58 protein-coding genes, 1 pseudogene and 1 riboswitch (2 of these 60 cut by a window edge) are annotated in these 54,635 nt (G+C 71.8%); of the genes and pseudogenes, 38 read left to right on the top strand and 21 right to left on the bottom strand.

The window, feature by feature from the left end; translation table 11 throughout:
* The 3 genes from AB0P29_RS10165 to AB0P29_RS10155 form a co-directional block, all read left to right on the top strand.
* A protein-coding gene (locus AB0P29_RS10165) for a hypothetical protein (RefSeq protein WP_363379637.1) crosses the window boundary here: on the top strand, positions 1-140 show its 3' portion. The gene continues 70 nt to the left of window position 1, outside the view; only the last 140 of its 210 coding nucleotides appear in the window; the start codon falls outside the window, past its left edge; it ends in the stop codon at positions 138-140.
* 29 nt (positions 141-169) lie between these two features.
* Positions 170-301, top strand: coding sequence for a hypothetical protein (locus tag AB0P29_RS10160; protein WP_363379636.1), 132 nt, complete (start codon positions 170-172; stop codon positions 299-301).
* Positions 302-600: 299 nt separating this feature from the next.
* Positions 601-1,404, top strand: a complete 804-nt coding sequence (locus tag AB0P29_RS10155) for a MerR family transcriptional regulator (RefSeq protein ID WP_363379635.1) — start codon at positions 601-603, stop codon at positions 1,402-1,404.
* A gap of 7 nt (positions 1,405-1,411) precedes the next feature.
* Here the strand turns inward: AB0P29_RS10155 and AB0P29_RS10150 are convergent, their stop codons facing one another.
* Complete coding sequence (locus AB0P29_RS10150; RefSeq protein ID WP_363379634.1) at positions 1,412-1,885, bottom strand: MarR family transcriptional regulator; 474 nt, start codon at positions 1,883-1,885, stop codon at positions 1,412-1,414.
* An 81-nt stretch (positions 1,886-1,966) separates the two neighbouring features.
* Here AB0P29_RS10150 and AB0P29_RS10145 point away from each other — a divergent pair, with 81 nt between their 5' ends.
* Positions 1,967-2,746, top strand: coding sequence for an SDR family NAD(P)-dependent oxidoreductase (locus AB0P29_RS10145; protein WP_363379633.1), 780 nt, complete (start codon positions 1,967-1,969; stop codon positions 2,744-2,746).
* Positions 2,747-2,769: 23 nt separating this feature from the next.
* Here the strand turns inward: AB0P29_RS10145 and purU are convergent, their stop codons facing one another.
* The 3 genes and pseudogenes from purU to AB0P29_RS10130 form a co-directional block, all read right to left on the bottom strand.
* Positions 2,770-3,648, bottom strand: coding sequence for a formyltetrahydrofolate deformylase (purU, locus tag AB0P29_RS10140; protein WP_311861342.1), 879 nt, complete (start codon positions 3,646-3,648; stop codon positions 2,770-2,772).
* Between the two features lie 56 nt (positions 3,649-3,704).
* Positions 3,705-4,181: pseudogene (locus tag AB0P29_RS10135) on the bottom strand (MFS transporter); the annotation flags it as partial.
* A 31-nt stretch (positions 4,182-4,212) separates the two neighbouring features.
* On the bottom strand, positions 4,213-5,928 hold the full coding sequence (locus AB0P29_RS10130; protein WP_363379632.1) for a long-chain-fatty-acid--CoA ligase: 1,716 nt from the start codon (positions 5,926-5,928) through the stop codon (positions 4,213-4,215).
* Positions 5,929-6,033: 105 nt separating this feature from the next.
* Between AB0P29_RS10130 and AB0P29_RS10125 the strand changes: the two genes are divergently transcribed.
* Genes AB0P29_RS10125 through menC form a run of 3 tightly spaced genes read left to right on the top strand, consistent with a single transcriptional unit; the run spans position 6,034 to position 8,798 of the window.
* A complete protein-coding gene (locus AB0P29_RS10125; RefSeq protein WP_363379631.1) occupies positions 6,034-6,927 on the top strand; it encodes a WcbI family polysaccharide biosynthesis putative acetyltransferase in 894 nt (297 codons plus the stop codon).
* Positions 6,928-6,945: 18 nt separating this feature from the next.
* The gene (locus tag AB0P29_RS10120) at positions 6,946-7,641 is read left to right on the top strand and encodes a GNAT family N-acetyltransferase (protein ID WP_363379630.1); all 696 of its coding nucleotides are present in this window, start codon (positions 6,946-6,948) and stop codon (positions 7,639-7,641) included.
* Positions 7,642-7,664: 23 nt separating this feature from the next.
* Positions 7,665-8,798, top strand: a complete 1,134-nt coding sequence (gene menC / locus AB0P29_RS10115; RefSeq protein ID WP_363379629.1) for an o-succinylbenzoate synthase — start codon at positions 7,665-7,667, stop codon at positions 8,796-8,798.
* Between the two features lie 17 nt (positions 8,799-8,815).
* On the opposite strand, the gene AB0P29_RS10110 is transcribed toward menC, so the two are convergent.
* Positions 8,816-9,085, bottom strand: a complete 270-nt coding sequence (locus AB0P29_RS10110; RefSeq protein ID WP_363379628.1) for a hypothetical protein — start codon at positions 9,083-9,085, stop codon at positions 8,816-8,818.
* Between the two features lie 62 nt (positions 9,086-9,147).
* Entirely contained in the window at positions 9,148-9,522 is a 375-nt protein-coding gene (locus tag AB0P29_RS10105) for a MerR family transcriptional regulator (protein WP_311861348.1), read from the bottom strand.
* Between the two features lie 56 nt (positions 9,523-9,578).
* Between AB0P29_RS10105 and AB0P29_RS10100 the strand changes: the two genes are divergently transcribed.
* Positions 9,579-10,790, top strand: coding sequence for an MFS transporter (locus AB0P29_RS10100; RefSeq protein ID WP_363379627.1), 1,212 nt, complete (start codon positions 9,579-9,581; stop codon positions 10,788-10,790).
* 283 nt (positions 10,791-11,073) lie between these two features.
* Here AB0P29_RS10100 and AB0P29_RS10095 read toward each other — a convergent pair whose 3' ends face one another.
* The 4 genes from AB0P29_RS10095 to AB0P29_RS10080 all read right to left on the bottom strand — a co-directional run bounded on the left by AB0P29_RS10095 (position 11,074) and on the right by AB0P29_RS10080 (position 15,385).
* Complete coding sequence (locus AB0P29_RS10095) at positions 11,074-12,474, bottom strand: MFS transporter (protein ID WP_363379626.1); 1,401 nt, start codon at positions 12,472-12,474, stop codon at positions 11,074-11,076.
* Positions 12,475-12,545: 71 nt separating this feature from the next.
* Positions 12,546-13,346 (bottom strand): SDR family oxidoreductase, encoded by an 801-nt coding sequence (locus AB0P29_RS10090; protein ID WP_363379625.1) that lies wholly within the window; start codon positions 13,344-13,346, stop codon positions 12,546-12,548.
* A gap of 78 nt (positions 13,347-13,424) precedes the next feature.
* Positions 13,425-13,916, bottom strand: a complete 492-nt coding sequence (locus AB0P29_RS10085) for a hypothetical protein (protein ID WP_359919635.1) — start codon at positions 13,914-13,916, stop codon at positions 13,425-13,427.
* Positions 13,913-15,385 carry an SPFH domain-containing protein gene (locus AB0P29_RS10080; RefSeq protein ID WP_359919637.1) on the bottom strand — a complete coding sequence of 491 codons (1,473 nt, stop codon included), beginning with the start codon at positions 15,383-15,385 and terminating at the stop codon, positions 13,913-13,915. The genes AB0P29_RS10085 and AB0P29_RS10080 overlap by 4 nt, the downstream gene beginning before the upstream one ends.
* A gap of 129 nt (positions 15,386-15,514) precedes the next feature.
* Here AB0P29_RS10080 and AB0P29_RS10075 point away from each other — a divergent pair, with 129 nt between their 5' ends.
* Entirely contained in the window at positions 15,515-15,892 is a 378-nt protein-coding gene (locus AB0P29_RS10075; protein ID WP_217532428.1) for a DUF4870 domain-containing protein, read from the top strand.
* Between the two features lie 103 nt (positions 15,893-15,995).
* On the top strand, positions 15,996-17,384 hold the full coding sequence (locus tag AB0P29_RS10070; RefSeq protein WP_311861716.1) for a glycine--tRNA ligase: 1,389 nt from the start codon (positions 15,996-15,998) through the stop codon (positions 17,382-17,384).
* A gap of 96 nt (positions 17,385-17,480) precedes the next feature.
* On the opposite strand, the gene AB0P29_RS10065 is transcribed toward AB0P29_RS10070, so the two are convergent.
* Both AB0P29_RS10065 and AB0P29_RS10060 read right to left on the bottom strand, forming a co-directional pair.
* Complete coding sequence (locus AB0P29_RS10065; protein ID WP_363379624.1) at positions 17,481-17,906, bottom strand: DUF1801 domain-containing protein; 426 nt, start codon at positions 17,904-17,906, stop codon at positions 17,481-17,483.
* Between the two features lie 3 nt (positions 17,907-17,909).
* A complete protein-coding gene (locus AB0P29_RS10060; RefSeq protein WP_311286227.1) occupies positions 17,910-18,485 on the bottom strand; it encodes an HhH-GPD-type base excision DNA repair protein in 576 nt (191 codons plus the stop codon).
* 51 nt (positions 18,486-18,536) lie between these two features.
* Between AB0P29_RS10060 and AB0P29_RS10055 the strand changes: the two genes are divergently transcribed.
* The 8 genes from AB0P29_RS10055 (at position 18,537) to AB0P29_RS10020 (ending at position 24,721) form a co-directional block, all read left to right on the top strand.
* Positions 18,537-19,952 (top strand): FAD-dependent oxidoreductase, encoded by a 1,416-nt coding sequence (locus tag AB0P29_RS10055; protein ID WP_363379623.1) that lies wholly within the window; start codon positions 18,537-18,539, stop codon positions 19,950-19,952.
* An 88-nt stretch (positions 19,953-20,040) separates the two neighbouring features.
* The gene (locus tag AB0P29_RS10050) at positions 20,041-20,457 is read left to right on the top strand and encodes a hypothetical protein (RefSeq protein ID WP_064003418.1); all 417 of its coding nucleotides are present in this window, start codon (positions 20,041-20,043) and stop codon (positions 20,455-20,457) included.
* On the top strand, positions 20,454-20,864 hold the full coding sequence (locus AB0P29_RS10045) for a phage holin family protein (protein ID WP_064003417.1): 411 nt from the start codon (positions 20,454-20,456) through the stop codon (positions 20,862-20,864). The genes AB0P29_RS10050 and AB0P29_RS10045 overlap by 4 nt, the downstream gene beginning before the upstream one ends.
* Positions 20,854-21,120 (top strand): hypothetical protein, encoded by a 267-nt coding sequence (locus AB0P29_RS10040; RefSeq protein WP_064003416.1) that lies wholly within the window; start codon positions 20,854-20,856, stop codon positions 21,118-21,120. The genes AB0P29_RS10045 and AB0P29_RS10040 overlap by 11 nt, the downstream gene beginning before the upstream one ends.
* A gap of 184 nt (positions 21,121-21,304) precedes the next feature.
* On the top strand, positions 21,305-22,132 hold the full coding sequence (locus tag AB0P29_RS10035; protein ID WP_363379621.1) for a uroporphyrinogen-III synthase: 828 nt from the start codon (positions 21,305-21,307) through the stop codon (positions 22,130-22,132).
* A gap of 72 nt (positions 22,133-22,204) precedes the next feature.
* Positions 22,205-22,681, top strand: a complete 477-nt coding sequence (locus tag AB0P29_RS10030) for a hypothetical protein (RefSeq protein ID WP_363379619.1) — start codon at positions 22,205-22,207, stop codon at positions 22,679-22,681.
* A gap of 44 nt (positions 22,682-22,725) precedes the next feature.
* Positions 22,726-23,787, top strand: coding sequence for an enoyl-CoA hydratase/isomerase family protein (locus tag AB0P29_RS10025; protein ID WP_363379617.1), 1,062 nt, complete (start codon positions 22,726-22,728; stop codon positions 23,785-23,787).
* Position 23,788: 1 nt separating this feature from the next.
* Positions 23,789-24,721, top strand: a complete 933-nt coding sequence (locus AB0P29_RS10020) for a DnaJ domain-containing protein (protein WP_363379616.1) — start codon at positions 23,789-23,791, stop codon at positions 24,719-24,721.
* Positions 24,722-24,724: 3 nt separating this feature from the next.
* On the opposite strand, the gene AB0P29_RS10015 is transcribed toward AB0P29_RS10020, so the two are convergent.
* Positions 24,725-26,110, bottom strand: a complete 1,386-nt coding sequence (locus AB0P29_RS10015; protein WP_363379614.1) for a hypothetical protein — start codon at positions 26,108-26,110, stop codon at positions 24,725-24,727.
* A gap of 38 nt (positions 26,111-26,148) precedes the next feature.
* A riboswitch (TPP riboswitch) is annotated at positions 26,149-26,258 on the top strand.
* Here AB0P29_RS10015 and AB0P29_RS10010 point away from each other — a divergent pair.
* From AB0P29_RS10010 to AB0P29_RS10000, 3 genes are all read left to right on the top strand, one after another.
* Positions 26,252-26,890: an ECF transporter S component gene (locus AB0P29_RS10010; protein WP_217532446.1), complete on the top strand. Its 639-nt coding sequence runs from the start codon at positions 26,252-26,254 to the stop codon at positions 26,888-26,890. It overlaps the preceding riboswitch by 7 nt.
* Positions 26,887-28,350 (top strand): ABC transporter ATP-binding protein, encoded by a 1,464-nt coding sequence (locus tag AB0P29_RS10005; RefSeq protein WP_363379657.1) that lies wholly within the window; start codon positions 26,887-26,889, stop codon positions 28,348-28,350. The genes AB0P29_RS10010 and AB0P29_RS10005 overlap by 4 nt, the downstream gene beginning before the upstream one ends.
* On the top strand, positions 28,347-29,141 hold the full coding sequence (locus AB0P29_RS10000; RefSeq protein WP_363379613.1) for an energy-coupling factor transporter transmembrane component T: 795 nt from the start codon (positions 28,347-28,349) through the stop codon (positions 29,139-29,141). The genes AB0P29_RS10005 and AB0P29_RS10000 overlap by 4 nt, the downstream gene beginning before the upstream one ends.
* Before the next feature lie 8 nt (positions 29,142-29,149).
* Here the strand turns inward: AB0P29_RS10000 and AB0P29_RS09995 are convergent, their stop codons facing one another.
* Complete coding sequence (locus AB0P29_RS09995) at positions 29,150-29,653, bottom strand: GNAT family N-acetyltransferase (RefSeq protein WP_363379611.1); 504 nt, start codon at positions 29,651-29,653, stop codon at positions 29,150-29,152.
* Positions 29,654-29,794: 141 nt separating this feature from the next.
* Positions 29,795-30,520 (bottom strand): aminoglycoside 3'-phosphotransferase, encoded by a 726-nt coding sequence (locus AB0P29_RS09990; RefSeq protein WP_363379609.1) that lies wholly within the window; start codon positions 30,518-30,520, stop codon positions 29,795-29,797.
* Positions 30,521-30,629: 109 nt separating this feature from the next.
* On the opposite strand from AB0P29_RS09990, the gene AB0P29_RS09985 reads away from it, so the two are divergent.
* Genes AB0P29_RS09985 through AB0P29_RS09975 form a run of 3 tightly spaced genes read left to right on the top strand, consistent with a single transcriptional unit; the run spans position 30,630 to position 33,019 of the window.
* Positions 30,630-31,391, top strand: coding sequence for an SDR family NAD(P)-dependent oxidoreductase (locus AB0P29_RS09985; RefSeq protein ID WP_363379608.1), 762 nt, complete (start codon positions 30,630-30,632; stop codon positions 31,389-31,391).
* A gap of 11 nt (positions 31,392-31,402) precedes the next feature.
* Positions 31,403-32,173 carry an enoyl-CoA hydratase/isomerase family protein gene (locus tag AB0P29_RS09980; protein ID WP_363379606.1) on the top strand — a complete coding sequence of 257 codons (771 nt, stop codon included), beginning with the start codon at positions 31,403-31,405 and terminating at the stop codon, positions 32,171-32,173.
* Positions 32,174-32,188: 15 nt separating this feature from the next.
* Positions 32,189-33,019 (top strand): NAD(P)-dependent oxidoreductase, encoded by an 831-nt coding sequence (locus AB0P29_RS09975; protein WP_363379605.1) that lies wholly within the window; start codon positions 32,189-32,191, stop codon positions 33,017-33,019.
* Between the two features lie 50 nt (positions 33,020-33,069).
* On the opposite strand, the gene AB0P29_RS09970 is transcribed toward AB0P29_RS09975, so the two are convergent.
* Together AB0P29_RS09970 and AB0P29_RS09965 are read right to left on the bottom strand one after the other, a co-directional pair.
* Positions 33,070-33,918 carry a Cof-type HAD-IIB family hydrolase gene (locus AB0P29_RS09970; RefSeq protein WP_363379604.1) on the bottom strand — a complete coding sequence of 283 codons (849 nt, stop codon included), beginning with the start codon at positions 33,916-33,918 and terminating at the stop codon, positions 33,070-33,072.
* A gap of 46 nt (positions 33,919-33,964) precedes the next feature.
* On the bottom strand, positions 33,965-34,432 hold the full coding sequence (locus tag AB0P29_RS09965; protein WP_363379602.1) for a GNAT family N-acetyltransferase: 468 nt from the start codon (positions 34,430-34,432) through the stop codon (positions 33,965-33,967).
* Positions 34,433-34,487: 55 nt separating this feature from the next.
* Here AB0P29_RS09965 and mmuM point away from each other — a divergent pair, with 55 nt between their 5' ends.
* The 4 genes from mmuM to AB0P29_RS09945 all read left to right on the top strand — a co-directional run bounded on the left by mmuM (position 34,488) and on the right by AB0P29_RS09945 (position 38,257).
* Positions 34,488-35,366 carry a homocysteine S-methyltransferase gene (gene mmuM / locus AB0P29_RS09960; protein ID WP_363379600.1) on the top strand — a complete coding sequence of 293 codons (879 nt, stop codon included), beginning with the start codon at positions 34,488-34,490 and terminating at the stop codon, positions 35,364-35,366.
* Positions 35,367-35,443: 77 nt separating this feature from the next.
* Positions 35,444-36,667 carry a 23S rRNA (adenine(2503)-C(2))-methyltransferase RlmN gene (rlmN, locus tag AB0P29_RS09955; protein ID WP_157532661.1) on the top strand — a complete coding sequence of 408 codons (1,224 nt, stop codon included), beginning with the start codon at positions 35,444-35,446 and terminating at the stop codon, positions 36,665-36,667.
* 80 nt (positions 36,668-36,747) lie between these two features.
* The gene (locus AB0P29_RS09950; RefSeq protein ID WP_363379599.1) at positions 36,748-37,761 is read left to right on the top strand and encodes an aldo/keto reductase family protein; all 1,014 of its coding nucleotides are present in this window, start codon (positions 36,748-36,750) and stop codon (positions 37,759-37,761) included.
* A gap of 16 nt (positions 37,762-37,777) precedes the next feature.
* Positions 37,778-38,257 (top strand): NUDIX domain-containing protein, encoded by a 480-nt coding sequence (locus AB0P29_RS09945; RefSeq protein ID WP_363379597.1) that lies wholly within the window; start codon positions 37,778-37,780, stop codon positions 38,255-38,257.
* A 109-nt stretch (positions 38,258-38,366) separates the two neighbouring features.
* Here AB0P29_RS09945 and AB0P29_RS09940 read toward each other — a convergent pair whose 3' ends face one another.
* A complete protein-coding gene (locus AB0P29_RS09940) occupies positions 38,367-38,900 on the bottom strand; it encodes a ribonuclease H (RefSeq protein WP_363379595.1) in 534 nt (177 codons plus the stop codon).
* A 49-nt stretch (positions 38,901-38,949) separates the two neighbouring features.
* A complete protein-coding gene (locus AB0P29_RS09935; protein WP_363379593.1) occupies positions 38,950-39,927 on the bottom strand; it encodes a zinc-binding dehydrogenase in 978 nt (325 codons plus the stop codon).
* Positions 39,928-39,995: 68 nt separating this feature from the next.
* Between AB0P29_RS09935 and AB0P29_RS09930 the strand changes: the two genes are divergently transcribed.
* The 6 genes from AB0P29_RS09930 (at position 39,996) to AB0P29_RS09905 (ending at position 46,314) form a co-directional block, all read left to right on the top strand.
* Positions 39,996-40,604 carry a TetR/AcrR family transcriptional regulator gene (locus AB0P29_RS09930; protein ID WP_363379592.1) on the top strand — a complete coding sequence of 203 codons (609 nt, stop codon included), beginning with the start codon at positions 39,996-39,998 and terminating at the stop codon, positions 40,602-40,604.
* Between the two features lie 58 nt (positions 40,605-40,662).
* Positions 40,663-41,334, top strand: coding sequence for a GntR family transcriptional regulator (locus tag AB0P29_RS09925; protein WP_311286208.1), 672 nt, complete (start codon positions 40,663-40,665; stop codon positions 41,332-41,334).
* Positions 41,331-42,857: an MmgE/PrpD family protein gene (locus AB0P29_RS09920; RefSeq protein ID WP_363379590.1), complete on the top strand. Its 1,527-nt coding sequence runs from the start codon at positions 41,331-41,333 to the stop codon at positions 42,855-42,857. Before AB0P29_RS09925 ends, AB0P29_RS09920 begins: the two co-directional genes overlap by 4 nt.
* Before the next feature lie 160 nt (positions 42,858-43,017).
* On the top strand, positions 43,018-43,917 hold the full coding sequence (gene prpB, locus AB0P29_RS09915) for a methylisocitrate lyase (protein ID WP_363379588.1): 900 nt from the start codon (positions 43,018-43,020) through the stop codon (positions 43,915-43,917).
* Between the two features lie 22 nt (positions 43,918-43,939).
* Positions 43,940-45,130: a bifunctional 2-methylcitrate synthase/citrate synthase gene (locus AB0P29_RS09910; RefSeq protein ID WP_363379587.1), complete on the top strand. Its 1,191-nt coding sequence runs from the start codon at positions 43,940-43,942 to the stop codon at positions 45,128-45,130.
* Complete coding sequence (locus tag AB0P29_RS09905; protein ID WP_363379585.1) at positions 45,127-46,314, top strand: thiolase family protein; 1,188 nt, start codon at positions 45,127-45,129, stop codon at positions 46,312-46,314. The genes AB0P29_RS09910 and AB0P29_RS09905 overlap by 4 nt, the downstream gene beginning before the upstream one ends.
* 24 nt (positions 46,315-46,338) lie before the next feature.
* On the opposite strand, the gene AB0P29_RS09900 is transcribed toward AB0P29_RS09905, so the two are convergent.
* Positions 46,339-49,977 (bottom strand): choice-of-anchor I family protein, encoded by a 3,639-nt coding sequence (locus AB0P29_RS09900; RefSeq protein ID WP_363379584.1) that lies wholly within the window; start codon positions 49,975-49,977, stop codon positions 46,339-46,341.
* A 143-nt stretch (positions 49,978-50,120) separates the two neighbouring features.
* Here AB0P29_RS09900 and AB0P29_RS09895 point away from each other — a divergent pair, with 143 nt between their 5' ends.
* Together AB0P29_RS09895 and AB0P29_RS09890 are read left to right on the top strand one after the other, a co-directional pair.
* Positions 50,121-50,897 carry an enoyl-CoA hydratase-related protein gene (locus tag AB0P29_RS09895; RefSeq protein ID WP_363379583.1) on the top strand — a complete coding sequence of 259 codons (777 nt, stop codon included), beginning with the start codon at positions 50,121-50,123 and terminating at the stop codon, positions 50,895-50,897.
* The gene (locus AB0P29_RS09890; RefSeq protein WP_363379582.1) at positions 50,894-51,238 is read left to right on the top strand and encodes a Rid family hydrolase; all 345 of its coding nucleotides are present in this window, start codon (positions 50,894-50,896) and stop codon (positions 51,236-51,238) included. The genes AB0P29_RS09895 and AB0P29_RS09890 overlap by 4 nt, the downstream gene beginning before the upstream one ends.
* A 190-nt stretch (positions 51,239-51,428) precedes the next feature.
* Here the strand turns inward: AB0P29_RS09890 and AB0P29_RS09885 are convergent, their stop codons facing one another.
* Positions 51,429-52,859, bottom strand: coding sequence for a DUF222 domain-containing protein (locus AB0P29_RS09885; protein ID WP_363379581.1), 1,431 nt, complete (start codon positions 52,857-52,859; stop codon positions 51,429-51,431).
* Between the two features lie 419 nt (positions 52,860-53,278).
* Between AB0P29_RS09885 and AB0P29_RS09880 the strand changes: the two genes are divergently transcribed.
* Together AB0P29_RS09880 and AB0P29_RS09875 are read left to right on the top strand one after the other, a co-directional pair.
* Complete coding sequence (locus tag AB0P29_RS09880) at positions 53,279-54,055, top strand: electron transfer flavoprotein subunit beta/FixA family protein (RefSeq protein ID WP_363379580.1); 777 nt, start codon at positions 53,279-53,281, stop codon at positions 54,053-54,055.
* A 17-nt stretch (positions 54,056-54,072) separates the two neighbouring features.
* A protein-coding gene (locus AB0P29_RS09875; RefSeq protein WP_363379655.1) for an electron transfer flavoprotein subunit alpha/FixB family protein crosses the window boundary here: on the top strand, positions 54,073-54,635 show its 5' portion. The gene runs 427 nt beyond the window's last position; only the first 563 of its 990 coding nucleotides appear in the window; the start codon lies at positions 54,073-54,075; the stop codon falls past the right edge of the window.

The following is a 54,635-nucleotide window of genomic DNA, read 5'->3' as shown; positions in this document are numbered from 1 at the left end:
TCGCGATCGTGTTCGACCTCCTGTGGGGATGGCTGCTCGTCGCCGCGAGTGCGATCGCCCTCATTCCCGGATTCATTCTCTTCGTGCGACTGAAACACCGTGACGCGCCGACGACGACTCCCGAAAACCACCGACCGTGACCAGTTCACAGAGGTGGGGCGGATTGGCGATGGGGATTCTCTTCGCGCTGATCGGCCTGCTCCTCGGATCGTCAACGGCGGGAGTGGTTCTCATCGTTGCCGGTGTGATCATCGCGGCCGTTCACGCCGGCCTGCTCGTCTCCGCTCGTCGCAAGAGGTGAGAGGCGACGCTGGCCGCCTCTAGCCAGTCCGCCCTGCCACAGCCGCGCTAGAAACGTCTGCCAAAACCCAGTACTGGATACCGTCTGCGGCGCGCCGAGTTCAGCATCTCGGGTGCATCCACCGGAAACGATCGTTTTAGGCTCTGCGCGGCCAGGCAGTTCGTCGGCGGCTGCAAGAGCAGGTTTCGGTGGCAGCCTCTGCACGAGGTGCTCAGATCGCCACGACGAACGCGGCCCACGAGGCTGAACCCGGCGGGGCTTGACCCTCACACGGTGTCAGACTGTGGCCTGGGATCACCATGTTGAGTATCGGAGAGTTCGCCCGCCTCGCCGGCGTCTCGGTGCGGATGCTGCGTCACTACGACCAGCTCGGTCTGCTGCGCCCGCAGCGGGTCGATCCCTTCTCGGGATACCGCTCCTACGCCGCGTCGCAGTTGGACCGCGCCAATCGACTGGTCGCGCTGAAGGACCTCGGCTTCACGCTGGAGCAGGTCGGCGTCATGCTCGACGACGGGATGTCGTCGAGCGAGGTCGCCGCGCTCCTGCGCGAGCGGCGGGTCGAGCTCGCGGCCCAGATCGACGCGGACCGGCAGCGCCTGCACGAGGTCGAGACGAGGCTCCGATCGATCGAGAAGGAGAATCCCATGTCCGAGTACACCGAGACTGCGCTGCCCGAGCTGACGATCGTGCAGCTGTCGGCGAAGGTGGACGAGATGTCCCAGATCGAAGGCGAGATCGGCGGCATGTTCGAGCGCGTCGGCGCGCTGATCGAGGCGTCGGGTGCGACGCGCGTCGGTCCGGGCGTCGCCGTCTACACAACGGTCGACGACGGCATGATCGCCGCGGCTGCGGAGCAGATCGGCGATGCGCCCGTGCCCGAGGGACTCGAGCGCGCGGTGGTGCCGCGGCATCCGCGTGCCGTCTCCACCCGCTTCGACGCGGCCGACCTCAGCGGCATCCAGGCCGCGTGGCAGGCGCTCGTCGCCGAGATCGAGCGCCGCGGGCTGCGGTTCGACGGTCCGGCACGCGAGATCTACGAGCAGACGCCCTACGACGGTCCCGGCTCGCGCTGGATCGTCGATCTGCAGCAGCCCGTGGCCTGAGCCTGCGTCACGCCCTCCACCCGAGCTCATCGCCGAGGCCGGTGAGGATGCGGGCGGTGATCGTCCGCAGGTGCTTCTGCTGCGCGGCGGTGAGCCGGTCGAGCACCGCCCGTCTCACCAGATCGACGTGGCCGGGGCCCGCCGCGCGACGGGCCTCGGCCCCCGCATCCGTGAGGATCGTGAGGGTGTAACGGCCGTCCGCGGGGTCGGTCTCACGGCGGAGGTATCCGCGCGATTCGAGGCGGGTCGCCGCGCGGGACAGGCGCGAGAGCGAGCTGTGGGCGTACCCGGCGAGCGTGCTCATCCGCAGCCGCCCGTCCTCGGCGCGGGACAGGGCGTAGAGGATGCCGTACTCGAAGTGCGTGAGTGCGGCATCCCTCTGCAGCTGAGCGTCCAGCGCCGCGGGCAGCCACTCGAGCAGCGTCGCCAGCGACGACCAGGTCTCGAGGTCGTCGGGGGAGAGGTCGTCGTCCGCAGTCACCTTCCGAGCCTATGTCATGACTTGCTCAGTCAAGTGATCCGGGCTACCGTCACTTGCTCAGTCAAGTGAAAGGCATCATCGATGGACTTCCAGCTGCGTGACACGCGCGCTCTCATCACCGGTTCGACGCAAGGCATCGGCTTCGCGATCGCCGAAGCCCTCGCCTTCGAAGGCGCCGCGGTCATCCTCAACGGGAGGGATGCCGCCCGCACGCACGCAGCGGCCGAGCGGCTCCGCGCGCTCATCCCCGGAGCGGACGTCGACGTCGCGCCCGGGGACGTCGCCGACCCGGTGGCACTCACGGGCCTCCCCGAGGTCGACATCCTCGTCAACAACGCCGGCACGTTCGGGCTGACCGAGTTCGCCGACGCGGACGACGCGGAGTGGCAGCGATACCTCGACGTGAACCTGACCGCCGGCGTCCGCCTCTCGCGCCGCGTGCTGCCGGGCATGCTCCAGCGCGGGTGGGGCCGCATCCTCTTCATCGCGAGCGAGTCGGGCGTGAACGTTCCGGCCGACATGATCCCGTACGGCGTCTCGAAGGCGGCGACGATCGCACTCGGAAACGGCCTCGCGAAACTCACGCGGGGCACGCAGGTCACCGTCAACACCGTGCTCGGCGGGCCGACATACTCGGACGGCGTCGCGACCGTGATCGAGTCGATCGCCACGGCGCAGGGCGTGCCGGCCGACGCGGTCGCGGCATCCGTCATCGGTCGGAACACGACGACGCTGCTGCAGCGCTTCATCCGACCCGAGGAGATCGCGGCGCTCGTCGCGTTCCTGGCGAGTCCGCGTGCGTCGGCGATCAACGGCGCCGCGCTCCGCGCCGACGGCGGGGTGCTGACCGGGACGCTGTGACGGAGGAACCCCGCGCCCCCGCGTCAGAAGACGATCGTGTGGTTCCCGTGGCGGATGACGCGGTCCTCGGAGTGCCAGCGCACCGCGCGGGACAGCACCTGGCGCTCGACGTCGGCGCCGCGGCGGACGAGCTCGGCGGTCGTGTCGGCGTGCGTGACGCGGATCGTGTCCTGCTCGATGATCGGTCCCTCGTCGAGGTCGCCGGTGACGTAGTGGCTCGTCGCGCCGATGAGCTTCACGCCGCGCTCCTTGGCCTTGCGGTACGGCTCGGCGCCGATGAAGGCGGGAAGGAACGAGTGGTGGATGTTGATGACCGGCACCGCGAGCTCCTCGAGGAACTCCGGCGACAGGATCTGCATGTACCGCGCCAGCACGACGAAGTCGACGTTGCCCTTGAGCAGCTCGAGGATCTTCGCCTCGGACGCCGACTTGTCGGGGCCGGGCGTCGACGGCACGTGGAAGAACGGCACCCCGAACGAGCGGACGTCCTCGGCCGACGACGTGTGGTTGGAGATGACCATCGGGATGCTGGTGGGCAGCTCACCGCGACGGTTGCGCCACAGCAGGTCGAGCAGGCAGTGGTCCTGCTTCGACGACAGGATCGCCATGCGCTTGGGCACCGACTGGTCCGTCAGCGACCACTCGAGCTCGAACGGGGCGAGGGTCTCGGCGATCTCCGCCTCGATCGCGGGGCGCTGCGCACCGAAGCCGGGCCGGTGGAACACGACGCGCTGGAAGTACGCGCCGCCCCGGGGGTCGTCGGAGTACTGGTCGAACTGCACGATGTTGCCGTCGATCCGCGTGATCATCGCCGAGACGGCGGCGATGATCCCCGGGCTGTCCTTGCCGTGCACGATGAGGCAGGCGTGGTCGGGGTGGAGCTGCGGGGCGGGCGACGTCATCCCTCGATTCTGCCCTGTGAGATGACGGATGCCGACCGCGTGACGCGCGGCATCCGTCAGCGCACGCCCGTCATGAGCGACAGCACCGGCTTCACGCAGACGAGCAGCAGCACGCCCATCGCGATCGAGATCCCGCCGAGCGTCGCGAAGTACGGCACCTCGTTCGTCGGGTCGTACAGCGTCGCGAGCTGACCGGCGATCGCGGTGCCGAGCGACACCGAGAGGAAGAACAGCGCGACCATCTGCGTCTGGAACCGCTCCGGCGCGAGCTTCGTCGCCGCCGACAAGCCGACCGGCGAGAGCATCAGCTCCGCGATCGTGAAGACGAGCAGGATGCCGACGATCGCCAGCAGCGGCGTCGAGTTCGCCCCGCCACCGGCGAACGGCAGGAAGAGCAGGAACGCGACACCCATGACGGCGACGCCCAGCGCGAATTTCACCGGGGTCGAGGGCTGACGCGAGCCGAGCTTCGACCAGACGGCCGTGAACACGCCCGCCAGCAGGATGATGAACACCGGGTTGATCGACTGCACCCGAGGTTGTGTCGCACTCCGCGCGGGTGTATCAGTCCGCGTCAGCAGCGCGCGTCGCGTGCCGGTCGGCGACAAGGGTGTCGCGCACGCGACGACGGAGCACCTTGCCGATGAGGGATTTCGGCAGCTCCTCCCAGACGACGTAGGTCGTCGGCCGCTTGTACTCCGCGAGCCGCTCACGAGCCAGCTCGCGCGCGGCGGCCTCGTCGAAGGCGGCACCTTGCTCCAAGACGACGACCGCCGTGACGACCTCGGCGCCACCGCCGCGGGGGATGCCGACGACCGCCGTCTCAGCGACGCCCGGCGTCCCGGTCACGACCTGCTCGACCTCCGACGGGGCGACGTTGAAGCCGCCCGTGATGATGAGCTCCTTCTTGCGGTCGACGACCGTGACGAAGCCGTCCTCGTCCTGCTGCACGAGATCGCCGGTGCGCACCCAGCCGCCTTCGAGCAATGTCGCCGCCGTCTCCTCGGGGCGGTTCCAGTAGCCGGCGAACACCTGCGGCCCGTGGATGAGCAGTTCGCCGGTCTCTCCCTGCGCCACCTCGCGGGTCGGTTCCTCCGGGTCGACGACCTTGATGTCGGTCGACGGGAACGGGATGCCGATGGCCCCGATGCGGCGCGACTCGTCGAACGGGTTGGCCAGGGCGATCGGGCTCGTCTCGGTGAGGCCGTACCCCTCGTTGAGCATGCTGCCGGCGAGCTTCTCCCAGCGCGAGACCACCGCGGGCGTGAGGGTCATCGCACCCGAGATCGAATACACGACGCGGCTCAGGTCGAGGTCACCGTCGCGGGCGACCCGGGCCAGCCGGTCGAACATCGGCGGGACGGCGGGGATGAACGTCGGGGGGAACCGCTTCGCGGCATCCACCACCAGTTCGGGGTCGAACGTCGGGAACAGGACGGCGCGCGACCCGGTCTCGACGGAGTAGATGACCGACAGCAGCAGCCCGAACGAGTGGAACATGGGAAGCAGCCCGCAGATGCTGCCCTCGCCGTGTCGGAAGTCGGGCATCCACGCGGCGCCCATGCGAGCGTTGGCCCACAGGTTGCCGTGCGTGATCATGGCGCCCTTCGGCGCCCCGGTGGTCCCCGAGGTGTACTGCAGGCACGCGAGGTCGTCGCGGCTCGGCCGCGGATGGCTCGCGGCCAGGGCGGGAGAGTTCTCGAGCCGCCCGAACGGGATCGTCCCGGGTGCAGCACCCGTGAGCTTGGCGCGCGACTCCCGGGCCTTCGCGACGGGGAGTCGCAGCAGCATCCGCGTCGTCAGCGGCATCGCGGTGGTCACGTCGACCGAGACGACGTCGCGGATGCCGAGCTCGGCCGGCAGCGACTGCACGAGCGGCGCCACCTTGTCCCACGCGATGACGGTGCGCGCGCCGTGGTCGCGGAACTGCACCTCGAGCTCGTCCCGCGTGTAGAGCGGGTTGTGCTCGACGACGACGGCACCGAGCCGCAGCACCGCGTAGAACGCGATGACGTGCTGCGGGGCGTTGGGCATGATCAGCGCGACGCGGTCGCCGGCGCCGACGCCGAGCTTCCGCAGGCCCTCGGCGACGCGCGCGACCCGCGCCCCGAGCTCGTCGTAGGTCACCGTCCGGCCGAAGAACGCGATCGCGTCGCGCTCGCCGTACTGGGCGACGCGCTGCTCGAGCAGGTCGACGAGCGAGCCCGTGACGGGTTCGATGTCGACCGGCGTGCCGGCGGCGTAGAAGCGGTTCCAGGCGCGGGTCTCGTTCAGGTGCACGGCGACGATCCTAAGCAGCGGAGGTGGCGAGCGCGTGCCCCTTGCTCGCGAGGGGCACGCGCGCAAGCGGTCGCGGCGACGGATGCGGCCTGCGACGCTCGGGCGATGATCACCGATGCGCACCCCGCCCCCCGGGACCACGACGCCCGCTTCTTCGGCGACCTGCCCCGCACGGACTACGGGGTCGTCGTCGGCAACTGCCAGGCCGAATCGGTGCGCCTCGTCCTCGATTCCGACGAGCTGCCGCTCGTGCGCGTCCCTCCCGTGTACCTGCTGGATGCCGCCGCGACCCGCCGCCTGCACGAGGTGGTCGCGGGCGCCGCGGCGCTCATCGCGCAGCCGGTGAAGGACGACTACCACGGGCTTCCCCTGGGGACGCGGCAGCTCGCGGCATCCCTCCCGCCGTCGGGCCGGGCAGTCACGTTCCCGATCGTCCGCTTCACCGGCCTGCACCCCTTCCAGGCCGCGCTGCACGTGCCGGGCGTCGAGGAGACGCCGCCGCTCGTCGCGTACCACGACGTCCGCACGCTCGCGCTGGCGGCCGGGGCGCCCGTGCGGGAGCGGCTCGATCCCGACGACGTGCGCGCCGAGGCCGCCGCCTCGCTCGCCGAACTCCGCCGGCGCGAGGAGACCCTTGACGTCGCGGCGTCGGATCTGTTCGCCGAGCCCCGGTTCGACCTCGTCCGCACGGTGAACCATCCGGGCAACGAGGTGATCCTCGCGCTCGGCGACCGGATCCTGCGTGCGCTCGGCCGCGACGGTGTCGCGCGCGACCCGGGCCGACCCCTCCTGAACGCGGTCCACGCACCGCGCGAGGACTGGGTGATCGACGCGTGGGGGCTCGACGCCGACGCGGTTCCGGACTGGACGGTCGACGGGCGACGCGTCGACCCCGCCGAGGTCCGCGACGCTCATCTCGCCTGGTACCGGGAGCACCCGCAGTTCGTCCGCGGCGCGGTCGACCGGCTGCGGCCCACGCTGGAGCGCTGGCGCCGCTGATCGGCGTAGCGTGGCGGCATGGCTGACGGGCTCGACATCCGCGAACTGCACACGATCGACGAGATGGTCGCCGCGAGTGGCGTGTTCGAAGCGGTCTGGGGTTCGCCCGACGGCGGGATGCCGCCCAACCTGCTGCGGGCGCTCGAGCACTCCGGCAACTACGTCGTCGGCGTGTACGACGGCGACCGCATGATCGCGGCGTCGGCGGCGTTCTTCGGGCCCCCGGCATCCCGCAGCATGCACTCCCACGTCACGGGTGTGCTCCCCGATGCGCAGGCGCGGGGGATCGGGCGGGCGTTGAAGGCGTACCAGCGCGAGTGGGCGTTCGCGCGCGAGATCGGCACGATCACCTGGACCTTCGACCCGCTCATCGCCCGCAACGCGCACTTCAACCTCGCGGTCCTCGGCGCGCGGGTCACCGACTACCTCGTCGACCACTACGGCGACATGGGCGACGCGATCAACAGCGGCGACGAGAGCGACCGGCTGCACGTCGCGTGGCACCTCGCCTCGCCGGTGCCCACGCCCGACGCGGCCGAGGTGGTCGCCACCGTCGCGATCCCGACCGACGTCGAGGCGCTCCGTCGGACGGATCCGGATGCCGCGGCCCGGGCGCGCCACGAGGTGCGCGACGCGTTCCGGGCACAGCTCGACGCGGGGCTCGTCGTGGGCGGGTTCCGCACCGGCGAGGGCTACCTCTTCGTCCGGCCGTGACGCCGCGCGCGTAGCCTGAGCCCATGCCGCTCGCCCAGCCCGCCGCATCCGTCCGCCTCGACCGACTCGAGCTGCGGATCCTGCGCATCCCGCTCGTCGCGCCGTTCACGACGTCGTTCGGGACCATGACCGACCGCGAGGTCATCGTCGTGCGCGCGCGGACCGACGCGGGCGACGGCTGGGGTGAGATCGTCACGCAGAGCGCGCCGGTCTACTCGAGCGAGTACACGCAGGGCGCCTGGGACGTCGCGACCCGCTGGCTCGGCCCGGCCCTGCTGCAGTGCGGAGAGTTCGCGCCCGAGCAGGTCGCCCCGACGCTCGATCCGTTCGTCGGCCACCGGATGGCGAAGGCGGGTCTCGAGCTCGCCGTCCTCGACGCGGCGCTGCGCTCCGAGGGACGCTCGTTCGCGTCGTACCTGGGTGCCACGGCGGCGACGATCCCGTCGGGGGTGAGCGTCGGCATCCAATCCGACCCGGCGGCGCTCGTCGAGACCGTCCGCGGCTACCTCGATGAGGGCTACGTGCGCATCAAGATCAAGATCAAGCCCGGTCGCGACATCGCCGAGACGGATGCCGTGCGTTCCGCGTTCCCCGAGATCCCGCTGCAGGTCGACGCGAACTCCGCCTACACGCTCGCCGACGCCGACATCCTGGCGCAGCTCGACCGCTTCGGTCTGCTGCTCATCGAGCAGCCGCTTCAGGAGGACGACATCGTCGACCACGCCGCCCTCGCCCAGCAGCTGAAGACCCCGATCTGCCTCGACGAGTCGATCACCTCGGTGAAGGCCGCGCGCGACGCGCTGGCCCTCGGGGCGACGACCGTGATCAACGTCAAGGCAGGCCGCGTCGGCGGCTACCTCGAGGCGCTCCGCATCGCCGACCTCTGCGAGTCGGCGGGGATCCCGGTGTGGTGCGGCGGCATGCTCGAAACCGGCATCGGACGTGCCGCGAACGCGGCGCTCGCCGCGCACCCTGCGTTCACGCTGCCGGGTGACGTCTCGGCATCCGCTCGGTTCTACACCGAGGACATCGTGACGGAGCCGGCCGTGCTCGAGGACGGGCACGTGCGGGTACCGACCGGTCCCGGGCTGGGCGTCGAGGTCGACCTCGACGCGCTCGAGCGGTTCACCGTGGCGCGCGAGACGCTGCGGCGCTGAGCCCGCTCAGGCCGGCGTCACCAGACGATGCCGCCGCCGATCGAGATCCCGCCCCACGTCAGCAGCACGAAGATGCCCGCGAACACGACGGGGGCGATGCCCTTCCCGCTGCGCGCGAGACCCTTCAACAGCGCGATCACGGCCAGGACGGCGGCCACGATCGACAGCCCGCCGCCGAGGAAGAACCCGATGAACAGGGGGATCGGCATGAGGATGAGGCCGAGGAGCCCCACCCAGAAGGCGGCCCAGGCGGTCGGGTTCGAGCGGCGTTCGGTGGCGTAGGACATGGACCCATCCTCCCCTGAGGCGTCGGATGCCGCGATGGGGCTGTCCCGAAGGATCGGGCGTGCTAGTGCGCGAGCAGGTCGGCGTGCGCGGACCGGCCGAGGTACAGCGCGACGGCGTCGCGGCTCTTGGTGAGGCAGGCGAGGCGGTCGTCGAGTGCCTGCAGTTCGGCCGCGAGCTCCTCGGCGAGGGCGCGGGTGCACGACGGGGGCCGGGTGGCGCGGCAGTCCGCCTCGAGGTCGAGGACGACCTTCACCATGCGCGTCGAGAGCCCTGCCTGGATCAGGCCGCGCACCCGCTGCGCGCGCTCCACCGCGTCGTCGTCGTACTCGCGGTAGCCGTTGTCCGCGCGTTCCGAGGCGAGCAGGCCCTGCTCCTCGTAGTAGCGCAGCATCCGCTGCGGGATGCCGGTGCGCGCCGTGACCTCGCCGATCCTCATCACGTCCCCGATCGCCGCTTGACCTTCACATCGATGTGAGACTCTACGCTCGAGGCATGAGCACGTCCACCGCTTCGGTCCCCACCACGGCCACCAGTGCGCCGCGGTTCCCGCTCGGAGCGCTGCTGCTGCTCAGCCTCGCCGTCTTCGTGACCGTGACGGCGGAGTCGCTCCCCGCGGGCCTCCTGCCCGAAATGGTCGCGGGGCTGCAGACCGACCCGCTCGGCGTGGGTCTGCTCATCTCGGTGTGGGCGCTGACGGTGATCGTCACGAGCATCCCGCTCGCGCGCCTGACGGCGCGGTTCGACCGGCGGCTCGTCGCCGCGGGAGCCCTCGCCGCCTTCGCGGTCGCGAACGCCGCGACCGCGCTCGCGCCGACGTACGAGGTCGCCGTCGCGACGCGCATCGCGGCGGGTGTCGCGCACGGCCTCTTCTGGGCGATCGTCATCGTCTACGCGACGTCGCTGCTGGCCCCGTCCCACCTGGGGCGCGGGCTCGCCCTCGTGACGGCGGGCGGCACGGTCGCGACGCTCGCGGGCCTTCCGGCCGGTGCGCTCATCGCGCAGTTGCTGTCGTGGCGCTGGTCGTTCGGCGTGCTCGCGCTCGTCGCGTTCGCCCTCGCCGCGGCGATCGCGATCCGGCTGCCGCGGCGGACGCCCGAGCCGGCGCTGCCGAAGGCGCACCGTCCGACCGGAGCGGATGCCTCGCTCCTCCCCATCGTGCTCTTCGCGGCCGCCGCGCTCGTGTTCGCCCTCGCCCAGTTCGGGACCTTCACCTACGTGCGCCCGCTGCTCGAGGTGGCGGCGGGGGCTCCGGCCGCCCAGATCCCCGTGCTGCTGTTCGGGTACGGCGCCGCCGGACTCGTCGGTGTCGTCGCGGCGGGCCCGTTGGCCGACCGGTGGCCCCAGGCGTCACTCGTGGTCGCCCTCGTGGGCCTGGCGGCGGCCTTCGGCATCCTGAGCATCGCGGCCGACACCCCGCTCATGTACGTCGCGCTCGCGGTGTGGGGTCTCACGATCGGCGCCTACTTCCCGCTGCAGCAGTCGATGCTGATGCGCATCGCGACCGATCGCACGCGGACGCTCGCCAGCGCCGGAACTGTCGTCACCTTCAACGTCGGCATCGCCGCCGGTCCCTGGCTCGGCGACCTTGTCGGCGGCGCCGCTCACCCGACGGGAGCCACCGCGCTCTCGGCCGGTGCGGTCCTGATCGCCCTCGCGCTCGTCGTCTCCGCGCTCCTCACCGGCACCCGCCGCCGCGCCGCCTGAGAGCCGGCGTCAACGGATGCGAGAGATCCGTCCCGACACGCCGTCCACCGAGCGGATGCCGCGGCGCGTCGCGCGAGATCCGTTGCATCCGTTGACACTCGCCACCAGCCCGGCGCGCGGCCCGTCGTCTGAAGCCCGCGACCGCGCCTCACCCAGCCGGCGTCAACGGATGCGAGAGATCCGCCCCGACACGCCGTCCACCGAGCGGATGCCGCGGCGCGTCGCGCGAGATCCATTGCATCCCGTGACGCCCATCGTCCGCGCCCGACGCCGCGCCCCCCCGTCAGCGCGGCAGCGAGGGGTGCGCTTCGTGCGGGTCGCGTCGCTGCGGGATGAACAGGGCGACGCCGAGCGCGACAACGGCGGCGCCGAGTCCCAGCGCGAAGGAGACCTGGAAGGCGGCGGGGGTCGGCACGGCGACCCCGTTCTGCACGGTCGACAGTCCTGCGAGGACGGCGCCGACGACGGCCGCCGCGATCGACGTGCCGAGCGAGCGGAACAGCGCGTTCAGCCCGTTCGAGGCGCCCGTCTCGCTCTGCGGCACCGAGCGCATGATGAGCATCGGCATCCCGGCGTACCCGAACCCGATGCCCACACCGATGAGCAGGTTCGCAACGAGGATGTGCCACACCTCCGATGCCCACAGCAGCGAGTACGCGTAGGCGACGATCAGCGCGCTCGCGCCCATGATCAGCAGCACGCGCGGTCCGATCGTGCGGGCGAGGCGTCCCGAGAACGGCGACAGCACCATCATCACGAGGCCCGCGGGCATGACGATGAGGCTGGCCTGGAACAGGGTGAGCCCGAATCCGCCGACGGATGCCGGCAGCTCGAGCATCTGCGGATACGACACGTTCGAGCCGAACAGCGAGAAGCCCATCGCCACCGAGGCGAGGTTCGTCAGCAGCACGGCCGGCCGCGCGGCGACCCGCAGGTCGAGGAGCGGTTCGCGGATGCGCAGCTCGAACCAGCCCCACAGCAGCAAAACCGCGAGCCCGCCGAGGCCGAGCGCGAGGGTCGCGGGCGACGTCCAGCCCCACTCGTTGCCGCGCGAGACGGCGAGCAGCACACCGGTGAGGCCGACGGCGAGCCCGGCGGCGCCGGCGAAGTCGAAGCGTCCCGCCGTGCGCAGGACGCTCGGCGGCACGATGAGGGCGACGAGCACGAACACCACAGCGCCGAGCCCCGCGGCCATCCAGAACAGCACGTGCCAGTCGCTCATCTCGGTGATGATCGCGCTGACCGGCATGCCGACCGCCCCGCCGACACCGAGCGTGGCCGACATGAGGGCGATCGCGGCATCCACCCGGTCCTCGTGCAGCACGTCGCGCATGATCGAGATCCCGAGCGGCACGACACCCGTCACGGCACCCTGCAGCGCACGCCCGACGATCACGCCGCCGATCCCGGGGGAGAGGGCGGCGATCACGGAACCCGCGATGAGCAGGCCGAGCAGCACCAGCACGATGCGGCGCTTGCCGTACATGTCGCCGAGGCGCCCCGCGATCGGGGTGAAGACGGCCGCGGCCAGCAGGGTCGCCGTCACGACCCACGCCGTGTCCTCCCGGCTCGCGTTCAGCAACTCGGGCAGCTTCGACTGGATCGGCACCACGAGGGTGAACATGAACGACGACGCGAGACCCGCGATCGCCAGGACCGCGACAATCGCGCCCTGTCGTGGCATCCGGGTCAGTCTGCGTCTGTCGTCCGGGGCCATCCCTTCAGGCTATCCCCGGCGCACGCTGCCGGACGCGCTCAGCCCGCGCTGCGCCAGGCGTCGGACTCGAGGTGCGACCCAGCCTGCGGCCCCATCTGCAGCATCCCGCCGTCGACGACCCACGTCGCCGCGGTGACGTACGACGACGCCGGCGACGCCAGGAAGGCGATCACGTCCGCGATCTCCTCCGGCTTACCCGGACGCGGGATCGGGATGCCGGGGCGATGCGTGTTCTCGGCGTCCTCGGCATCCATGTCGTTGATCGGTGTGGCGATCTCGCCGGGGGCGACCGAGTTGACCGTGATGCCCTTGGCGCCGAGCTCCTGCGCCATCGTCTTCACGAGACCCTCGAGGCCGTGCTTCGACGCGACGTACGCGGCCGACCCGACCCGCGGCTGCGAGCCGTGCACGCTCGTCACCGCGATGATGCGTCCCTCCTGACCGGCATCCGCCATCAGCGTCGCCGCCGTGTGCATCCCGACGAACGCGCCGTCGAGGTTGAGGCCGACGACCTGACGCCATCCCTCGATGTCCATCTCGAGGAAGGGGCCGCCGGTCCCGCCGCCGGCGTTGTTGACGAAGACGTCGAGCCCGCCGAGCTCGGCGGCGAGGCCGCGGATGACGCCGGGCACCGAGTCGAGGTCGGTCGCGTCGAACCGGGCGACGACGGCGTTCCGGCCGCGGCGGCGCACCTCGGCGGCGGTCTCTTCGGCGCCCTCCTGGTCGGAGTGCCACGTGACCCCGACGTCCATGCCGGCGTCGGCGAGGGCGAGGGCGGTCGCCCGGCCGATGCCGGAGTCGGAAGCGGTCACGATGGCACGGCGAGGGGTGAAGGTCATGCGGCCGACGCTACGGACCGCGCAGCGGACAGGGGGCGGGGTTGACAGCGGCGGGCCGCCCCGCAACGCGCGTCCGCGTCAGCTCCTCGCAGCCGCCTGCAGGCGCGCGACCTCATCCTCGGACAGCAGTGCACGCGGCATGACCGCGACCCCGCCGGCCCACGAGCCGACCTTCAGCAGGAGCGCGTCGCCGACCGCGTCCACCCGGCGGAACGCCGCCAACCGGATCTCGCTCGTCCCGAGCGCCGACGTGGCGTGCAGGGCGTCGTCGGTGAGGGTCGCGGTGGCGACGGAGCCGACCGGGTACGCCCGGAGGATGGAGGATCGCACCGCCAGCCACGACACGATGACCGTCGCGCTGATGAGGACGACGAGCGCGACGCCCACCCACGCGGCACCGTCGCTGCCGGTCGCGGTGAGGAACACGCTCAGCGCCACGACGACGGCGGTCACGCTCAGGAGCAGGATCCACGACGGGCGACGAAGCTGCCAGCGCAGGAACCCGCGCGCCAGTCGGGGGGCCAGGTGCTCGTCGACGACGAGTGACTTGCCCCCCTCGGCTGAGGTCACACGGCGTCCGGGGACGGCGCGGCGGGCGCGGCAGGCGCGGCCGGGGCGGTCGCGGACTCGGCGACCGGCGCCGCGGGCTCCGCCGACGCACGGCGGCGCAGCGGGGCGGAAGCCTGCGCGTCCTGCTCCTGCTGCAGCCCCTGGGCGATGCCGCGGCCGGTGGCCTGGCCCTGGATGATGCCGCGCAGGTCGATGCCCGTCGCCGCCTGAACGGCGTCGAACGTGGCGCGCATGCTCGAGGCGCTCTCGCCGGCGATGTGGCTCGACGCGCCCTCGCCGCCGAGGACCGTGATCGACCCGACCTTGTCGAAGCCGCGGGCGAACTCGGTCATGAGCGGCACGAGGGCCTCGATCGCTCGCTGTGCGAGCAGGGCCTCCTGGTTCTGCGCGATGGCCGCGGCTTCGGCCTTGATCGCCTCGGCGCGGGCCTCACCCTCGAGCCGGATCGCGTCGGCCTCGGCCTGGGCGCGAAGGCGCGTCGCCTCGGCTTCCTGGGCCGCGATCTGCGCGCGGGCCTCGGCGGCCTTGACCTGCGTGTACGCGTCGGCGTCCGCCGAGCGCTGGCGCTCGTAGAGCGACGCGTCGGCGACCTTCTTGACGTCGGCGTCGAGCTGGGCCTGACGGTTCTCGGCCTGCTGCAGGAGGACGGCCTGCTCGCGCTCGGCGCGGGCGAGGGCCTCGGCCTGCTCGGCTTCGGCTCGGGCGCGACCGACCTCGGCGGAGGCCTGGGCGGTGTTGCGGTCGTACGCGGTCTGCTCGATGAGGTTCGCCTCGTCGGTGGCGATCTGGCGCGCCTTGACCTCGCGGGCCGCGTTGATGCGGGCGACCTCGGCCTCGCGGCGCACGCGCTCGACCTCGGTGGCGCCGAGGGCGTCGATGTAGCCGTTCTTGTCGGTGACGCCCTGGATCTGGAACGAGTCGAGGATGAGGCCCTGCGCGAGCAGGTCGCTCTTGATGCCCTCGGCGATCTGGTCCGACAGCTTCTGCCGGTCCTTCATGAGCTGCTCGACGGTCAGGGTCGCGACCACGCCGCGCAGCGCACCCTCGAGCTGCTCGGTGGTGAACTGCTCGATCGCGCCGTCCTGCGAGAGGAACCGCTCCGCGGCGCGACGGACGAACTCGGGGTCGGAGCCGATCTTGACGAGGGCGACACCGCTGACGTTGACGGTGACGCCGTTGGATGCCTGTGCCGTCGGCTCCATCTTGATCTGGCGCGCGCGCAGCGAGATCATCTCGGCGCGCTGCGTGAGCGGGTTGACCAGGGCGCCGCCGCCGGTGATGACGGAGATGCGCGAGGAGTCCCCCGAGGCGCTCTTCTGATTGCGACCGACGATGACGAGCGCCTGGTCGGCCTTCGCGACCTTGTACCAGGCCCGCAGCACCACCATGAAGATGATGATGAAGACGATGACAGCGACGACGATGATGCCGCCGACCACAAACGCGCCTCCCGCGATGAGTGCATCCATGTGTGAGTTCCCCCGTGAGTCTCGATGTCCTTCGTGCGGCACGGCGAACGTGCCCACGTCGAACGTATCGGTTACTCCAGCCGCGTGATGAGGTTCGCGGCATCCCGCCCCTGCCCCTACGCTGACGCCATGACGATGCCGCCGCCCCCGCCGCCCGCGCAGCCGTACCCGCCCGCTCCGCCGCTGCGTCCCGAGGACGAGAAGCTCTGGGCGACACTGACCCACCTGAGCGGCATCTTCCTCTCGTTCGTGGGCGCGCTCGTCGTCTACCTCGTGCTGCGCGACCGGGGGCCGTTCATCCGCGCCCACAGCGCCGCCGCCCTGAACTTCCAGCTCACGGTGCTGATCGCCGCGTTCGTGTGCATCCCGCTGTCGTTCATCGGAATCGGTTTCCTGCTGCTGCTCGCGGTGGGCGTCTACGCCCTCGTGATCGAGATCGTCGCGGCTGTGAAGGCGAGCCAGGGGCAGTGGTACACGCCGCCCCTCAGCATCCGCTTCGTCTCCTGACCCTCGTCGAGCGCCGGAACGGGCCCGGATAGACTGAGGGATGCCGCGTGTCGCGGCGTCCGCGCCCTCGCGCACCCTCTTCACGACGACCATTGGAGCCACCGTGGCCGAGCAGTCCCGTCTCGACAAAGTCATCGCCCTCGCCCGTCACCGCGGGTTCGTCTTCCAGGCGGGCGAGATCTACGGCGGGTCGCGGTCGGCGTGGGACTACGGTCCCCTCGGCACGGAGCTGAAGGAGAACATCCGGCAGCAGTGGTGGCAGACCTTCGTCCGCGGTCGCGGTGACATGGTCGGGCTCGACTCGTCGATCATCCTCCCCAAGCGCGTCTGGGAGGCGTCGGGTCACGTCGCGACCTTCACCGACCCGCTCGTGGAGTGCCTCCAGTGTCACAAGCGGTTCCGCGAGGACACGCTCATCGAGGACTTCGAGGCGCGCAAGGGACGCACGGCCGAGAACGGTCTCGGCGACGTGCCCTGTCCGAACTGTGGCACGAAGGGCCAGTACACCGAGCCGAAGTCGTTCTCGGGTCTCGTGAAGACCTACCTCGGTGTCGTCGACGACGAGAGCGGCCTCTACTTCCTTCGTCCCGAGACGGCGCAGGGCATCTTCGTGAACTTCTCGAACGTCCTCACCGCGAGCCGCAAGAAGCCGCCGTTCGGTATCGGCCAGGTCGGCAAGGCGTTCCGCAACGAGATCACCCCCGGCAACTTCATCTTCCGCACGCGCGAGTTCGAGCAGATGGAGATCGAGTTCTTCACGCCGCCGGCCGAGGCGGGCGAGTGGTTCGACCACTGGGTGCAGGCCTGCTGGAACTGGTTCATCGACCTCGGCATCGACCCCGAGAACATGCGTCAGTTCGACGTGCCCGAAGAGGACCGCGCGCACTACTCCGCCGGCACGATCGACGTCGAGTACCGCTTCGGGTTCGCGGGCAAGGAATGGGGCGAGCTGATGGGTGTCGCCAACCGCACCGACTACGACCTGTCGAGCCACATCGAGGCCTCCGGGCAGAAGCTCACCTACTTCGATCAGGCATCCGGCGAGACCTACGTCCCGTACGTCATCGAGCCGTCGTTCGGTCTGACCCGCGCCATGATGGCGTTCCTCGTCGACGCGTACCGCGAGGAGGAGGTGCCGAACGCGAAGGGCGGCACCGACACCCGCACGGTGCTCGGCCTCGATCCGCGCCTCGCGCCCGTCAAGGTGGCGGTGCTGCCGCTGAGCCGCAACGAGCGCCTGTCGCCGCTGGCCCGCAAGGTCGCCGACGACCTGCGCGCGAACGGCTGGAACGTCGACTTCGACGACGCCGGCGCGATCGGCCGCCGCTACCGCCGCCAGGACGAGATCGGTACGCCGTTCTGCGTCACGGTCGACTTCGACTCGCTCGACGACGACGCCGTGACCATCCGCGACCGCGACTCGATGGCGCAGGAGCGCGTGGCCCTGACCGAGCTGCACGCCTACCTCGCTCCGCGCCTCCGCGGCGCCTGAGTCGGGCGCGGCGCGGTGCGGATCGTCGCGGTGCTCGTCGAACGCTCGGCGGGTGCGCGGAAGCGCTGAAATGCGTTCCGTCCCGCGAAGGGCCGGTCAGTCGAGGACGGTGATCGTCGCGCCCGGCAGCTCGTCGTCGACGACCCGGCGCAGGGTGTCGGAGAGGATGCCGCGCAGCACGGTCCCGTCGACCGCCGCGAGGTCCTTCACGTAGAGGCAGCCGGCGCCCGTCGTGTGCGGCCCGAGCCTCGCGAGCGCCTCCGTGTGCGCGTCGGTCCGGTCGAGGTAGATCGTCGTGGCGGCCTTGCGGGGCGAGAAGCCGAGCAGCGGCATCTCGCCCGTGGTGCCGGTCGCGTAGCGGTAGCGGCAGGCGCCGAAGCCGATGATCGACCCGGTCCACATCTGCGGCTCGCGCCCGGTGAGCTCCCGCAGCAGCGCGACGAGGGTCTCGGCATCCGAGCGGCGCGTCGCGGGCGTGACCTGCGCGACGAACTCGCCGACGTCCCGCCCCGTGCGCTCCACGGGTCAGCCCTTCGCGGCCTTCGCGGCGGCTTTGGCGGCGCGCTTGTGCTCGCGGACCTTCGCGAGTGACTCCGGCGAGACGATGTCGGCGACGGAGCGGAACGAGCCCTCCTCCCCGTAGGCGCCGGCGGCGTCGCGCCAGCCGGCTCCCGTGAAGCCGTACTGCTTGCCCAGGAGCGCGAGGAAGATCCGCGCCTTCTGATCGCCGAAACCCGGCAGTGCCTTCAGCCGCTTCAGCACGGTCGCGCCGTCCGGGTCGCCCTCGGTCCACAGCGCAGCGGCATCCCCGCCCCACTCGTCGACGAGTGCCTGGCACAGCGCCTGCACGCGACCGGCCATCGACCCGGGGAAGCGGTGCACGGCCGGGGTCTGACCGAACGCGGCGGCGAACTCCTCGGGGTCTGCGGCGGCGATGCCGGCGGCGTCGAGCCCGCCCGTGCGATCGCGGATCTTCAGCGGCCCGGCGAAGGCCGTCTCCATCGCGATCTGCTGGTCGAGCAGCATGCCGATCAGGAGGGCGAGTGGTTCGTCGGTGAGGAGCGCGTCGGCGGCCTCGTCGCCGGTGATGTGGAGGGCCATGCGTCCATGTTCCCACTCTCGGCTCACGCGGGGTGGGGGAGGATGGACACCATGGATGCCGCGGCCGCCCCCGATCTCATCTCGCAGGCGCGACGTGCGCGCGTCGCCGTCGTCGGAGGCGGTGTCGCCGGGCTCGTCGCAGCGCTCGAGTGCGCCAAGCTCGGCATCCGGGTGACCCTGTTCGAGGCGGGGGGTCGACTCGGTGGCATCGTCGCGTCCGCCGAGCTCGACGGCCGGCGGGTCGATGTCGCCGCCGACGGCTTCCGGGTCGCCCCGGGTGCCCTGCAGGAGCTCCTCGACGACCTCGGCCTCGGCGGCGCGGTCGTGCCGGCGCGCGAGGCCGAGACCTGGGTCGCCGGCCCTCACGGGGTCGCACCGCTGCCGGATGCGTCGATCCTCGGCATCCCGGCCAACCCCTTCGACGCCCGCGTGCGCCGGATCATCGGATGGTCGGGCACCTGGCGGGCCTATGTCGACCGGCTGCGGCCGCCGCTGACGATCGGCGCCCAGCGCAGCCTCGGGGCCCTCGTCGAGAGCCGGATGGGTCCGCGGGTCCTCGAGCGGATGGTCGCGCCGCTGACCTTCGGCATCCACGGCGTCCCTCCCGAGGAGGTCGACGTCGACCGGGCCGCCCGCGGCCTGAACGCCGCGCTCACGCGCACCGGTTCGCTCTCGGGCGCCGTCGCGCAGCAGCTGCCCGACGGCGACGCCGGCCCCTCGCGCGCCACGATCGAGGGCGGCATGTCGGTCTTCGTCGACGCGGTCGCGCAGCGCCTCGCCGACCTCGAGGTCGACGTCCGCACCGGAACCGCGGCCACCGGGCTGCGGCGCACCGACGACGGCTGGACCGTGACGTGGACGGCGGAGGACGAGGAGCAGACGCTCGACGTCGACGCGGTGATCGTCGCGACCCCGGAGGGGCCCGCGCGCCGGCTGCTCGCGCCCTCCCTGCCCGGCCTCGACGGAGCCGTCCTCTCGCCCGACGACGTCGACGTCGTGACGCTCGTCCTCGATGCCCCGGCCCTCGACGCCCGCCCGCGCGGTCACGCCGTCTACGCGGCTCCCGGCGCCGCGGCGGCGATCGCGGTCGTGCACGCGACGGCGACCTGGCCGCACCGTACGGGCGAGCCGCACATCGTCCGGGTGACGACACCGGCGAGCGACCTGGCCGACGGCGACGCGATCGCCGCGTCCACGGCCGCCGCCGCCGAGCTGCTCGGCGTCGACCTGGGCGCCGTCCGCGGGACGCACCGCGCCCGCTGGTCGCGGTCGCTGCCGTCCTCCGCTCTGTCACCCGCGCGGGACGAGGTCCGCCGCGCCGTCCGGCAGGACGAGCGGCTCGGCGTCGTCGGCGCGTGGGTCGACGGCACCGGCCTCACGCGCGTCGTCGCCGATGCGAAGGACGAAGCGGAGCGCATCCGATCCGGCCTGCTGTGGCACGCGGGCGGGCAGGCTGCCTCCACCTGAGCCGCCTGTCAAGGGTGGATGCCGCGAACGGAATGCGCCGTTACGCTGGGTCCACGGCATCACATCGCTTCGAACGTGAGGAATCGCCATGAAGGGCAAGATCGGAATCGTCGTCGGGCTCACCGCCGGCTACGTGCTCGGGGCCCGTGCGGGCCGCCAGCGCTATGAGCAGATCAAGGACGCGTACCTGCGCGTCTACAACACCCCCGCCGTCCAGAAGCAGGTCGACAAGGTCGGCGAGTTCGGCAAGTCGGCGGCCTTCGCCCTGCCGAGCGTGCTGTGGAGCAGCGCGGTGAAGATCACCCGCGCCGCCACCACGAAGGGCACCGCGGGCGACAAGCTCGACGCCGCCCTCGACGCGTCCAAGGACGCCGCGGACGACGTGAAGGATGCCGCCGAGACGACTGCCGACGCCGTGTCGAGCTCCGCCAAGCGGTCGACCGGCTCGGGCACCGCGAAGCGTTCCTCCGGCACCGGCACCAAGAAGTCCTCGTCCGCCTCATGAGCACGCCTCGCGGATTCCGCGACCGGGGTGACGACAGCCTCCTCGGTCTCGTCGGCGAGCTCCCCGAGCTCGTCAAGAACCTCATCGTCGCCGAGATCAACGCGGCGAAGGCCTGGGCGACGCGGACCGGGAAGGATGCCGGCGTCGTCGGCCTCTGGTTCGTCCTGGCGCTGTTCGTCCTGTTCTGGACCCTCCCGGCGATCGGTGCCTTCACGGTCATCGGTCTGTCCTCGTGGATGGCGCCCTGGCTGGCGGCGCTCATCCTCGTCGTGCTCGGTCTGCTGCTCGTGGTGATCTTCGGGATCCTCGGGATGCTGCGGATCAAGCGCATGAAGAACCGTGAGAACCCCGCGAAGGCCCTGTCGACCGACGCCCGAATCGTGAAGGAAGTGGCCGATGAGTTCTGACCTGCCCCGCACCGCCGTTCCGCTCGGCATCACGGACCCCGTCGAGCGCGCGCGCGCCGAGTTGAAGGCCGCGCTCGCGGCGATCGAGGAGAAGGCGAACGTCCCCAAGCGGGCCGCCCGCGCCACGCGGCGCGCCCAGGTCTCGGCCCGCGAGTTCGCGGACCGCAACCCCTCGGGTGCCGTCGTCGCCGCGGTCGGTGTCGCGGCCGCCATCGGGCTCGTCGTCTGGGGAGCCGTCCGGCTGTACACGCGCTGATCGGTGCGGCGGACCCCGTCGCCGCGACGTCGCTGACGACCGGGGGTATGCTCGGAGCAGGCAGCGGCGATGGTGCAGATGCTGCCGACGACAGGGTCCCGAACGTGCGCATCTGCGCGCATCCCTCCGCTGAGCGTCGGCCGTCTCGCTCGGGGGCGGCCACCGCCGACACGAGAGTCGAACCATGAACACACCTGCTGCGGCAGCACCGAAGCCCCTCAAGGGCTGGCGGGTGCTCGTCCCGCGCGGGGGTCCGTGGGGAGACAGCGTCGCCGCGGCGCTGCGCGCGCAGGGGGCGACGCCGGTGATCGCGCCGCTCATCAACTTCGCCCCGTCCGAGGACCCGACCGACCTCGAGTCGGCGCTCCGCGACCTCGCGTCGGGCGTCTTCGACTGGGTGACCCTCACGAGTTCGACGACCGTCGACGTCCTCCACGCCTACCGTGCGGTGATCCCTCCCACCACCCGCGTCGCCGCTGTGGGTGAGACGACCGCCGCGGCGCTCGGCGCCGTCGGCTACCGCGTCGACCTGGTCCCCGACGACGACAACTCGGCGGCGGGCATGGCGGCGCAGCTCATCGCCCTCGAGCCGGAGCCCATGCGGGTGCTGACGCTCCGCAGCGAACTGGCCAAGCCGGTCCTGACGCGGCTGCTCGTCGAGGCGGGGCACGACGTCCGCAGTGTCGTGGCGTACCGCACCGTCGGGGTGCCGGTCACCGAGAAGGTGGCCACCGACGTCCGTTCCGGGCGCATCAACGCGATCCTCGTCACCAGTGGCTCCGTGGCCGAACAGGTCCACGAGCAGTTCCCCGAGATCCCGGCGGGCACCGTGATCGCCGCGATCGGTCCCCGCACGGCGAAGGACGCCCGCCGCGCCGGGCTGGGTGTCAGCGTGATCGCGAAGGAGCAGACGGTCGCCGGGCTCATCGCCGCCGTGGCCCAGTTCCCGTTGCCGCACGCGATCGACGAGTTCGCCCCGCCGACCGGTTCGTTCCCCCGCATCCAGGGCTGAGGCGGATGGCTGAGACCGGATCGTTGCGGATGCGGCATCCGTCGTACGGGACGCGTTTGGCAGACTGATCCCATGGTGACGCTGCTGCTCGACTCGTCGCGACTGGAGGTCGCGCTCTCGGCCACCGAGCGTGCGCTGTCGTTCCGCAAGGACGCCGTCCGCGTCGAGCGCACCCACATCGCGAAGGTGCAGCTCGTCGACGACCCGTGGACCTGGCTGCGCGGGGTGCCGACTCCCGGCACCGTCATCCCGCGGACCGTCGCGATGGGGCGGTGGCGCTCCGCCGGCGGCGACGATTTCGTGCTCGTGCGGCGGCGGCGCCCCTCGGTCGTGATCGACCTCGACGGCGACCCCGAGTTCCAGCGCCTCGTCATCACCACGCGACACGGGCTCGCCCTCGTTCAGGCGCTGCGCCTCGAAGCCGACGATGAGCCGGTCGACGTCGTCGAGCTCGTGACGACGGAGATCCCGGTGCAGCGACCGGATGCCGCGGCGGATGGGCCCGTGCGGTCGCCGCGTCGCCGGGCGCCACGGCCGGCGCAGGCCTGACGCGCTCGGCCGGCACCGAGGATCCGGCCGGTAACGTTGCCCGGGTGAGTGAACCCGCCGCATCCCGTCTGCTCGTCCGTGCGGAGGGGAGCGTCGGACGCATCACGCTGAACCGGCCCGAGGCGATCAACGCCGTCGACCACGGCATGATCCGCGGCATCGCCGACGCGCTCGACGCGTGGGAGCATCACCCCGACATCCGCCTGATCCTGCTCGACGGCGCGGGCGAGCGGGGCTTCTGCGCGGGCGGCGACGTGCGCGCGCTGCGCGAGCAGATCCTGGCGGGCGAGGCCGAGGCGGCGATGGCGTTCTTCCGCGACGAGTACGCGCTGAACGCGAGGATCGCAGAGTACCCGAAGCAGGTCGTCGTCTTCGCCGACGGCGTGACGATGGGCGGCGGCATCGGCCTGGCGGGGCACGCCTCGGTGCGCCTGGTCACCGAGCGCTCCCGACTCGCGATGCCCGAGACCCGCATCGGCTTCACCCCCGACGTGGGCGGGTCGTGGCTGCTCGGCCGCGCGCCCGGACGGGTCGGCGAGTACCTCGCCCTGACGGGCGGGACGATGGATGCCGCCGACGCGATCCACGCCGGATTCGCCGACCACTTCGTGCCCGCCGACCGCCTCGGCGACGTGCGCCACGCCCTCGTCACGCGGGCCGACCCCGACACACCGACCGAGATCGCGATGCTGTTCGACGAGACCCCCGAGCCCGGTCGTCTCGCCGCCTCGCGCGCGTGGATCGACGATGCGTTCGCCGCCGACACGGTCGCCGAGATCATCGCCCGCCTTCGCGAGCGCCCCGAAGCGGATGCCGCGGCCACGGCGGACCTGCTCGAGACCCAGGCTCCGACCGCGCTGACCGTCACCCTCGCCGCCGTGCGCTCGGCACGCGGGCTGCCGGACCTGCGCGCGGCCCTGGCGCAGGAGTACGCGCTCGTCGAATGGTTCGGCCGCACCCAGCCCGACCTCGTCGAGGGGATCCGCGCGCAACTCGTCGACAAGGACCGGGCGCCGCGCTGGCAGCCGGCCCGCCTGCACGAGGTGCCCGCCGAGACCGCCGACACCGCGCTCTCGTTCCGCCCGAGCGTCCCCCTCTGGAGCTGACGTGTTCGACAGTCCCCTCTCCGCGTCGGCGTACGAGGTCCTCGGCGTGGCCGCCGACGCGAGCGACGACGACCTGCGCAAGGCCTACCGGTTGCGTCTGCGGCAGACGCATCCCGACACCGGCGGCGACGCCGCGCAGTTCGTGCAGGTGCAGCGCGCGTGGGAGCTCGTGGGGACCGCCGAGGCCCGCGCGGCGTACGACCGCGGCCACGGCTTCGGTGAGGCCGCCTCGTACGGCCCGGATCCGTCGGCCCCGATGTGGCGGCCCCCTGCCCGGCAGGCCGACACCCGGCCGCGCGCCCGCTCATTCGGGCAGCCCGGCGGCTGGCGTCGCGAGCGGTACCTCGACCTGATCCGCGAGTGGGCGGGTCGCGGGGTGGACCTCACCGACCCGTACGATCCCGCCCTCGTCCGCAGCGCGCCGCACGAGGTGCGCCGCCTGCTCGCGGACGCGCTCGCCGAGGAGGCGACGGCGCGGATCGTCGCCGAGCTCGGCATGGGGTACACCGTGTGGCACGACGTGGCGGCCGACGCGCGGAACCCGGACGTGAAGCTCGACCACATCGTGCTGGGGCCGAGCGGCCTCTACGCCGTGCTGTCGGAGGACTTCGGCGCGCCGGTGCGCACTCGCCGTGGCGAGGTCGAGGGCGACGCGGTCGTCGGCGCTCCCGTCGCGCAGCTCGTGCTCGCGGCGCGCGCGCTCGGCCGTGCGGCGAAGGTGCGGTTCAGCGCCGCGCTCGTCGTCCTCCCCGACGACGACGTCGCGACGGCGGTGGAGGAGCTCAGCAAGGTGAAGGGTCTGCCCGTCGCCGTCGTCGCCCGCAGCGTCCTCGCGACGGTCCTCCGCCGCGGCGTCAGCGGTGCGCGCGACATCGGCGGCAACGAGCTCTTCGACGTGCGGACGCGACTGCAGCAGACCGTCCGCTTCGCCTGAGTCTCAGTCGCCGCCGCCCACGAGCTGCATCGGGTGCGTGAGGCGCCACCACGGGTCGGGGCCGGAGATCGCGGTCTTCACGATCACCGGCACCTCGACCTGGTCGGCCGGCCCCGAGAGGACAAGCGTGCCCGCATCCGCTCCGGCCGCGGCATCCGCCTCGATGTCGAAGGATGCCTCGGCCGTTGCCGTCGCACCGTTCCACAGGTGCAGCTCGGCGTCCTCGTCGGTGACGAGCGTGGTCTTCGCGCCCCAGGCCGTGGTGACCTCGGCGACCACCGTGCCGGCGGGGAGGGTGGAGGTGACGGACGCCTCCTGCGCGACGGCGTCGAGCAGGGCTTCGGTGTCATCGACGCGGGCGCCGTCCGTCGGCGCGCCGGCGACGGAGGCGAACAGCGCCGTGGGGCCGCCGCCGAGGTCGACCGTCCGCGCGGCGACGAGGTTGTAGTAGCCCGCGTAGCTGCCGGTCTTCAGACCCACGACGCCGTCGGTGCCGAGCAGGGCGTTGGTGTTCTCGAACTCGCCCGCGCCGGGCAGCTCCGCGGTCTCCGTGGCGACGATCTCGGCGATCACGGGGTTGGCGAGCGCCTCCTCGGCGAGGGCGACCATGGCCGCCGGGGTGGCGACGTTGCCGCGGTCGTAGCCGGAGGCATCCGTCACCGTGATGCCGTCGAGCCCGTTCTCGGCGAGCCACGCATTCGCGGCGGTGACGTACTCCTCGACGGACCCGAACGCGTCGGTCGCGAGACGGTCGGCGTAGTTGCTGGCCGAGGCGATGAGCATGCCCTGGAGCATCTGGTACTGGGTCAGCGAGCCATCGTCGGGGACGTTGAGCGCCGACTGGTTCTGCCCGACGTAGTCCCAGTACTCCAGGCGGTCGGCGTACGTGAACGCGTACTCGGGACCCTGCTCGCCGACGGCGAGGGGCGCCTGGTCGAGGATGACGAGGGCGGTCACCAGCTTGGTCGTGCTCGCCATCTGCGCCGGCGTCTCGGACGAGGCCGCGGCAGCGAACCCGGTGATGCCGACGGCGGATTCGCCCTCGGCGGGCCACGCGATCGCGCTCGGCGCCCCCGTCAGGGCGGCGGCGTCGGTCGTCGTCGCCGAGGGCGTCACGTTGTTCAGGGGCCAGAGCAGCATGGCGCTGGTGTAGGCCGTCACGACCGCCAGGACGGCGAGGGCCGGGATGCCGAGGACGGCGAGCGGGATGCCGCGCCGCCGACGCTCGGGCGGCAGCAGTTCGAAGGTCGCGGGCTGAGCCTGGGAGGCGCTCACCGGACGCCCCTCCTCGTCGACCCACCCGAGCGCACGGTGATCGGCGGCAGGGGAGGCAGGCGTCGCACCGCGCCGGCGTCGGCGCGTGCGGGAATCGGCGTCGTCCACGGTCACCGGACAACGGTAGCGCGCTCTCCCTGTGGCTATACTCGACGCACAACCACGGGAGTCCGGTGAGCCGGGCTGAGAGGAAGCGATCCACGCTTCGACCGTCGAACCTGATCCGGATCATGCCGGCGCAGGGAGGAGAGAGAAATGCACGCTGTCGCGTCCACGTCCGAGACCCGGACCACCACGTCGCCGAACCGCTACCGCTGGCGTGTCGTCGACATCGTCGTCGCCGCCGTCCTCGGCGTCGCGGTGGGCCTGCTGTTCTGGTTCTGGAACGGGGTCGGTTACGGCTGGTTCGAGGTGATGGATGCCGCGACCCCCGGCCTCGGCGGCTTCGCTGTCGGCATCTGGCTCATCGGCGGTGTCATCGGCGGTCTCGTGATCCGGAAGCCCGGCGCCGCGCTGCTCGTCGAGGTCGTCGCTGCGGCCGTCTCGGCCACGATCGGCAACATCTGGGGCCCGTCGACGCTGCTGTCGGGCCTCGTCCAGGGCCTCGGCGCCGAGCTCATCTTCGCGGTGTTCCTCTACCGCCGCTTCGGCATCGGTGTGGCCGCGCTCGCCGGCGTCGGCGCGGGCGTCGCCGCGTGGATCTTCGAACTGTTCTTCGGCTCGACCCCGAACATCCTGAAGACGCTCGAGTTCAACCTCATCTACCTCGGCACGATCATCGTCTCGGGCGTCGTGCTCGCCGGCGTCGTGGGCTGGCTGCTCGTCCGGGCTCTCGCGAAGACCGGTGCCCTCAGCCGGTTCGCCGCGGGTCGAGAACAGGCGGACGAGGTCTGACCACCGGGTCCCGCCCGGCCGGACTCCGCGCACGCGGCTGGGGGTGGCGCTACGCGGGCCGCCGCCGACCGGCCGTCGCGGACGTCGACCTCGACATCGCCCCCGGCGAGCGGGTGCTCCTGCTCGGTGCATCGGGCGCGGGCAAGTCGACGCTCCTGGCGGGGATGGCGGGGCTGCTCGGCGGCGACGAGGACGGCGAGGCGTCGGGTCGGATGACGATCGACGGCGCCGACCCGAGCACGCAGCGCGGCCGTGTCGGCCTCGTGCTGCAGGATCCCGACGCCGGGGTCGTGCTCTCCCGCGTCGGCGACGACGTGGCATTCGGTTGCGAGAACCTCGGCGTCCCGCCCGAACGCATCCCGGCGCGGGTGCGCGCCGCGCTCGACGCCGTCGGCCTCGACGTCCCGCTCGACCGCGAGACCGCGCGGCTCTCGGGCGGCCAGAAGCAGCGCCTCGCGATCGCGGGCGCCCTCGCGATGGACGCGGGTCTGCTGCTGCTCGACGAACCGACCGCCAACCTCGACCCCGTCGGGGTCCGCGAGGTGCGCGCCGCGGTCGGACGCGCGGTCGAGGCCACGGACGCCACCCTCGTCGTGATCGAGCACCGAACGGACGTGTGGGTGGACCTCATGACGCGGGTCGTGGTCCTCGACGCCGAGGGGGGTCTGCTCGCGGACGGAACACCCGCCGAAGTGTTCACCCGACACGCGGCGACGCTGCTCGCGGCCGGGGTCTGGCTGCCCGGTCACCCCGTCGACCTGCCCGCGCTGCCGGCCGTGACGACGGACGTCTCCGCCGCCCTTCGGGCGAGGGGGCTGGCCGTCTCGCGGGACGGGCGGACGCCGGTGCGTGAGGGACTGGACCTCGAGGTGGCGGCGGGGGCGGCATCCGTCATCACCGGACCCAACGGCGTCGGCAAATCGACACTCGCGCTGACCCTCGCGGGGCTCCTGCCGGAGTTCGCCGGGACCGTCGAGGCGGGGACCGTGCCCGCGGGGCGTCGGGGGGCGCGGCCCTCCCGCTGGAGTTCGCGTGAGCTCCTCACCCGGATCGGCACCGTGTTCCAAGACCCCGAGCACCAGTTCCTCGCCTCGACGGTGCGTGCAGAGCTCGAGGTCGGACCGCGCGCGCTCCGGCGCCCGCCCCGCGAGATCGACGCCGTCGTGGACCGGCTGCTCGACGAGCTCGGGCTCGCCGCGCTCGCGCGCGCCAATCCGTTCACGCTGTCGGGCGGTCAGAAGCGGCGGCTGTCGGTGGCCACCGTCCTCGCCACGTCGCCCGAGGTCATCGTCCTCGACGAGCCGACGTTCGGGCAGGACCGTCGCGGTTGGGCCGGCATCGTCTCGCTGCTGCAGGCGCAGGTCGCCGACGGGCGCGCGGTCGTCGCGGTGACGCACGACGAGGACGCGGTGCGGCTGCTCGGCGGACGGCACATCGAGCTCGCGGCGGTGGCGTCATGATCCTCGCGGCGGCCGACACCGGGACCGCGAGGCGGGACGCGTGGCTCGACGGGGTGAACCCGGCGGTCCGCATCCTTCTCGCCTTCGTCCTGGCCATCCCGCTGCTGACGACGATCGACGCGGTCAGCGCCGGTGTCGCCATCGTGTTGATGGTGCTGTGCATCCCGCTGACCGGGATCGGGTTCGGGGCGGCCCTGCGGCGGATGGCGCCGGTGCTCGTGCTGATGCCGGTCGCCGGGTTGAGCATGCTGCTGTACGCCGAGCCGGGCGGACGCGTGTACGCCTCGTTCTGGTACGCGACGATCAGCGACGCGTCGATCGGGTTCGCGGTGGCGGTCGGGGTGCGGGTCATCGCGCTCGCGCTCCCGACGGTCCTGCTGTTCAGCCGCGTCGACCCGATCGAGCTCGCCGCGGCGCTCGCTCAGATCGTGCGGCTGCCCGCGCGACTCGTGCTCGGCGTGCTCGCCGGGACGCGCACGCTCGGGCTGTTCGTCGACGACTGGCGGGCCATGCGCCTCGCGCGGCGGGCGCGCGGCGTGGGGGACCGGAACGCCGTGCGCCGGTTCTTCTCGATGGCGTTCGTGCTCCTCGTCTTCGCGGTGCGTCGCGGCACGCGCCTCGCGACCGCGATGGAGGCGCGCGGGTTCGGCGCGCCCGTCGAACGTACGTGGGCCCGCACGTCGCGGCTGTCCCGCCGGGACGCGGTCGCGGTCGTCGGCGCGCTGGCGATCGTGGCCGTCGCGATCTCGGTCGCCGTGGCCGTCGGCTCGTTCCGCGTCGTCTGGATGTGAGTCGCCGGTCAGAACGCGTAGGCGAAGCAGATCGAGCGTGGCATCGTCTCGGCGTACGGCTCGTACACCGGGATGCGGGTGAATCCGAGCGACTCGTAGAGGGCGACCGATTCCGGCTGGGGGATGCCGGTCTGCAGGATGACGCGCTCCGCGCCGCCCGCGCGAGCCCGGTCGAGCGCCGCGGTCATGAGGGAGCGAGCGATGCCGCGGCCCCGGGCCGCCTCGGTGACGACGAGGCGCTTGATCTCCCACTCCTCGCCGAGGCGACGGAGGATGACGTGGCCGGTCGGTGTGCCGTCGGCATCCACCGCGATCAGGGTCGCGACGATCTCGTCGGGGTGCATCGCGAGGGCGCGGGAGCGCGCGGCCTTTCGCTCGGCGGGCTCGTCGCCGTGGAACCCGTCGTAGCGGGCGCCGAGGTCGGCATCCAACTCGTCGCGCAGCGCCGCCGCGCGCGGGTCGTCCCACGCGACGTCGAGGATGCGGGACCCGGTGCTCGTCCGTTCGCTCACCGGTCGAGCCTAAGCGCCCGCGGGGGTGTCGCGGCTGGTAGCGGCGCGACCTCGCGTGGGTGCCGCTCGTCTCGGCGTCCGTCGTCGTGGCGGGCTATCTCGCAGCCGCTGTGGTCTTCGACGGCGCGGTGCGCTGACGGGTCAGGTCGCGTTCCAGAGGTCGCGGTAGTAAGCGATGCGCTCCTCGTCGGGCGCGACGCCGTAGGCCTCGAGGAGCAGGCCGTCCCACCCGGGGCCGTAGTTCCAGCCGGTGCTCATCGCAGCGACGGCGATGTCGCCCCATCGGTCGCCGAGGCCGAGCTGCCCGAGGTCGACGTGGCCGCTCCACCGGCCGTCGTCCCCGATCAGCGTGTTCGGCGCGCACGCGTCGCCGTGGCAGACCACGAGCTGCTCGATCGGCGGCGCCTCGCGCAGCTCGTCGGGGACGACGACCCCGCGCGCCGCGGCGTTCGCGACGCGCGACGGCACGGTCCAGTCGAAGGGGCAGGATGCCGCCGGCAGGCTCTCGTGCAGGGCGTGCAGGCCCTCGCCGATCGCCCGGACCGCGGTCTCGGGCCGCGCGACCCACGTCGGATCGACCGCCGAGAGGCCGGTGAGGGCGCGGGTCACGAGCCACTCCGTTTCGCCGTCGTCGCCCTGCTCGATCACCGTCGGCACGCGCACGTAGGGAGCTGCCCAGGCCATCCGCTCCGCCTCATCCGCCATCGAGGTCTCGAGATGGACCGGACCGATCTTGATGAAGCGGTCGTCATCGGTGCGGAACGTCTGCCCGCCGAGCTTGTTCTCCCACACCGGCAGGAGTGCCGCATCGCGCGCGAGGCGGCGCACGATCGGGGGGACGGGCGCGTCGGCGGGGGGGATGGACATCCCTCCATCCTGTCGCCCACCGTCGCGGACGGCTAGCCTGGAGGCATCCTGCTGCCGTGGCACCCAGTCGCGCGTAGGGTGGAACCCGATCCCGTTCGAAGGAGAGCGCATGGACATCGCCGCAGCATCCGCCCTCGTCACCGGCGGGGCGAGCGGACTCGGTCTCGCCACGGCCCGCCGCCTCGCCGCGCAGGGTGCGCACGTCGTCATCGTCGACCTGCCGACCTCATCCGGGTCCAACGTCGCCGCGGACCTCGGCGGGACCTTCGCCGCCGCCGATGTGACGGATGCCGCGCAGGTGCAGGCGGCCGTGGCCGCGGCATCCGCCGTCGCCCCGCTGCGCGTCGCCGTCAACTGCGCCGGGATCGCGCCGCCCGCGAAGGTCCTCACCCGCGACGGTTCGCCGAGCCCGATCGCCGACTTCGAGCGGATCATCCGCATCAACCTGATCGGCACCTACACCGTCATCGCCCACGCGGCGGCGGCGATGGCGGCGACCGAACCGACGGCATCCGGGGACCGCGGCGTCATCGTGAACACCGCGTCGGTCGCGGCCTTCGACGGTCAGATCGGGCAGCCCGCGTACGCGGCCAGCAAGGGCGGTGTGCACGCGATGACGCTGCCGATCGCGCGCGAACTGGCGCGCTCGGCGATCCGCGTCTGCACGATCGCGCCCGGGATCATGGAGACCCCGATGCTCGCGGGGCTCCCCGAGGCGGCGCAGGAGTCGCTCGGCCAGCAGGTGCCCTACCCGGCGCGGCTCGGCAGGCCCGACGAGTACGCCGCGCTCGTTCAGCACATCGTCGAGAACGGCTATCTCAACGGCGAGACGATCCGTCTCGACGGTTCGATCCGCATGGCCCCGAAGTGAGTGGAGACCCGATGAGCGATTCGATCCTGCTGCGCCGCGAGGGCGCCCTCGCCCGGCTGACCTTCCACCGCCCCGCGTCGCTGAACGCGATGGACTTCGAGATGGGCACGCGCTGGCGTGACCTCGCGCACGAGCTGACGCGCGACGACACGGTCGGCGCGATCGTGTTGGATGCCGCGGGCCCGGCGTTCTGCGCCGGCGGCGACGTCGTGCAGATGGCGACCTCCGGCGGCAGCGGCGGCGCGATCACCGAGATGGCCGGAGTGATCCACGACGGCATCCGGACCTTCGTGGAGTCGTCGATCCCGATGGTCGCGGCGGTGCAGGGAGCGGTCGCCGGCGGCGGGCTCGGTCTGATGCTGACGGCGGACTACATCGTCGCGTCGCCGCGCGCCGTGTTCGTCAGCAAGTACGCGAACATCGGGCTCACCCCCGACCTCGGCGTCTCGACGCTGCTGCCGGCGGCGGTCGGACAGCGCCGCGCTATGCAGCTGCTGCTCACCGACACGACGATCGACGCGCCCACCGCGCTCGAGTGGGGGCTCATCGCCGAGGTCGTCGACCAGCCCGGGGAGCGTGCCGACGAGATCGCGCGGGCCTGGCTCGACGGCGCGACCGGCGCGTTCGGGCAGGCGAAGCGCCTCGTCCGCACCGGCGCCGGGCGCCCGTTCGCCGACAACCTCGACGACGAGGCCCGCACGATCGGTGCCGCGTTCGACACCCCCGACGCGGCGACGCGGATCGCCGCGTTCGCCGCGGCATCCCGTTCGCGCCGTTCCTGACCCACTGGAGAACCCATGACCCTCGCCGGAAAGACCATCCTCATGTCGGGCGGCAGCCGCGGCATCGGCCTCGCGATCGCGCTGCGCGCCGCGCGGGACGGCGCGAACATCGCGCTGCTCGCCAAGACCGACACCCCGCATCCCAAGCTCGAGGGCACGGTGCACTCGGCGGCGGAGCAGATCCGCGCGGCGGGGGGTCGTGCGCTGCCGATCGTCGGCGACGTCCGCGACGACGGCGACATCACCGAGGCCGTCATGAAGACGCAGGGCGAGTTCGGCGGCATCGACATCGTCGTCAACAACGCCTCGGTCATCGACCTCTCGGGCTCGCTCGAGCTCGCCGCGAAGAAGTACGACCTCATGCAGGACGTCAACGTGCGCGGCACGTTCATGCTGTCGCGGGCGGCGCTCCCGATCCTGAAGGATGCCGCGAACCCCCACATCCTCTCGCTGTCGCCGCCCCTCAACCTGTCGCCGAAGTGGCTCGGCGCGCACACCGGCTACACCCTCGCGAAGTACGGCATGACGATGGCGACCCTCGGCATGGCGGCCGAGTTCGCGAAGGACGGCGTCGCCGCCAACACCCTCTGGCCGCAGACGACGATCGCCACGGCCGCGGTGCAGTTCGCCCTCGGCGGCGACCGGATGATGAAGGTCAGCCGTACGCCCGAGGTCTACGCCGACGCCGCGTACGAGGTGCTCTGCAAGCCGGCGCGTGAGTACACCGGGCAGACTCTCATCGTCGAGGACGTGCTGAGGGATGCCGGTGTCACGGACTTCGCGCGCTACGCCGCGACGCCCGGCACCCCCGACGCCGAGCTGTTCCCCGACATCTTCCTCGACTGAGACCCACGGCCGGACGCGCGGCCGTCAACGCGCAAACGCGCGCCCGCGCGTCAGACCAGGCCGAGCTTCACGAACGCGTTCCACACGCCGTCGTCGAGGACGTCGGTGGTGACGTTGCCGGCGCGCTCCTTGAGGGCGGGGTCGGCGTTGCCCATGGCGACGGGCGTGCCGACGACGTCGAACATCTCGGCGTCGTTCCAGCTGTCGCCGATGCCGATCGCGTCGGCGGCGTCGAGGCCCAGCGTGTCGAGGACCCGGAGGATCGCCGAGCCCTTGTTCACACCGCGCAGGCCGATCTCGCCGTTCGATCCACCGGGGAGGGGGATGCTGCCGGGGATGACGTGGAAGCGCTCGCCGAGGTCGGCCTGGGCCTTGTCGACGCTGTCGGAGCGCTCGCTGATGAACGTGGTCTTCGCGATGGCGTCCAGGTCCGCCTCGCCGACGGGGCGGTAGGTGACGATCGGCTCCGGGTCGACGGCATCGGTCTGTCCGAGCCGGCGGGCGTCCTCGAGGTGACGCCTGCGGCGCTCGGCGAAGTACTCGTCGAGCATCGCACCGACCCCCTCGCTCGCGTAGACGGCCTCGTTCGACTGCAGGAAGTAGTCGATGTCCTCCGCCTCGAAGTAGGCGATCAGCCGGTCGGTGTCCTCGCGCGGCATCGGGTCGGCGAACAGCAGCTCGTCGCCGCGCACCGCGTAGGCGCCGCCGTTGGTGATCGCGCCGTCGTAGCCGATCTCGCGGACCTTGGGGTGGATGTCGCCGGCGGCGCGTCCCGTGCAGAGGTAGACGAGGTGGCCGTTCTCGCGTGCCGTCCGGATCGCGGTGATCGTCGAGTCGGCGATGGCCGTCCCGTGCTCGAGGATGGTTCCGTCCACGTCCAGAAAAGCGATGCGCGTCATCCGTCCATCCTCCCGGACGCGGATGAACGCTCGGTGCGCGGGCGGCTCAGAGCTGCTTGCGGAGGAACACCTGCGCGGTGCCGTCGTCGCCGGGGACGCGCTCGCTCTCCTCGTAACCCTCGCGCTCGTAGAGGCGCAGGTTCGCCTCGCTGAGCGAGCCGGTGAACAGCTCCGCGGTCGTGGCGCCGGCCTCGCGGCCGCGCTCCTCGACCGCCGACAGCAGCGCGGTCCCGAGGCCCGAGCCCTGCTGATCGGGTGCGATCGCGATGCGACCGATGAGGAGCAGGTCGCCGTCGACGCGGGCGCGCACGCAGCCCACCATGCGCTCGCCGTCGAGGGCGACGCATCCGAGGTTGTCCTCGAGTTCGGCGCGGACCTCGTCGAGCGTCTGCGTGAGCGGCGGCATGTCGACGGCGTCGTAGATGAGCGCCTCCTGCACGAAGGCGGCCCGCTGCAGGGTGAGCACCTCGCCCGCGTCGTCGACGGAGATGGGACGGATGCGGGCGGTGCTCATCCGTTCAGCGTAATCCGCCTTCGGCGGCCCGCGGCCGGCGGCTTAGAGTGACCGCATGCCCGATGTCGCCGTCGCGATCGCCACCCGTCCGCTCGTCCTCGACGGTGGGCTCGGGACGATGCTCGAGGCCCGCGGCCACGATCTCAGCGGAGTGCTCTGGTCGGCGGGCGTGCTCATCGACGCGCCCGGTGACGTACGCGACGTGCACGCCGCGTTCGTCGAGGCCGGCGCCGACGTCGTCACGACGGCCTCCTACCAGCTCGGGTACGACAACCTGACCGTGGCGGGGCGGGATGCCGCCGAGGTCGATGCGCTGCTGACCACCTCGGTTCGCCTCGCCCGCGAGGCGTCGGACGGCCGGGCGTGGGTCGCGGCATCCGTCGGTCCCTTCGGTGCCGTGCGCGCGGACGGCAGCGAGTACACCGGTGCGTACGGTCTGTCGGTGGCCGAGCTGACCGCGTGGCACCGCCGGCGCTTGCTCGCGCTCGCGGAGGCGGGGCCTGACCTCCTCGCCGTCGAGACGATCGCATCGCCCGCCGAGGCCGAGGCGCTGGCGGCCGCGCTCGAGGGCGTGGGGATCCCGGCGTGGATCTCGCTGTCGGGCGCGAGCACGGCCTTCGACGGCGACGACGCGCTCGCCGCTGCGCTGGCGGCCGCCGCGGCTGCGCCCGGGGCCGTCGCCGTCGGAGCGAACTGCTGCCCGCCGGCCGCACTGACCCGCGTGCTGGACCGGATGCCGCCGACGACGCCCGCCGTCGTCTACCCGAACAGCGGCGAGGTCTGGGACGCCCCCTCGCGCTCGTGGCACGGCGACGCGACGGCCACCTTCGCCGACGTCGACGCCTGGGTGGAGGCGGGGGCACGGCTGATCGGCGGATGCTGCCGCACGACACCCGAGGACATCGCCGGCCTCGCCCGCCGGCTGAAGGACTGAGCCGCCCGGCATCCGCCCAGCCCGCCGCCGGTAGCCTGGAAGGCATGACCGAGTCCACTCCCGCGCGCCCCGAGGGCATGTCCGCCGTGCGCTCGACGACGCCCAAGCAGGTGCGTCCCGCGACCGAGGGGTGGACGCAGGCGAAGGATGCCGAGGGCCGCCCGCTCCTGCAGTTCGCGAGCCCCAAGCGGGGCAAGCCGCCCGTGCACCTCGCCGACCTCAGCCACGATCAGCGCGTCGACAAGCTGAAGGAGCTCGGGATGCCGGGCTTCCGCGCCGCGCAGCTCGAGAAGCACTACTTCCAGCACTACACGTCCGACCCCGCCCACATGACGGATCTGCCGGCGGCGAATCGCGACGAGCTCGTCGGCGGGCTGCTGCCGAACCTCATGACCGAGGTGCGCCGGCTCGAGACCGACGGCGGCGACACGATCAAGTTCCTGTGGCGCCTGCACGACGGCGCGCTCGTCGAGTCCGTGCTCATGCGCTACACCGGGCGCATCACGCTGTGCGTGTCGAGCCAGGCCGGCTGCGGCATGAACTGCCCGTTCTGCGCCACCGGCCAGGCGGGCCTCACCCGCAACATGTCGGCGGCCGAGATCGTCGACCAGGTCGTCCGCGCCAACCGCCTCATCGCCGACGGCGGCCTGGGCGATCCCCGCAAGGTCGGCCACAAGGACGAGCGCGTCACGAACATCGTCTTCATGGGCATGGGGGAGCCTCTCGCCAACTACGCCCGCGTCATGCAGGCCGTCCGCACGATGGTCGACAAGAAGCACGGGCTCGGCATGAGCGCCCGCGGCATCACGGTCTCGACCGTCGGGCTCGTGCCGGCGATCCGCAAGCTGTCCGCCGAGGAGATCCCGGTCACCTTCGCACTGTCGCTGCACGCCCCCGACGACCACCTGCGCGACGAGCTGATCCCCGTCAACTCGCGCTGGAAGGTTGATGAGGCCCTCGACGCCGCGCGCGAGTACTTCGACAAGACCGGGCGTCGCGTCTCGATCGAGTACGCGCTCATCAAAGACATGAACGACCACGCCTGGCGCGCCGATCTCCTCGCCGAGAAGCTCAACGCGCGCGGTCGCGGTTGGGTGCACGTGAACCCGATCCCGCTGAACCCGACCCCCGGCTCGATCTGGACCTCGTCCGACGTCGACGTGCAGAACGAGTTCGTCCGCAGGCTCAACGACGCCGGCATCCCGACGACCCTCCGCGACACCCGCGGCAAGGAGATCGACGGCGCGTGCGGTCAGCTCGTCGCGACCGAAGAGGATCAGGCCGCGGCGGCATCCGTCTGACTCCGCAGGCGATTCCGCCGGCGGCGTAACCCTGTCAAGGCCCGCGGAGTCGACCGGGGCGCGAGAGTAGCGTCGAACGCATGGTCAACTATCGATTCCTGGGCAACAGCGGCCTCAAGATCACCGAACTCACCTACGGCAACTGGCTCACCCACGGCTCGCAGGTCGAGAACGACGCGGCGATCGCGACGGTCCACAAGGCCCTCGACCTCGGCATCACCTCGTTCGACACCGCCGACGCCTACGCGAACACGGCGGCCGAGTCCGTCCTCGCCGAGGCGCTGAAGGGTCAGCGCCGCGAATCCCTCGAGATCTTCACGAAGGTCTACTGGCCGACCGGTCCCAAGGGGCCGAACGACCACGGTCTGTCGCGCAAGCACCTGCTCGAGGGCATCAACGGTTCGCTGAAGCGGTTGAACACCGACTACGTCGACCTCTACCAGGCGCACCGCTACGACTACGAGACCCCGCTCGAGGAGACGATGCAGGCCTTCGCCGACATCGTCCGTCAGGGCAAGGCGCTTTACATCGGCGTCAGCGAGTGGACCGCCGAGCAGCTGCGCGCCGGGCACGCGCTGGCGAAGGAGCTCGGCTTCCAGCTCATCTCGAACCAGCCGCAGTACTCCGCGCTGTGGCGGGTCATCGAGGGCAAGGTCGTCCCGACCTCTGCGGAGCTCGGCATCTCGCAGATCGTCTGGTCGCCGCTGGCGCAGGGCGTCCTGACGGGCAAGTACCAGCCCGGTCAGCCGGCGCCCGAGGGCTCGCGCGCGACGGACGAGAAGGGCGGATCCGACATGATCAAGCGCTTCATGAAGGACGAGACCCTCACCGCGGTGCAGAGGCTGCAGCCGATCGCCGAGGGCGCGGGCATCACGATGCCGCAGCTCGCCCTCGCGTGGGTGCTGCACAACCCGAACATCGCCGCGGCGATCATCGGGGCGTCGCGTCCCGAGCAGCTCGAGGACACGGTGAAGGCCTCGGGGATCGAGCTCGACGACGACACGTACGCCGCGATCAACGAGGCGCTGGCGCCGGTGGCGGTCACCGACCCGGAGGAGACGTACTCCGTCTCGCCGAAGTCCCGTCTGATCTGACGAGCGCCGCCCGTTCGTGGCCACGCAGAGCGCCGGCATCCTGCTCTACCGTCTCGACGGTGGGGGCGAGGTGTCGGCGTTCGTCGCTCACATGGGCGGGCCGTACTGGGCGTCGAAGGACGAGGGTGCCTGGTCGGTCCCGAAGGGTGAACTCGAGGACGGCGAAGAGGCGTTGGATGCCGCGAAGCGGGAGTTCCGCGAGGAGCTCGGCGTCGCACCTCCCGAGGCCGACTACGCCGAGCTCGGCACGTTCGCGTACTCGTCGGGAAAGCGGGTGACGGTGTTCGTCGCCGACGGTGCGGGCTTCGAGGCGGTGGGGTTCGTGTTCGGTGAGTTCGAGATGGAGTGGCCGCCGCGATCGGGTCGGACGGCATCCTTCCCCGAGGTCGACCGCGCCGAATGGATGCCGCTGGATCGCGCGCGCGAGCGGGTCGTGAAGGGGCAGCGGCCGGCGTTCGATCGGCTGGCCGAACTGCTGAGCGCCGCGGACACCTGACGGCCGCGGCAACAACCGCGGAGCATTCGCGGGGGTCGCGGGTCGGAACCGGTTGCGGAGCTCGACCTCGGCGAAGACTCCGCGGTCCGTGCCCGCACCGGCGCGCGCCTCAGCGCTTCTTCTTCGGCGCCTCGGACACGTCGAGCTTCTCGTGCAGGCCGCCGAGCGACGACCACGCCGATTCCTTGCCGGATGCCGCGTGCTCGGCGCCGCGCACGGCGCGCTCGTCGGCCCACTCGTTGAGGACGTGACCGCGGTGTCCGCGGACGTGCTCGAGGACGACGTCGGGAAGGCCCGCAGCGCGGCGAGCGTCGCGCGCGGTGATCAGCTGCTCGAGCAGGTCGACGTTCTTCGTGGGCGCGCCGGTGGACGTCTTCCACCCGCGGCGGCGGTGACCGTCCATCCATTTCTCATACGTGTCGATCGCGTACTTGGAGTCGGCCTGCACGACGAGCTCGCGGACATCCGCATGGTCCTCGATCGCCTTGAGGAGGCCCATCAGCTCGCCGATGTTGTTCGTGCCCTGGATGATCGAGCCCGCCGCCCAGTGGCCGTCCTCGCCGACCCACGCCCAGCCCGTCGGTCCGGGATTGCCCTTGCAGGCGCCGTCGGTGGCCACGACATAGCGGGAGGATTCTGTCACCCGACCACGCTACCCGCGCGCGGCGCAGTGGCCGCGCGCGGGTCGGGGATCACGGGCGGAGCAGAACCTTGCCGACGCGGCCGGCGGTCAGGCTTGCGCGGGCGGCGTCGCGCGCCTGCTCGAGTGGGAACGTCGCCGACACCGGCAGGGTCAGGACGCCGGACGAGAGGTGCTGGGCGAGTTCGCCGAAGAGCCGGCCGCGCGTGGCGGCATCCATCTCGGTGCTCACCTTGCTTCCCCAGAACCCCTTGATCGTGATGTGGCGGAAGATGACCGGGCCCGAGGCGAGCTGCATGACGGGAGCGTCCATCGCGCCGAAGACGACGAGCGTGGCGTTCTCGCCGAGGAGCGAGAGGACGTGGCCGCTCGATTCGCCGCCGACGGAGTCGACGCCGGCGATGATGGGGGCGCCGCCGGTGATCTCGGCGACCTTGTCGCGCCAGTCGTCGGTGTCGACGGCGACGACGCGGTCGATGCCCTGCTCGGCGAGCTCGGTGACGGCGGCGCTGCGGCGGACGAGGCCGAGGATGTTGAGGCCGCGGGCGCGACCCATCTGCGCGACCATGCGGCCGACGGCGCCGTTCGCGGCGTTCTGGACGATCCAGTCGCCCGGCTTCACGTCGAGGAAGTCGATGAGGCTGATGGCGCTGAACGGCATGGAGACCAGCTGAGCGGCCTGCTCGTCGGGAAGGCCCTCGGGGACGGGGATGAGGGTCGCGGCGCGGGCGATGAACTGCTCGGCCCAGACGCCGAAGGTGCCGCCGGTGGCGACGCGCTGACCGACCTGCAGGTTCTCGACGCCCTCGCCGAGCTCCTCGACGACACCGACGGCCTCGGTGCCCGAACGGGCGGGCAGTTCCGGCTTGAAGCCGTAGGTGCCGCGGATGGTCCACAGGTCGTGGTTGTGGATCGGCGAGGCGAGCAGCCGCACCCGGACCTCTCCCGCACCGGGGGTGGGGTCGGGGAGCTCCGTGGTCTCGAGGACGTCGGCCGGTTCGCCGAAGACGGGGTGGGTGACTGCGCGCATGTTCTCCTCCAAGGCGTCATTTTGTAATGATCGGTCTAATATAGTACCGACGGCTGAGAGGGGCATACATGGGACGCGCGGCGACATTCGACCGCGACGACGTCGTCCGCGCTGCGCGCGACGTCTTCTGGGCGCGCGGGTACGCCGAGACCGGTGTGGCGGAACTCGAAGCGGCGACGGGGCTCAAGCGCTCGAGCCTGTACCACGCGTTCGGCAGCAAGAAGGGGCTGTTCGAGGCCGTCGTCGCGCGGTACCTCGACGAGGTCGTACGTTCTCGAATCGGGCGCCTGCAGCAGCCGGATGCCGGTACCGAGGCCCTCGCGCTGTACATCGCCGAGATGCGGGCCGCGATCGCGAGCGGAACTCCGCGGGCCCAGGCGGGATGCCTGCTGCTCAACGCCGCATGCGCGCCCGTCGTCGACGACGACCCCGACGTGCGCGCGCTCGTCACGGCGTACACCGATGAGCTCCGTGCCGCGATCGCCGCGGGTGTGGATTCCGCGCGGCCGGAGATCTCAGCAGCCTCGCGCGCCGCTCTCTCGGAGGTCTGTGCGTCGCTGGTGATCGCCGCGCTCGCCGTGGCGAGGGTGGATCCGGATGCCGCTGATCGCAGCCTCGGCGCGGTCCTCACGGCTGTCGCGTCGTGGGATGTCGGCGTGACGCCTGTGTATACATAAGGCGGGGATCCACTGCGTCAACGCCTCCATGCAGGCCCACTGTGCATACACTGAGATCATGACGGATGCACCCGCGCGGTACGCCGGGGTCCGCGCGTACGAGACGCTGCTGCGCGAGATCCAGGACGGGACGCTGCCTCCCGGGGCCGTTCTGGCCGAGGTCGAGCAGGCCGCACGACTCGGCGTGAGCCGGACGCCGCTCCGCGAGGCACTCCGCCGACTCGCCGCCGACGGGCTCGTCGAGCAGGCGTCCCCGCGGGTCACCGTCGTCGCCGGCATCGATGCCTCCGATATCGAGGCCCTGTTCGCCGTGCGCCGCGCGCTCGAGGAGACCGCGGCCCGGTTGGCGGCCCGAGCGGGCGATCGCTCCGTCTTCGCTGCGCTCGCCGCCGAGTTCGCAGCGACGCAGGCGTCGGGCGGAGCGGCATCCGACGCCGACGCGTACTACGCGCTCATCGCCCGCTTCGACGCCGAGCTCGACGCCGCCGTCCGCAACGACTACCTCACCTCGGCGCTGCGCACCGTCCGCACTCACCTCGTGCGCGTGCGGCGCCTGGCTCGCGACAACCCCGAACGCCTCGCCGCCTCGGTCGCCGAGCACCGCCTCATCGCGGGCGCGATCGCCGCCGGTGACGGCGACCTCGCCGCCCACGCGACGCACGTGCACCTGCACAACGCGCTCGCCTCGATCCTCGACTCCCTGTCCGACACCCCGGAGGAACCGACATGACCGTCACCCACCACGTCCGCGTCTACCGCAGCGACGAGCCGCTGCCCCGCGAGGAGCAGCTCGCCCACAAGATCGCGCAGGTCGCCGTCGATCCGGTCGCCGTCGAGGACGACGTCGTCGACATGATCGTCAACCGGGTCATCGACAACGCGGCGGTGGCCGCGGCATCCCTCACCCGTCGTCCCGTCAGCGCAGCCCGTTCGCAGGCGCTGTCGCACCCGGTGTCGACAGGCGGCCACGGCGGCACGGTGTTCGGCGTGCCGAACGAGACCCGTACGAGCCCGGAGTGGGCGGCGTGGGCCAACGGCGTCGCCGTCCGCGAACTCGACTACCACGACACGTTCCTGGCGGCGGAGTATTCGCACCCGGGCGACAACATCCCCGCGATCCTCGCGGTCGCGCAGCACGTCGGCGCCGACGGGGCAGCCCTGGTCCGCGGGCTCGCGACCGGGTACGAGATCCAGGTCGACCTCGTCCGGGCGATCAGCCTGCACAAGCACAAGATCGATCACGTCGCGCACCTCGGCCCGTCGGCCGCCGCCGGCATCGGAACCCTCCTCGGCCTCGATGTCGACACGATCTCCCAGGCCGTGGCCCAGGCGCTGCACACCACCACCGCGACCCGGCAGTCGCGGAAGGGCGAGATCTCCACGTGGAAGGCGCACGCCCCCGCCTTCGCCGGGAAGATGGCGGTCGAAGCCGTCGACCGCGCGATGCGCGGCGAGACTTCGCCGTCGCCGATCTACGAGGGCGAGGACGGCGTCATCGCCTGGCTCCTCGACGGCAAGGACGCCGCCTACGAGGTGCCGCTCCCCGCCGCCGGCGAGCCGAAGCGCGGCATCCTCGACACGTACACGAAGGAGCACTCGGCCGAGTACCAGGCGCAGGCGTGGATCGACCTCGCCCGCAGGCTCGGCACCGAGCGGCCCGAGCTGCGCGACCCCGCGAACATCGCCTCGATCGTCCTGCACACGAGCCACCACACGCACTACGTCATCGGCTCGGGCGCCGGCGACCCGCAGAAGTACGACCCCGCGGCATCCCGCGAGACGCTCGACCACTCGATCCCGTACATCTTCGCGGTCGCGCTGCAGGACGGCGGATGGCACCACGTCGACTCGTACACCCCCGCGCGCGCCGGACGGCCCGACACCGTCGCCCTGTGGCACAAGGTCACGACCGCCGAGGATGCCGAGTGGACGCGCCGCTACCACTCGGAGGACCCCGCCGAGAAGGCGTTCGGCGGTCGCGTCGAGATCACCCTCGCCCACGGCTCCACCGTCGTCGACGAGATCGCCGTGGCCGACGCCCACCCGCTGGGTGCCCGGCCGTTCGCCCGCGAGGACTACATCCGCAAGTTCCGCCTGCTGGCCGAGCCCGTGCTCGAGCCCGCCGAGATCGAGCGGTTCCTCGCGCTCGTGCAGCGCCTGCCCGAGCTGACCGCCGAGGAGGTGCGGCAGCTCGACTTCGTCGCGGCGCCCGGCGTCCTCGAGAGCGCACCCGCGCCGACGGGGTTGTTCTGATGGAGAGTGTCGTCGGCCGGGCGTTCGGTATTCAGTCCCTGCTGGCCGGGAAGGATCGGCGTGGGGGAGCGGAGCCGCGTGAATCCGGGGCGGGCGGCGACCCCCGGCATCCGTCGGGGCTGAATTCGGAACGCGGTCGCATCGAGAGAGGGACCTGCTGATGCTGTACGCGCAGACGCCGGCGCACGAGAAGCGCCGCCTGTTCCGGGAGCGGCTCGCCTCGGGGGAGCTGCTGCGGTTCCCCGGCGCCTTCAACCCGCTGTCGGCGCGGCTGATCGAGCGGAAGGGGTTCGAGGGCGTCTACATCTCGGGAGCCGTGCTCTCGGCCGATCTTGGGCTCCCCGACATCGGACTGACGACGCTCACCGAGGTCGCCGCGCGCGGGCAGCAGATCGCCCGGACGACCGAGCTGCCCGCGATCATCGACGCCGACACGGGCTTCGGTGAGCCGATGAACGTGGCGCGGACGATCCAGACCCTCGAGGACGCCGGCATCGCCGGCGCGCACATCGAGGACCAGGTCAACCCCAAGCGCTGCGGCCACCTCGACGGCAAGGCGGTCGTCGACGAGGACACGGCGCTCAAGCGCATCCGCGCCGCGGTCGACGCGCGCCGCGACCCGAACTTCCTCGTGATGGCGCGCACCGACATCCGCGCCGTCGAAGGACTGGATGCCGCGACCGACCGCGCGCGCAAGCTGGTGGACGCGGGCGCCGATGCGATCTTCCCCGAAGCCATGCGCACCCTCGAGGAGTTCGCGGCGGTGCGCGAGGCGGTCGACGTGCCGATCCTCGCGAACATGACCGAGTTCGGCAAGAGCGACCTGTTCACGGTCGACCAGTTGCGGGACGTCGGGGTGAACATCGTCATCTGGCCGGTGTCGCTCCTGCGGATGGCGATGGGCGCGGCCGAGCGTGCGCTCGATACGCTGATCGACGAGGGGCACCTCACGTCCCGGCTCGGCGAGATGCAGCACCGCGCCGACCTGTACGACCTCATCGACTACGAGTCGTACAACCACTTCGACACGAACGTCTTCACCTTCCGGATCGACCGCTGACGGTCGAGGAACAGGAGCGAGCATGACCGACCCCGACATCAAGAAGGGTCTCGCCGGCGTCTACGCCGACACGACCTCGATCAGCAAGGTCAACCCCGAGACGAACTCGCTGCTCTACCGCGGCTACCCCGTGCAGGAGCTCGCCGCGACGCAGTCGTTCGAGGCGGTCGCCTACCTGCTGTGGCACGGCGAGCTGCCGACGGCCGACCAGCTCGCCGAGCTGCAGGCGGTCGAGCGGGCGAACCGGGCCCTTCCCGAGGACGTTCGCGCATTCATCGACGCGATGCCGACGGCCGCCCACCCGATGGACGAGGCACGGACGGTGATCAGTCTGCTGGGCTCGTTCGAGACGGCGGGGATCGCGAATGTGTTGGATGCCGCGGGCACACCGGCCGAGAACCTGGACCGCAGCATCCGCCTCTTCGCGATCCTGCCCGCCGTCGTCGCGTACGGTCAGCGACGCCGCCGCGGCGAGGAGATCGTCGAGCCGCGCGAGGACCTCGGGTACGCCGCGAACTTCCTCTGGATGACCTTCGGCGAGGAGCCCGACGAGGTCGTCGTCGACGCTTTCAACCGCTCGATGATCCTCTACGCCGAGCACTCGTTCAACGCGTCGACCTTCACGGCGCGGGTGATCGCGTCGACCCTGAGCGACCTCTACTCGTCGGTCGTCGGCGCGATCGGCGCGCTCAAGGGCCCGCTGCACGGCGGCGCGAACGAGGCCGTCATGCACATCTTCGACGAGATCGGAACCGCCGACGCGGTCGTGCCGTGGCTCGACGAGGCCCTCGCCGCCAAGCGCAAGATCATGGGCTTCGGGCACCGCGTCTACAAGCGGGGCGACTCGCGCGTGCCGACGATGAAGGCCGCGCTCGACGCGCTCGTCGCGCACTACGACCGCCGGGACGTCGCGGAGCTGTACGAGACGCTCGAGTCCGAGTTCGTCTCGCGCAAGGGCATCTACCCGAACCTCGACTACCCGTCGGGTCCCGCGTACAGTCTGATCGGCTTCGACACTCTCACCTTCACGCCGCTGTTCATCGCGGCCCGGATCACGGGGTGGACGGCGCACATCATGGAGCAGCAGGCATCCAACGCCCTCATCCGTCCCCTGTCCGCCTACGACGGCGCGGCCGAGCGGCACATCGACGGCTACGTTCCGGATGCCGCCGAGGTCGAGGCGCTGGAGCGGCCGGAGGAGGCCGCGGGGTGACCTCTGCCGAGCGCATCGCGATCGTCGCCGGCGCGCGCACCCCGGTCGGCCGGTTCGACGGCGCGTTCCGCGACACCCCGGCGCACGAGCTGGGCGCGCAGGCGGTGACGGCGGCGCTCGGCCGGTCGGGAGTCGACCCGCAGCGGGTGGGCGAGGTCGTGATCGGCACGATCGGTCAGGTCGCCGGCGACGCCTACATCGCGCGCCGCATCGCGCTGGCGGCGGGCCTCGCCGACGACACCCCCGCGTTCACGGTGAACCGGCTGTGCGGGTCGGGTCTGCAGTCGATCTGGTCGGCCGCGCAGGAGCTGCGCTGGGGCGGGATCGACGTCGCCGTCGCGGGCGGCGCCGAGAACATGACGCGGATGCCGTTCTACGACATGGACGCCCGGTCGGGGGCGACGCTCGGCCACCGGCGCCTGCTCGACGGGACGCTCGCCATGCTCACCGACCCCTTCAGCGGGAAGCACATGGGGACGACGGCCGAGACGGTAGCCGAGCGGTTCGGTGTGACGCGCGAGGAGCAAGACGCGTACGCGGTCGAATCGCAACGACGCGCTGCGACGGATGCCGCCCGCGCGGCGTTCGCGCAGGAGATCGGCCCGACGACCACCACCGGACGCCGGCCGGTCGAGGTGACCGCCGACGAGCATCCGCGACCCGACACGACCCTCGAGGCGCTCGTCCGGCTGCGACCGGCGTTCACGACGGACGGGACGGTCACCGCGGGGAACGCCTCGGGCATCAACGACGGCGCCGCCGCGACCGTGCTCATGCGCGAGTCCGACGTGCGGGCCGAGGGGCTGTCGGCGCTCGCCACGATCGAGGCGGTCACGACCGCCGCGCTCGACCCCGCGATCATGGGGTACGCCCCGACGCTCGCGCTGAAGAAGCTCTTCGCGCAGACGGGGCTGACCTCGGCCGACATCGCGAGCGTCGAGCTGAACGAGGCGTTCGCGTCCCAGGTGATCGCCGTCATGCGCGACACCGGGCTCGATCCCGAGCGGACGAACCCGTACGGCGGTGCGATCGCGCTCGGTCACCCGGTCGGGGCGACCGGGACGATCCTCACGGTCCGGGCGGCGCTGACCCTGCAGCGCACGGGTGCGGAGTACGCCGTGGTCACGATGTGCATCGGCGGCGGTCAGGCGCTCGCCGCGCTGCTGCGTCGCTGGGACGGCTGAGCGCGGCGAGCACCTGACTGGGGGTCAGGCCCGCTGCCGGCGGCGGACCACCAGGACGGCGCCCAGTGCGAGCAGGATGCCGGCTCCGCCGAGGAGTGCGACGAGCGGACCGGCGTCGCCACCCGCGCTCGCGAGGCTTCCCGCGAGGACGACCGTGATCGGGACCCGGATGTCGTCCTCGCCCGCCGTGCTCAGCACGAGGGTGTGCGCACCGGTCGCGAAGTCGCCCGGGACGGTGACGGTGAACGCCAGGCGCCCCTCGGCATCCGCCGCGGGAATCCCGTCGATCACGAGCGGGTCGCTGAACAGCGTCGCGCCGACCCGCTGCCCCGGCGTGAGCCCCGTCAGCTCGACGCGGAACGAGTCGCCCTGCTCGACGGTCGTCGCGCTGAGCGTGACGGTCGCCCACGGGGTCTCCTCGCCGGGCTCGGTCGGCTCGCCGGGCTCGGTCGGCTCGCCGGGCTCGGTCGGCTGCGTCACCTCCACGGCGCGGCCGAGCGGCGCCGGGTCGACGACGTCGCGCGAGGCGAAGTAATCGACCGTGGCGGCGAGGTCGATCCGACCGGTGTCGGTGGGGGTGGTGCCCTCGGCGAAGGCCGAGAAGCCGTCGCCGCCGGCGGCCAGGAACGAGTTGGTCACGACCGTGACGACGTCATCGGGCTCGATCGGCTCGCCCCGGTACGTCATCGAGACGATCTCTCCCGCGCGTCCGACGCTCTCGCCGGGGAGCGGTGCGACCTCGGTGTACTCGTACGAGAACCCCTCGGAGACCCCCAAGTGCAGCTTGGGGCGCTCGCCGTCGGCCTTCCACTGCTGTTCGAGGACGGTCTTCAGCTGCGCGCCCGTCAGCGGCACCGTCACGAGGGTGTTCGCGAACGGCTGCACGTCGGCGGCCTCGCGGTAGCTGACGACACCGTCCTCGCCGTAGAGCAGGTCGGCGCGGAGCCCGCCGGGGTTCATGAGGGCGATCTGCGCGGGGGTGCCGTTGTAGTCATCGTTCGAGGCCGCCCACAGGTACACGTCGGCGACGGTGTTGCCGAGTGAGGACTCGACGCCACGGTCGGACCCCTCGGTGCCGCCGCGGAGGATGTCGCCGCTGATGCGGCCGACCTCGGTCGCGCCCTCCTCGTCGGCGAACGCCGCGGCGTCGGCGACGATCTCGGCGACCTCCGGATCGGCGGCGTACCCGCCCTCGGCGAGCACCTCGGTCGCGCCGGTGATCGACAGGAGCTCCTTACTGGAGCGGTCGACCTCGAGGGCGAGGCGGCCCATGGCGGTCCCATACTGGGCGGCCTGGATCACCGGACGCGCCTCGCCGTCGGGGCCGGCGACCTCGCACGCGTAGGTCTGGTGCGTGTGCGCCGAGACGATCGCGTCGATCTCGTCGGAAGCGCCGCGGGCCAGCTTCCCGAAGTCGGACGGGTCGGATGCCACGACGCTGCAGTCGTCCGAGGTCGCCGTGCCCGAGTGGGTCAGCAGCACGGTGACATCGGCGAGGTCCTCGTCCGCGATGCGCGCCGCGACGCGGTTCGCCGCGGCGAGCTGGTCGCCGAACTCGATGTCGGCGACGCCGTCGGGGCTCACCATCGTGGCCGTGTCCGTCGTGACCGTGCCGATGAACGCGACGCGGACGCCGTCGACGGTCTTCACGCTGTACTCGCGGAGCGCCGGGGTCGTCGTCCCCTTCTCGTAGACGTTCGCGCCGAGCGCGAGCTCGTCGCTGCCGTAACGCGGGATGACGCGGTCGGTGAGGTCGGCGAAGCCGCGGTCGAACTCGTGGTTGCCGACAGCGGAGACGTCGAGGCCCGCCGCGACGAGCGCGTCGATCGTGGGCTCGTCGTCCTGGATGAACGACGTGAAGGTCGAGGCGCCGATGTTGTCGCCGGCGGAGACGAACAGCGTGTTCGGGTTCTCGGCCTCGGCGGCGTCGACCGCACCCGCGAGGACGGCAGCGCCGACCTCGTCGTCGTTCGCCTCGATGCGCCCGTGGAAGTCGTTGATCGTCAGGATGTCGATGTCGATCGGGTCGAGGGCGTCCTCGATCGCGAACAGCGTCGTCGTCCCCGACACCTCGTTGCCGACGGCCAGCATCGGGATGCCGGTGGGCGAGGAGTCGGCCGGGATGAAGGCGATGCTCTCCGGCCCCAGGTCGCCGGCCGTCGGGAGGTCGCCGCCGTCCTCGACCGACTGCGAGAAGTCGCGGTTGTTGACGTAGGTGACGAAGTCGGGGGATGCCGGGTCGGTGATGTCGTACGCGGCGATGCCGCCGACGCGCTCGAAGCCGATGAACGCGTAGGTGCGCCCGCTCAGCTCACCGATGACGACGCTCTCGGGCTCGGGACCCTTGTCGTCGCTGCGGCCTTCGAGGTTCGACTCGGAGTGGTTCGAGTTGAAGAACGCCGGGTCGGCGGCGGCGGTGATGTCCTCGAAGCCCGAGCCGGAATCCCAGACGAGCCCGCCGTCCGTGCTCCAGATCGAGAAGGAGCGGCCGCCGAACGCGTAGAGCTCCTCGTAGCAGTTGCGATCCTCGTCGAAGCCGTTCTCGACGGTGACGTTCAGCCGGCCGAGGTCGGCGTCACCGAGGGATGCCGCGGCCGGGCTGTCGTCGCAGACGGGGGCGAGACCGTCGTCGCCGAGGTCCTTCACGCGCGCCGCTTCGGCATAGTCACCCCACTCGCGGGCGTCGCCCTCGTTGGCTGTGACGAGGTAGGTGCTGCCGCCCGCCGTGTAGGAGTTGATCGCGTCGGGCTGATACATGCCCTTGAGTCCCTCGTAGGTGCGCAGCTCGACCCTGTCGTCGCGGTCGCTGGGGTCGAGGGCGTTCGCTTCGAGGCTGTGGTCCTTGAACCCGAGGGCGTGGATGTCGGTGACGGTCGCCGAAGCGAGGTCGATCGTGGCGATCGCGTTCGCCTCCTGCAGGGTCGCGTAGGCCGTGCCGCCGTCGACGGTGAGGTACTCGGGCTCGAGGTTGCGGCTGACGGGGAAGTCGGCTTCCGGCGTCGGGCCGAACACGCGGACGTCGGGGTCCAGCGCGCCGTCGGCCTCGAAGGCGTGGAAGTCGGCGATGCGGACGGCGCTCTGGTCGGGCGCAATCTTGCCGGTGGGCAGCGCGACGACACCGACCGATCCTTCGGGGTCGCTGCTGAAGTCGTCGGCGGGCTCGCCCTCGTTGGCGACGACCGCGTACGTGCCGTCCGCCGAGATCGTGACCATGTCGGGGAGGGAGCCGACCTGCACGGTGCCGAGCACAGCGGTGTCGGCGGTCGCGGCATCCGCGTCGAAGAAGACGAGGTGACCGGGCGCGGTCTTGTCGGTCGCCTCGATGGCGACGACGCCGAGGCCGTCCTCGCGGATCGCGACGGAGTTCGCGACGCCATCGGAGGTGATCGAGAAGAGCTTGGTGGGCTGCGCGGGGTCGGATGCGTCGAGGACGTCGACCACGCCGGCCTCGGCGTTGACAACGAAGAGGCGGTCGCCGTGGGCGGCGACGATCTCGGCGGCCGAGGCGTCGAAGACGCCCTCGGCGGACGTGCGGGCGGGGTCGGGCACGACGGCCGCTGTGGCCGAGGTGGCGGCCGCGACGGCGAGTGTGCAGGTCAGGGCGGTGACGGTGCCCAGCGCGAAGGCGCGTCGAGCGGTGCTGCGGAAGGCGTGCGAAGGCATCGGATTCCTCGTGGTCGGGGTGCTGCGCGAGGTGCGCTCCTCCGTCCTATCGGCGCCGGGTGTCTGGGGCGTGTCGCCGAGTGGCCGGTGGGTGAACGGAGCGTGTCGCGCGGGTGGAGGCATCCGTCTGCGAGCATGTCGACATGACCGATTACGAGACCATCGTCACCGAGACGCGCGGACGCGTCGGGTGGATCACCCTCAACCGGCCCGACGCGCTGAACGCGCTGAACGCGCAGGTGATGCACGACCTGGTGGATGCCGCGGAGGCGTTCGACGCGGATGCCGGGATCGGCGCCATCGTCGTGACCGGCAGTGAGCGGGCGTTCGCTGCGGGAGCGGACATCAAGGAAATGGAGGCGCTCAGCGGCAGTGAGATGCTGCTCGCTGACCACTTCGGCAAGTGGTCGCGGTTCGCGGCGGTGCGGACGCCGACGATCGCCGCGGTGGCGGGTTACGCGCTGGGTGGTGGGTGCGAGCTGGCGATGATGTGCGACATCATCCTCGCGGCGGATTCGGCGCGGTTCGGTCAGCCCGAGATCAACCTGGGTGTGATCCCGGGGCTGGGTGGCACGCAGCGTCTCGTGCGAGCGATCGGGTCGTTCAAGGCGGCGGAGCTGGTGCTGACGGGGCGGCAGCTGACCGCCGAGGAGGCCGATCGTGCGGGGCTCGTGTCGCGTGTGGTCCCCGCGGCGGAGCTGCGCGAGGAGGCGCAGCGGACGGCCGAGACGATCGCGTCGAAGCCGCTGCCGGCGCTGTACGCGGCGACGGCGGCGTTGGACGTCGCACTGGAGTCGACGCTCGCCGAGGGGTTGCGGTTCGAGCGGCAGGCGTTCGCGGGGCTGTTCGACACGGCGGATCAGAAGGAGGGCATGGCGGCCTTCCGGGAGAAGCGGGCGCCGGAGTTCCGGCACCGATGAGCGCCGTGCATCTCGTGCGGTCGGATGCGCTGGCGGGGGCCTGTCCGCTGGCGGACGACGGGTCGACGGTCGCGTTGGGGGATGTGGCGGGGCAGGCGCGGCGCTGTGTCGAGAACATGCTCGTCGCGTTGGATGCCGCGGGTGCCGGGATCGCGGACGTCGCCTCGACGCGGGTCCTCGTCGCGTCGTCGGAGCGGCGGGATCTGGTCGCGGACTGGGAGGTCGTGCGCGCGGCGTTCGGTGAGCACGACGTGCCGAGCACCCTGATGGGGGTGGCCGCCCTGGGGTATGCGCACCAGTTGGTAGAGGTCGAGGTCGTCGCCGCGGTGCGTCGCGGCTGATCGGCGGATGCCGGGGTCGGGGTGGGTTCCCGCGCGGCACATCGTCGCGGTGGTCACCGGCGATGTCGAGAGCGGCTGGCCGTCGTGCATGCGTGCGTGCCTGCGCGAGGTGGTGCACTGATCATTACCTGAGGTGCGCCCGCGTTCATCGGGACTCGAGTGCGCTGGGTCGCGCCTGTCTGGCCCCGGGTCAGAACGGTGCGGGCTCTGTCGCTGCGGGTGGCGGTGGTGCGGCAGGGGTGAAGGCGACGGCCGGTGTCGGTGCGTCTTCTCTATAGATCCTGCCGAGGGGTGAGGTCCATTCCAGGACTCCACCCTTCAGTTGTCGCACCCTCCACGCGGTGAATTGCTTCATCGAATGGTGCCGTTGGCACAAGTGCGCCAAGTTGGTGAGTTCGGTGCGGCCGCCGAGGGCGTGGTCGTGGGTGTGGTCGACCTCGCAGCGGATGGCGGCGATGCGGCATCCGGGGAACCTGCAGTGCTGGTCGCGGGCTTGCAGGAACCGGCGCATCCCCGACGGGACCCGGTAAGAGTCGGTGGAGACCGTGACCCCGGTGGTCGGGTCGTGGAACAGGCGCTCCCAGATGTGGGTGGCGCCGGCGAGGGTGCGGGCGGTCGCGGGATCGATGGCGGACCGGCCGGCGAGGTCGCACGGTCCGTTGTCTTCTCCGGTGAGGGTCGCGGCGGGCACGAGGATCTGCACGCGGGCGCGGATCGCACCGAGGGGACCGGCGGTGGTGTCGCGGGTGTCGTCGAGGGCTGGTGTCCCGGCGAGGAGCAGGTCGGCGAACACGTCCGCGCGGACCTGGTCGGTGGAGCGGTTGTCGGTGGCGACGATGGCGCCAGCGTCCTCGCTGTCGCTGTCGCTGTCGCTGTCGCTGTCGCTGTCGCTGTCGCTGTCGCTGTGCGTCGTGACGGCTTCGCCGAATGCGACGCCGACACCTCCGCGCCCAGCGATGCGTTCGTCGGGGGTGTCGATGATCGCCCTAGCTTGCTGCGTGAGCCGGTCGTGAATCCCTTCGGCGATCACCGTCGGGACGGTTGCGACCACGTCGCTCATCCCGTCCCGTCCGGGCACGATCCGCACGCACCGCCCAGCGGCGGCTTCCTCGTGGCGCTCCGCGAACGAGCGCGGGTGCATCCGGTGGGCAAGGATCTCCAACTCTCCCCGCACACGGTTGGGGGTGTCCCGTTCACACCGGGTGATCGCGACCTGTTCGAACTCCGCCCACATCTCGGCCGGCAGACTCGTCCCGGTCTCGACGATCGCGATCGCGTGGCCCCGAACAATCCGGCCCTGCTCCCACGCCTCGACGGTCGCGGGAAACCCTTCGATCAACGTCCGCGCCTCACCGATCCGGCGTTGCACGGTCCGATCGGTGACCCGCATGACTCCGCCGACCTCCGCCGCGATAGACCGCAACGCCATGTCATGCACCTGCACGCGGGCGTTGCGTTGCGCGATCTGCGCTTCGGCCAACCGCCCCGCCGCGGCCAGCGCGCGCAGTTCCTCGATCTGCGCGGCAGCGATCCGCCGGGCCGCGGAATCGACGTCCGCAACGACCCCCGCCAAGGTGGCGAGATAGTCCTCGCCACCGGGGGTTTCCGCCGCATCCGTCATACCTGCACTCTGCCACTGGCCACCGACATCCACCCCGGCAAAACGGGCCCAGAACACACGTTATGCACACCCAGAAAATGAGAGTCCTCTCATCCGTGGCGAGGGCGCCACCCGACGTCCGATCCTCGCCCCGACCGGAATCGGAGAATGTCGCCAGATTCGGATCGACACCTCGCACCTGATCCGAATCCGACGCACATCTCCGAATTCGCGCCCACCCGCCGCGCCCCCCGCGCCCATCCCGCCGCACCGCGCCCCCCCCGCGCCCATCCCGCCGCACCGCGCCCCCGCGCCCACCGCACCGCGCCCCGCGCCCACCGCCCCCCCGCCCACCCCCTCGCGCCCACCGCACCGCGCCCCGCGCGCGGCATCCACCCCGGCCCCGACCGTAGACTCGACACGATGCCGAGGAGGAGTCAATGAAGATCGTCGTCCTGCTGAAAGAAGTGCCGGACACCTGGGGTGATCGCACGCTCGACCTCGAGACCGGGCTCGCTGCGCGCGACGCGTCCGAGCGCGTGCTCGACGAGATCGGGGAGCGTGCGCTCGAAGCCGCCCTCACCTACTCCGAGGCGAACGAGGGCACGGAGGTCGTCGTGATGACGATGGCATCGGATGCCGCGGCCGCCTCCCTTCGCAAGGGTCTCGCGATGGGGGCTCACTCCGCCGTCCAGATCACCGACGACGCCCTGCGCGGCGCCGACCTCGGCGTGACCGCGCGGGTCCTCGCCGCCGCACTCCGCCGCACCGGATTCGACCTCGTCATCACCGGCAACCTGTCGACCGACGGCTCCGGGGGCGTCCTGCCGGCGATGCTCGCCGAGCACCTCGGTGTGCCCCAGGCGACCGCCCTCTCGGCCGTCGAGATCTCCGCCGACACCGTCAGCGGCACCCGCGCCACCGACTTCGGCACCGCCTCGGTCACGGCTGCGCTCCCCGCCGTCATTTCGATCACCGAAGCACTCCCCGACGCCCGCTTCGCCAACTTCAAGGGCATCATGGCGGCGAAGAAGAAGCCCTTCGAGACCCTCTCCCTCGCCGATCTCGACGTCGACGTCGACCCGGCATCCGCTCCGCAGTCGATCATGACCGCCGTCGCGCAGAAGCCGCCCCGCCAGGCAGGCACGAAGATCATTGACGAGGGGGATGCCGGCGAGAAGCTCGCGGCGTTCCTCATCGAGAACCGCCTGGCGTGAGCACCGAGGAGACCATCGTGACCGACTTCGCCCCCGACTCCGTCCTCGTCTGGCTCGACGTGACCCCCGCCGGCGACCTCGCCGCCTCGGCGGCCGGACTCCTCGGCGCCGCCGCCTCGATCGGCACCCCCGTCGCCGTGATCGTCGCCGACGAGTCCCGCCACGGCGACCTGGCCTCCGCAGCCGGCGCCCTCGGCGCGACCACAGTACTCACCGCGGGCCTCGGCGGCGCCGACACGGCACTGACCGTGCCCGTCGTCGACGCGGTGGCCGCGGCATCCGCTCTCGTGCAGCCCGACGCGATCCTCGTGTCGAACTCGATCGAAGGTCGGGATGTCGCGGGCCGCCTCGCGGCGCGCACCTCGGCCGCCCTCTGCGCCGACGCCGTCGGCGTCTCGCGCGACGACGAAGGCGTGCTCGCGCACCACTCCGTCTACGGCGGCGCCTACAACGTGACGGCCGCCGCGACCTACGGCCCGCTCGTCGTCACCCTGCGCCAGGGATCCGTCGACGCCCGGGCGACCGCGGTCGACGCGCCGGCCGTCGCGCCCCTCGAAGTCGCCGCCTCGGGCGCTCCCGC

It is taken from the genome of Microbacterium sp. NPDC080220, assembly GCF_040686395.1.
GTDB classification, from domain to species: domain Bacteria; phylum Actinomycetota; class Actinomycetes; order Actinomycetales; family Microbacteriaceae; genus Microbacterium; species Microbacterium gawkjiense.
Note: the sequence above shows the minus strand (reverse complement) of the source record. Positions and strands in the feature narration are given on the sequence as shown.

Coding starts and splice junctions, on each gene's coding strand:
- AB0P29_RS10160 (WP_363379636.1), top strand. CDS start 170: ATGGGGATTCTCTTCGCGCTGATCGGCCTGCTCCTCGGATCGTCAACG.
- AB0P29_RS10155 (WP_363379635.1), top strand. CDS start 601: ATGTTGAGTATCGGAGAGTTCGCCCGCCTCGCCGGCGTCTCGGTGCGG.
- AB0P29_RS10145 (WP_363379633.1), top strand. CDS start 1,967: ATGGACTTCCAGCTGCGTGACACGCGCGCTCTCATCACCGGTTCGACG.
- purU (WP_311861342.1), bottom strand. CDS start 3,648: ATGACGTCGCCCGCCCCGCAGCTCCACCCCGACCACGCCTGCCTCATC.
- AB0P29_RS10125 (WP_363379631.1), top strand. CDS start 6,034: ATGATCACCGATGCGCACCCCGCCCCCCGGGACCACGACGCCCGCTTC.
- AB0P29_RS10120 (WP_363379630.1), top strand. CDS start 6,946: ATGGCTGACGGGCTCGACATCCGCGAACTGCACACGATCGACGAGATG.
- menC (WP_363379629.1), top strand. CDS start 7,665: ATGCCGCTCGCCCAGCCCGCCGCATCCGTCCGCCTCGACCGACTCGAG.
- AB0P29_RS10110 (WP_363379628.1), bottom strand. CDS start 9,085: ATGTCCTACGCCACCGAACGCCGCTCGAACCCGACCGCCTGGGCCGCC.
- AB0P29_RS10105 (WP_311861348.1), bottom strand. CDS start 9,522: ATGAGGATCGGCGAGGTCACGGCGCGCACCGGCATCCCGCAGCGGATG.
- AB0P29_RS10100 (WP_363379627.1), top strand. CDS start 9,579: ATGAGCACGTCCACCGCTTCGGTCCCCACCACGGCCACCAGTGCGCCG.
- AB0P29_RS10095 (WP_363379626.1), bottom strand. CDS start 12,474: ATGCCACGACAGGGCGCGATTGTCGCGGTCCTGGCGATCGCGGGTCTC.
- AB0P29_RS10090 (WP_363379625.1), bottom strand. CDS start 13,346: ATGACCTTCACCCCTCGCCGTGCCATCGTGACCGCTTCCGACTCCGGC.
- AB0P29_RS10080 (WP_359919637.1), bottom strand. CDS start 15,385: ATGGATGCACTCATCGCGGGAGGCGCGTTTGTGGTCGGCGGCATCATC.
- AB0P29_RS10075 (WP_217532428.1), top strand. CDS start 15,515: ATGACGATGCCGCCGCCCCCGCCGCCCGCGCAGCCGTACCCGCCCGCT.
- AB0P29_RS10060 (WP_311286227.1), bottom strand. CDS start 18,485: ATGGCCCTCCACATCACCGGCGACGAGGCCGCCGACGCGCTCCTCACC.
- AB0P29_RS10055 (WP_363379623.1), top strand. CDS start 18,537: ATGGATGCCGCGGCCGCCCCCGATCTCATCTCGCAGGCGCGACGTGCG.
- AB0P29_RS10050 (WP_064003418.1), top strand. CDS start 20,041: ATGAAGGGCAAGATCGGAATCGTCGTCGGGCTCACCGCCGGCTACGTG.
- AB0P29_RS10045 (WP_064003417.1), top strand. CDS start 20,454: ATGAGCACGCCTCGCGGATTCCGCGACCGGGGTGACGACAGCCTCCTC.
- AB0P29_RS10040 (WP_064003416.1), top strand. CDS start 20,854: ATGAGTTCTGACCTGCCCCGCACCGCCGTTCCGCTCGGCATCACGGAC.
- AB0P29_RS10035 (WP_363379621.1), top strand. CDS start 21,305: ATGAACACACCTGCTGCGGCAGCACCGAAGCCCCTCAAGGGCTGGCGG.
- AB0P29_RS10030 (WP_363379619.1), top strand. CDS start 22,205: ATGGTGACGCTGCTGCTCGACTCGTCGCGACTGGAGGTCGCGCTCTCG.
- AB0P29_RS10010 (WP_217532446.1), top strand. CDS start 26,252: ATGCACGCTGTCGCGTCCACGTCCGAGACCCGGACCACCACGTCGCCG.
- AB0P29_RS10000 (WP_363379613.1), top strand. CDS start 28,347: ATGATCCTCGCGGCGGCCGACACCGGGACCGCGAGGCGGGACGCGTGG.
- AB0P29_RS09990 (WP_363379609.1), bottom strand. CDS start 30,520: ATGTCCATCCCCCCCGCCGACGCGCCCGTCCCCCCGATCGTGCGCCGC.
- AB0P29_RS09985 (WP_363379608.1), top strand. CDS start 30,630: ATGGACATCGCCGCAGCATCCGCCCTCGTCACCGGCGGGGCGAGCGGA.
- AB0P29_RS09980 (WP_363379606.1), top strand. CDS start 31,403: ATGAGCGATTCGATCCTGCTGCGCCGCGAGGGCGCCCTCGCCCGGCTG.
- AB0P29_RS09975 (WP_363379605.1), top strand. CDS start 32,189: ATGACCCTCGCCGGAAAGACCATCCTCATGTCGGGCGGCAGCCGCGGC.
- AB0P29_RS09970 (WP_363379604.1), bottom strand. CDS start 33,918: ATGACGCGCATCGCTTTTCTGGACGTGGACGGAACCATCCTCGAGCAC.
- AB0P29_RS09965 (WP_363379602.1), bottom strand. CDS start 34,432: ATGAGCACCGCCCGCATCCGTCCCATCTCCGTCGACGACGCGGGCGAG.
- mmuM (WP_363379600.1), top strand. CDS start 34,488: ATGCCCGATGTCGCCGTCGCGATCGCCACCCGTCCGCTCGTCCTCGAC.
- rlmN (WP_157532661.1), top strand. CDS start 35,444: ATGTCCGCCGTGCGCTCGACGACGCCCAAGCAGGTGCGTCCCGCGACC.
- AB0P29_RS09950 (WP_363379599.1), top strand. CDS start 36,748: ATGGTCAACTATCGATTCCTGGGCAACAGCGGCCTCAAGATCACCGAA.
- AB0P29_RS09935 (WP_363379593.1), bottom strand. CDS start 39,927: ATGCGCGCAGTCACCCACCCCGTCTTCGGCGAACCGGCCGACGTCCTC.
- AB0P29_RS09930 (WP_363379592.1), top strand. CDS start 39,996: ATGGGACGCGCGGCGACATTCGACCGCGACGACGTCGTCCGCGCTGCG.
- AB0P29_RS09925 (WP_311286208.1), top strand. CDS start 40,663: ATGACGGATGCACCCGCGCGGTACGCCGGGGTCCGCGCGTACGAGACG.
- AB0P29_RS09920 (WP_363379590.1), top strand. CDS start 41,331: ATGACCGTCACCCACCACGTCCGCGTCTACCGCAGCGACGAGCCGCTG.
- prpB (WP_363379588.1), top strand. CDS start 43,018: ATGCTGTACGCGCAGACGCCGGCGCACGAGAAGCGCCGCCTGTTCCGG.
- AB0P29_RS09910 (WP_363379587.1), top strand. CDS start 43,940: ATGACCGACCCCGACATCAAGAAGGGTCTCGCCGGCGTCTACGCCGAC.
- AB0P29_RS09900 (WP_363379584.1), bottom strand. CDS start 49,977: ATGCCTTCGCACGCCTTCCGCAGCACCGCTCGACGCGCCTTCGCGCTG.
- AB0P29_RS09895 (WP_363379583.1), top strand. CDS start 50,121: ATGACCGATTACGAGACCATCGTCACCGAGACGCGCGGACGCGTCGGG.
- AB0P29_RS09890 (WP_363379582.1), top strand. CDS start 50,894: ATGAGCGCCGTGCATCTCGTGCGGTCGGATGCGCTGGCGGGGGCCTGT.
- AB0P29_RS09885 (WP_363379581.1), bottom strand. CDS start 52,859: ATGACGGATGCGGCGGAAACCCCCGGTGGCGAGGACTATCTCGCCACC.
- AB0P29_RS09880 (WP_363379580.1), top strand. CDS start 53,279: ATGAAGATCGTCGTCCTGCTGAAAGAAGTGCCGGACACCTGGGGTGAT.